32 protein-coding genes are annotated in these 43,847 nt (G+C 65.7%); 13 read left to right on the plus strand and 19 right to left on the minus strand.

Going from position 1 to position 43,847, the window contains the following annotated elements; translation table 11 throughout:
- The first annotated feature begins 54 nt into the window (after positions 1–54).
- The gene (locus CK620_RS03180) at positions 55–1,293 is read left to right on the plus strand and encodes a hypothetical protein (protein WP_095549018.1); all 1,239 of its coding nucleotides are present in this window, start codon (positions 55–57) and stop codon (positions 1,291–1,293) included.
- Here the strand turns inward: CK620_RS03180 and CK620_RS03185 are convergent.
- The gene (locus tag CK620_RS03185; RefSeq protein WP_095549019.1) at positions 1,227–2,276 is read right to left on the minus strand and encodes an AraC family transcriptional regulator; all 1,050 of its coding nucleotides are present in this window, start codon (positions 2,274–2,276) and stop codon (positions 1,227–1,229) included. The genes CK620_RS03180 and CK620_RS03185 overlap by 67 nt on opposite strands.
- 166 nt (positions 2,277–2,442) lie before the next feature.
- On the opposite strand from CK620_RS03185, the gene CK620_RS03190 reads away from it, so the two are divergent.
- The 7 genes from CK620_RS03190 to CK620_RS03220 all read left to right on the plus strand — a co-directional run bounded on the left by CK620_RS03190 (position 2,443) and on the right by CK620_RS03220 (position 14,140).
- Positions 2,443–4,440, plus strand: a complete 1,998-nt coding sequence (locus CK620_RS03190) for a TonB-dependent receptor (protein ID WP_095549020.1) — start codon at positions 2,443–2,445, stop codon at positions 4,438–4,440.
- Positions 4,441–4,448: 8 nt separating this feature from the next.
- Complete coding sequence (locus CK620_RS03195) at positions 4,449–5,507, plus strand: class I SAM-dependent methyltransferase (protein ID WP_095549021.1); 1,059 nt, start codon at positions 4,449–4,451, stop codon at positions 5,505–5,507.
- Positions 5,508–5,513: 6 nt separating this feature from the next.
- Positions 5,514–6,809: an MFS transporter gene (locus CK620_RS03200; protein ID WP_095549022.1), complete on the plus strand. Its 1,296-nt coding sequence runs from the start codon at positions 5,514–5,516 to the stop codon at positions 6,807–6,809.
- Positions 6,810–7,085: 276 nt separating this feature from the next.
- The gene (locus CK620_RS03205) at positions 7,086–8,171 is read left to right on the plus strand and encodes a helix-turn-helix transcriptional regulator (RefSeq protein WP_095549023.1); all 1,086 of its coding nucleotides are present in this window, start codon (positions 7,086–7,088) and stop codon (positions 8,169–8,171) included.
- 120 nt (positions 8,172–8,291) lie between these two features.
- On the plus strand, positions 8,292–10,424 hold the full coding sequence (locus tag CK620_RS03210; protein ID WP_095549024.1) for a TonB-dependent receptor: 2,133 nt from the start codon (positions 8,292–8,294) through the stop codon (positions 10,422–10,424).
- Positions 10,425–10,520: 96 nt separating this feature from the next.
- Positions 10,521–12,326 carry an ABC transporter ATP-binding protein gene (locus CK620_RS03215; RefSeq protein WP_420894196.1) on the plus strand — a complete coding sequence of 602 codons (1,806 nt, stop codon included), beginning with the start codon at positions 10,521–10,523 and terminating at the stop codon, positions 12,324–12,326.
- Positions 12,323–14,140 (plus strand): ABC transporter ATP-binding protein, encoded by a 1,818-nt coding sequence (locus CK620_RS03220; protein WP_095549025.1) that lies wholly within the window; start codon positions 12,323–12,325, stop codon positions 14,138–14,140. The genes CK620_RS03215 and CK620_RS03220 overlap by 4 nt, the downstream gene beginning before the upstream one ends.
- 216 nt (positions 14,141–14,356) lie before the next feature.
- Here the strand turns inward: CK620_RS03220 and glnA are convergent, their stop codons facing one another.
- The gene (gene glnA / locus CK620_RS03225; protein WP_095549026.1) at positions 14,357–15,772 is read right to left on the minus strand and encodes a type I glutamate--ammonia ligase; all 1,416 of its coding nucleotides are present in this window, start codon (positions 15,770–15,772) and stop codon (positions 14,357–14,359) included.
- 237 nt (positions 15,773–16,009) lie between these two features.
- On the minus strand, positions 16,010–18,592 hold the full coding sequence (gene ppk1 / locus CK620_RS03230) for a polyphosphate kinase 1 (protein WP_095549027.1): 2,583 nt from the start codon (positions 18,590–18,592) through the stop codon (positions 16,010–16,012).
- A 216-nt stretch (positions 18,593–18,808) separates the two neighbouring features.
- Between ppk1 and CK620_RS03235 the strand changes: the two genes are divergently transcribed.
- Positions 18,809–19,141 (plus strand): hypothetical protein, encoded by a 333-nt coding sequence (locus tag CK620_RS03235; protein ID WP_095549028.1) that lies wholly within the window; start codon positions 18,809–18,811, stop codon positions 19,139–19,141.
- A gap of 223 nt (positions 19,142–19,364) precedes the next feature.
- The gene (pdxY, locus tag CK620_RS03240) at positions 19,365–20,225 is read left to right on the plus strand and encodes a pyridoxal kinase PdxY (RefSeq protein ID WP_095549029.1); all 861 of its coding nucleotides are present in this window, start codon (positions 19,365–19,367) and stop codon (positions 20,223–20,225) included.
- A 65-nt stretch (positions 20,226–20,290) separates the two neighbouring features.
- Here pdxY and CK620_RS03245 read toward each other — a convergent pair whose 3' ends face one another.
- Together CK620_RS03245 and CK620_RS03250 are read right to left on the minus strand one after the other, a co-directional pair.
- On the minus strand, positions 20,291–22,558 hold the full coding sequence (locus tag CK620_RS03245) for a RelA/SpoT family protein (protein WP_095549030.1): 2,268 nt from the start codon (positions 22,556–22,558) through the stop codon (positions 20,291–20,293).
- Between the two features lie 114 nt (positions 22,559–22,672).
- Entirely contained in the window at positions 22,673–23,680 is a 1,008-nt protein-coding gene (locus tag CK620_RS03250) for an alpha/beta fold hydrolase (RefSeq protein ID WP_095549132.1), read from the minus strand.
- 191 nt (positions 23,681–23,871) lie between these two features.
- On the opposite strand from CK620_RS03250, the gene CK620_RS03255 reads away from it, so the two are divergent.
- From CK620_RS03255 to CK620_RS03265, 3 genes are all read left to right on the plus strand, one after another.
- Positions 23,872–24,657: a 3-hydroxybutyrate dehydrogenase gene (locus CK620_RS03255; RefSeq protein ID WP_095541960.1), complete on the plus strand. Its 786-nt coding sequence runs from the start codon at positions 23,872–23,874 to the stop codon at positions 24,655–24,657.
- A gap of 137 nt (positions 24,658–24,794) precedes the next feature.
- A complete protein-coding gene (gene dapD, locus CK620_RS03260) occupies positions 24,795–25,619 on the plus strand; it encodes a 2,3,4,5-tetrahydropyridine-2,6-dicarboxylate N-succinyltransferase (protein WP_095549031.1) in 825 nt (274 codons plus the stop codon).
- Positions 25,620–25,984: 365 nt separating this feature from the next.
- On the plus strand, positions 25,985–26,941 hold the full coding sequence (locus tag CK620_RS03265; protein ID WP_095541958.1) for a porin: 957 nt from the start codon (positions 25,985–25,987) through the stop codon (positions 26,939–26,941).
- A gap of 82 nt (positions 26,942–27,023) precedes the next feature.
- Here the strand turns inward: CK620_RS03265 and rsgA are convergent, their stop codons facing one another.
- The 14 genes from rsgA to CK620_RS03330 all read right to left on the minus strand — a co-directional run bounded on the left by rsgA (position 27,024) and on the right by CK620_RS03330 (position 43,406).
- On the minus strand, positions 27,024–28,061 hold the full coding sequence (gene rsgA, locus CK620_RS03270; RefSeq protein WP_095549032.1) for a ribosome small subunit-dependent GTPase A: 1,038 nt from the start codon (positions 28,059–28,061) through the stop codon (positions 27,024–27,026).
- Positions 28,058–29,383, minus strand: a complete 1,326-nt coding sequence (locus CK620_RS03275; RefSeq protein WP_095549033.1) for a M48 family metallopeptidase — start codon at positions 29,381–29,383, stop codon at positions 28,058–28,060. Before CK620_RS03275 ends, rsgA begins: the two co-directional genes overlap by 4 nt.
- Positions 29,376–29,564 carry a GreA/GreB family elongation factor gene (locus CK620_RS03280; protein WP_095549034.1) on the minus strand — a complete coding sequence of 63 codons (189 nt, stop codon included), beginning with the start codon at positions 29,562–29,564 and terminating at the stop codon, positions 29,376–29,378. Before CK620_RS03280 ends, CK620_RS03275 begins: the two co-directional genes overlap by 8 nt.
- A 106-nt stretch (positions 29,565–29,670) precedes the next feature.
- Positions 29,671–30,054, minus strand: a complete 384-nt coding sequence (locus CK620_RS03285; protein WP_143325895.1) for a hypothetical protein — start codon at positions 30,052–30,054, stop codon at positions 29,671–29,673.
- A gap of 77 nt (positions 30,055–30,131) precedes the next feature.
- Positions 30,132–33,389: a carbamoyl-phosphate synthase large subunit gene (gene carB / locus CK620_RS03290; RefSeq protein WP_095549036.1), complete on the minus strand. Its 3,258-nt coding sequence runs from the start codon at positions 33,387–33,389 to the stop codon at positions 30,132–30,134.
- A gap of 172 nt (positions 33,390–33,561) precedes the next feature.
- Positions 33,562–33,933, minus strand: coding sequence for a hypothetical protein (locus CK620_RS03295; protein WP_095538620.1), 372 nt, complete (start codon positions 33,931–33,933; stop codon positions 33,562–33,564).
- A gap of 232 nt (positions 33,934–34,165) precedes the next feature.
- The gene (gene carA / locus CK620_RS03300) at positions 34,166–35,338 is read right to left on the minus strand and encodes a glutamine-hydrolyzing carbamoyl-phosphate synthase small subunit (protein ID WP_179290557.1); all 1,173 of its coding nucleotides are present in this window, start codon (positions 35,336–35,338) and stop codon (positions 34,166–34,168) included.
- 231 nt (positions 35,339–35,569) lie between these two features.
- A complete protein-coding gene (locus CK620_RS03305; RefSeq protein WP_095549038.1) occupies positions 35,570–36,298 on the minus strand; it encodes an HAD family hydrolase in 729 nt (242 codons plus the stop codon).
- Positions 36,299–36,470: 172 nt separating this feature from the next.
- Entirely contained in the window at positions 36,471–37,178 is a 708-nt protein-coding gene (locus tag CK620_RS13720; protein WP_179290558.1) for a hypothetical protein, read from the minus strand.
- 102 nt (positions 37,179–37,280) lie between these two features.
- Positions 37,281–38,147 (minus strand): hypothetical protein, encoded by an 867-nt coding sequence (locus tag CK620_RS03310; protein WP_238945990.1) that lies wholly within the window; start codon positions 38,145–38,147, stop codon positions 37,281–37,283.
- 8 nt (positions 38,148–38,155) lie between these two features.
- Positions 38,156–39,712, minus strand: coding sequence for a cytochrome b/b6 domain-containing protein (locus tag CK620_RS03315; protein ID WP_143325899.1), 1,557 nt, complete (start codon positions 39,710–39,712; stop codon positions 38,156–38,158).
- Positions 39,713–39,733: 21 nt separating this feature from the next.
- Positions 39,734–41,461, minus strand: coding sequence for an OmpA family protein (locus CK620_RS03320; protein WP_179290559.1), 1,728 nt, complete (start codon positions 41,459–41,461; stop codon positions 39,734–39,736).
- A 230-nt stretch (positions 41,462–41,691) separates the two neighbouring features.
- Positions 41,692–42,546, minus strand: coding sequence for a thioredoxin fold domain-containing protein (locus CK620_RS03325; RefSeq protein WP_179290560.1), 855 nt, complete (start codon positions 42,544–42,546; stop codon positions 41,692–41,694).
- Between the two features lie 140 nt (positions 42,547–42,686).
- A complete protein-coding gene (locus CK620_RS03330; RefSeq protein ID WP_095549042.1) occupies positions 42,687–43,406 on the minus strand; it encodes a hypothetical protein in 720 nt (239 codons plus the stop codon).
- Between the last annotated feature and the right edge of the window lie 441 nt (positions 43,407–43,847).

The raw sequence follows: 43,847 nt of genomic DNA on the forward strand, positions 1-43,847 counted from the left end.
ATCCCAAACCATTTCTTGCCCACTCGCCCCGAGATCTCGCACAGGTTCTGAGCCATGACGCCCACGCCCACCTCAAGCCCTGCCACGCCGGTCGGCGAGCCGCTGCTCGAACAGCTGGCCCGGCAGGCCGCGCACAAAAGCCCCTTCTGGCTGCTCGACCAGCTGCACCAGCAGCTGCAGGCGCAGCAGGCCCAGGGGCCGCTGCAGCCGGCCTGGCAGGGCTGGTGGGATTTGCTGCGCTTTTGCCTGGGCAGGCAGTCCATCGCCCTCTGGCTGGCGCACGAGCGCGCAGCGCTGCAGCGCATCCAGGCCCTGGCCGCGCTGGCCGGGCAGGAGATGCTGGCCGACATCCTCAGCCAGGCACTGCAAGGCCAGGCCCAGCCGCCACTGACCATCACCTTCAGCCAACTCGGCCACGAAGACCTGCACTTCAGCACCCAGGCCACCGAGCAGGAACATTTCGACGGCCAGGACTGGGCCGGCACCGACGCCGCCATCGACCTGCATGGCGAAGCCTTTGCCCACACCGTGGCGCACCTGCTGCGCGATGAATTGGCCCAGCTGCCCTGGCCCGCCGCCATCACTGCCAGCGCCCACGCTACGCTCGCCACTGGCGGCGCGGATGCCCACGCCCCCCAGCTGCAAACGCCACCCCACCCGCAGAGGCTGCAGGGCGATGGCCCCGGCCAGCCGCCAGCCCTGCACGCCATCATCGAAGCGCACCAAGGCCTGGCGCTGCAGGCATTGGCCGATGGCGCCAGCAGCTGGCTACCCATGCAACACCACAGCCAGCCCGCGCCCGAGCCGGATTTGCTGGAGTTCTACCAAGCCCTGTGGGGCGCGCCTCTGAGCAGTCTGCTGGCCGCCTACGCCAGCCACAACGGCGCGCGCCTGTTCTGCCACGGCGATACCGTCGGGCTGGAGCTCTTTGCCATTGAGCAATGGCCCCAGCAACAGGCCCACATGCTGCAAGCGGCGCGCCAGCACGGCTGGCCCGAGCAGCCAGATGCGCTACCCGACTGGCTGCACAGCGCCGTGTGCTTTGCCCAGTGCGGCATGGAGCGCGAATACTGGATCCTGCCCACGCAAGGGCCGCTGGCCGGCTGCGTGCTGCTGTCGGAGACGGACGCCCTCGCCGGCCACCGGCGCTTTGCCGATGCGGCCAGCTTCTTCCAGACCCTGCTGCACGCGCCGGCGCGCATCCTGGGCGCCAGCGGCAATCTGCGCTACCGCAAAGGCGCGGCGCTGCTGGAGCCGCGCGTGCGCGCCACGGCCTTGGGCGGCATGCCGTAGTAGCGCTCAAAGGCGGCGCTGAAGCTGGAGGGATGCTGGTAGCCCACGCGGTAGGCGACGGTGGAGACGTACAGCCCCTGCTCCAGCAGCTCCCGGGCTTTTTCCATGCGGATGGCGGTCAGCATGCGGTAGGCGCTGGTGCCAAACAGCGCCCGAAAGCCCCGCTTGAGCTGGCATTCGCTCAAACCCACGGCCGTGCACAGGTAGCCGATGCTCAGCGGCTGGGCATACTGCTGCATCAGCAGCTCGCGGGCGCGCAGCAGGCGGTCTTGCTCACTGCCGCGCAAACGGCGCGCAGGGGCCGTGGCATTGGCCGTGGCTGCTGCGCCGCTTGGCAGATGCCGCAGCAGCTCGGCCAGCAGGCTGAGGCTGGCGATGTGCCACTGCAAGGGGCTGGGCGCGGGCATGGTCGAATTCACCCCCAGGGATGCGCGGCTTTGCGCGCGCAGGTGCAGCAGGCGCTGGGCCAGATGCTGGGCCGCGCCATCGCTGCGGCCAAAGAACAGCAGCCGCGCCTGCTCGGCCTGCGCCATATCGGCCAGCGCGGCTTGCAGGCCGTACTGGTGCAAGGCGCGCTCCTGCACCAGCAGGCGCAACTGGCGGGTGGTCTGCCCGGCGGGGAAATGCCTTTGCCCCTGCACGTGGGCAAAGGCGCTGATGGTGCTGTGCCCGCTGGCGAAGTCAAAGCGCTGGCCTGCGCCATCGAGGGTGAAGGAATGCCCTTGCAGGCCCAGCGTCAAGATCAGCACGCGCCCGGCGTGGGATTGCTCGCTGCGCTGCACCAGATCGCGGCGGGGCGCGTAGTGCGAATAGGCCAGCGTCAGCCCATCGGCCACGGGCAGGAACTCGCTGTAGCACTCGCCCGCCTGTGGCGGCAGCGCCTGGCGCTGCCAGCCGCGCGCCCTGGCCGCGCCGTCTGGGCTGGTGATGGCGTTGTCTTCGATGGGCCTTGCGGCGCTGGCGGTTGCGGCGGGTTCTGGCATGGCGTCGTCCTTGGCTTGTGGCTTTGGGTGCCTGAGCCTTGGCACGCGGGAGCCTGACAGTCCGGATTGCCTATGTCTTGCTCCGGAATGCCTATGTTTTGAATGAGAGCAATTCTCACAAAAAATTTACAGTGCCCAGGCACAAAAACGCCTTTCGGAGCACGACATGAGAACCCGTTTTTCCCGCTGGCCCAGCGCCCTGCCGCTGGCGCTGGCCTTGCCTGCCACAGCCCTGGCCCAGGGCGCGGCTGCCCCGGCGCAGTTGCCCGCCATCATCGTCACCGCCGACAAAACGCCGCAGGCGCTGGAGCAAACGCCCGCCAGCGTGGCCGTGCTCGATGCGCTGGACGTGCAGGCCGACAACCTGCACAGCCTGAGCCAGCTCGAAGGGCGTGCGCCGGGCCTGTCCTTCCAGCCCTTTGGCCAGGCGGGCCTGAATGCGCCAGTGCTGCGCGGGCTGACGGCCAACTTCAACAGCTTTGCCACCTCGGCGCTGCTCCTGGTCGATGGCGTGCCCACGCCCACGGCGCAGGGCTTTGAGGACGCGCTGCTGGATGTGGCGCGCATCGAAGTGCTGCGCGGCCCGCAATCGACGCTGTACGGGGCCAACGCCCAGGCCGGGGTGATCGCCATCCACAGCCAACCCATCGATGGCACGCCGCGCACCCGCGTGGCCGCCGAGCTGGGCAGCCGCAATTTGCGGCGCGCGCAGTTCGCGCTCAGCCGGCCTGTGGTCGAGGGCCAGCTTTACGCCAGCATCGCCGCCAGCGCCATGCGCCAGCAGGGCTTCATCCGCAACCAGCACACGGGCGGGCGGGACGACGCACGCCAAAACAGCCAGCTGAAGCTGGGCCTGCGCTGGACGCCCACGGCCCACACCGAGGCCGTGCTGCGCTACGCGCGACAGGACTACGACGACGGCGCCAACCGCTGGGGCAGCCCGCGCCAGCCGCGCGCGCAGGTGGCCTCGGGCACGCCCGGCTGGAACCGCTCAGGCGGGCAATCGCTGTCGCTGCACGCCACGCACGATGGGCGCGCGGGCCTGCGCTGGCATGCCATCACGGCCTGGAGCCGTTTTTCCGACCACACGCAGCAGGACACGGACTTCGGCCCGGCCGATGCACTGCACGTCGGCCGCGACAACCGGCTGCGCACGCTCTCGCAGGAATTGCGGCTGGAAGGCCAGCTGGGCCAGGCCCAATGGCTGGGCGGCCTCTACCTTGCGCAAGACCGCCACCGCCTGCACTACCGCAGCCAGCGCATGGGCCAGCTCGACCAGCCGCGCTCGCAGATGAACAAGCGCACGCTGGCCTGGTTCACGCACTGGAGCCTGCCTTTGAGCGAGCGCTGGAGCCTGGCCGCTGGCGCACGCATCGAGCAGCAGCGCGCCCGCATCACGCCGCAGGGCCAGGCGGCGCGGCAGCAGTCTTGGCGCCACCTCTCGCCCAAACTGGCGCTGCAATACCAACTGCGGCCACAGCAGCAGTGGTATGCCAGCGTCAGCCGGGGCGTGCGCAGCGGCGGCTTCAATGCCTTGTCGGTGGCCACCGACCACGCGCCCTTCGCGCCGGAGACGAGCTGGTCCTACGAAACTGGCCTCAAGGGCTGGGCGCTGGACAAGCGCCTGCGCTACACACTGGCGCTCTACCACATGCGCATCGGCGACATGCAGGTGATGCAAATGCCCAGGCCGGGCTTCATGTACCTGACCAATGCCGCCAGCGCGCGCTCCCAGGGGCTGGAGTGGGATCTGGACTATTTGCTCGGCGGGGGCTGGCAACTCAAGGCCGGGCTGGCCGCCAACCGCACGCGCTTTGCGCGCTTCGTCGATGGCGCAGCCGACTACAGCGGCCGGCGCAATCCCTTTGCGCCGCGCCTGAGCGGCCATGCCAGCCTGCGCTACGACGCGCCGCAGGGCTGGTACGCCCAAGCCGGCCTGACGGGCAGCAGCAAGGTCTATCTGGATGCCGCCAACCGCCACCAGCGCCGTGGCCACGTGCTGCTCAACCTGGCTGCCGGCTACCAGCGCGGCCCGTGGGAGATCAGCGCCCATGTGCGCAATGCCGGCAACACCGCCTACGACGCCGTGGGCTATCAGAACGGCTTTGTCACCGTCTACAGCCCGCCGCGCGAAATCGGCCTGCGCCTGAGCTGGCAGCATTGAGGCGCGCGATGTCCTGGCATGCCCCTTTGCACAACAACCCCTTGCCATCGCTGTGGGCCATGGCCGCCGCCCCCATGCAGGCCAACGCACTGGAGCAGGCGCTGGAGCTGGGCCTGCTGCCCCTGCTGCGCCAGCCCCTGCCAGCCGATGCCGTGGCCCAGCGCCTGGCGCTGGCCCCCAAGGCCACTGCCTTGTGGCTGGAGCTTTTGTGGAGCATGGGCTGGCTGGCCCGGCACGAGCGCGCCGCCCAGCCTGGCGCGCCGCTGTACGTGGCATCGCCCCAGGCGCAGCGCTGGCTGACCGAGGGCAGCGGCGAGAACATCGCCCAGGCCTGGTTGTTTCGCATGCGCTTTCTGCGCCAGTTCGCCGCGCAATGGCCTGCGCTGCTGCGCCACGGCGGCAACGCCCCCGCTGCCGCGCCCGCGCCCTTGACCACCTGGGGCGAAGCCGCGCGCCAGCACATCGCGCAAGAGCAGCAGGCCATCACCGCGCCGGCCGCCCTGGCCTTGCTCGACACCCTGCCCGCGCTGCCCGGGCGCGGCCACTTTCTCGACCTGGGCGGCGGGCCGGGCTGGGTTGCCATCGCCCTGGCGCAGCGCCTGCCCGGCTGGCAGGGCACGGTGTGCGACCAGGCCGAAGCGGTGACCGTGGCACAGGACAACATTCAGGCCGCGGGCCTCGCCACCCGGCTGCGCGCCCAAGCCTGTGATCTGAATGAGGACTTTCCCGCGTTGGCGGGGGAAGAGGGCTACGGCCTGATCTGGTGCTCGGCCCTGCTGCACTTTCTGCGCGATCCCTTGGCGCTGCTGCGTCAGGCCCGCGCCGCACTCCGGCCCGGTGGCCTGTTGCTGCTGGCCCATGCCGAACAGACCCGCCACGCCGAACTGGCGGCCCAAACCCTGCCCTTTTACGGCCCCCTGGCCCTGCGCGGCCAATACCTGCCGCAGGAAGGCGAAATCCCCCGCCTGATGGCGCAGGCAGGCCTGACGGACATCCAAACCCTGGGCCTGGCTGCCTTGCCCATGGCCCCGGTCTGGGTACATGCAGGCCGCGCCCCTCTGAGCTGAAATCCCATGCACACACGGCAAACGCACACGCCATCGCGCCGCTGGTGGCCGCAGCAAGGGCTGATCGGCTGGCTCAACCTGGCGCTGACCGCGCCCACCGTCTATCTGTTCATCGGCCTGCCGCTGGTGCTGCGCCAGCACGGCTGGAGCGGCACCGACATCGGCCTGCTGCAACTGGCCGGCCTGCCCGCCATGCTGAAATTCGCCCTCGCCGCCCCCATCGACCGTTGGCCTTTGCGCTTGGGCCGTGCCGCTGTCCGGGGTGGCGCTGACCGGAGCGATGCTGACCGGCACTGCGCAGTCAACTACCGCAACTGGGCCCTGGCGCTGGGCCTGGCCTACGCCGCCGCGCTGCTGGCGCTGGCGCTGCACCCGCTGCACAACACCACACCCCAAACCCTGTTCGCCCTGCTCATGCTTGCCAGCCTGCTGGGCACCTGGGCCGACGTGCCCATCAACGCCCTGGCCATCCGCATCCTGCCCCCATCCGAGCACACCCGCGCGGGCGCCATCCGCTCGGCCGCCACCTCGCTGGGCGCCATCGCAGGCGGCGGTCTGATGCTGGTGATGCGCGTCCGGCTGGGCTGGTTCTGGCCCTTTGCCACATTGGCCGCCGCCATGCTCGTCGGCATGCTGGCCCTGCCCTGGCTGCCGCTGCGCGCCCAAGCAGCGCCCGCAGCGCCACAAGCCCACGCCCCAGTCCGTTTGAAAGAAGTGCTGGCCTACTTCCAGCCCGCGCCGCGCCGGGCCTGGGCGCTGCTGCTGCTGTGCTATTTCCCCGCCGTGGGCGCTGGCTGGGTGTATCTCAAGCCCCTGTTGCTCGATCAAGGCTTTGCCGAAGAACACATCGCCTGGGGCGTTGGCGTGGCCGGCGGCCTGCTCAGCGCCCTGGCCAGCCTGGCCAGCGCACACCTGACCCACCGGATGGGCGTGCGCCGCACCCTGCCGCTGTTTGCTGGCTTCAACCTGCTGGCCATGGCCGCTCTGGGCACTGCCGTGGCCACCGGCCTGGGCAAACCGGCCCTGTTGGCCGCCGCCGCTGCGTTGGCCATGGCCATGGGCGCCAGCGCAGCGCTGCTGTTCGGCCTGATGATGCGCCACACCCGTGCGCCGCTACAGGCGCTGGACTACGGCATCCAGTCCAGCCTGTTCATCAGCGCCCGCTCGCTGGCGCCGCTGCTGGCCGGCCTGCTGCTCGACCGCATGGGCTACGGCGCCATGCTGGTCGCACTGACAGCCTGGCTGGCCCTGGTCTGCGCGCTGAGCTGGCGGCTGCGCGATGCGATCGCAGGCAATGGCTGAGGCTCTGTGCTTTGGCGTCAAGCTGCTGCAAGCTCTCAAGCTGCCTCACAACAGCATCTACAAGGACATCAGCGCCCGCAAACTGCTGGCGCTGAAAGTGCTCCCGTAGCCATTGGAATGCTCTAACGTGCGGCATCCATACACCTGTTCATACGATGCAGACGAGAGGGGCAGCCCTTTGATGCAAAATGCAAGTCATTTGCAATACGGCATTCCGCAGGCCCGCCCTGCCGGGGTGCCGGACTGCCGGAACACCCCGGATTGGAGCCTTGCCGCATGTCGTGCGCCCCTGATGCCTTGTCTGCCTCCGCTGCTGCGGCCACGGCCAGCGACAGCGAGCCCTTGCTGCCGTTTGACTGCATGCAGCGCAATCTGGGGCGCTGGCTGCCGGTCAGCGATGTGGCCGGCGGGCGGCGCGAGGCGCGCAGCGTGTTCGCCGAGAGCGCCATGCGCGGCTGCGCGGGCCTGGCGGAGATGCCCGGCGGCCTGGCGCTGTGCAGCTTTCACATGCAGACGCCCAAAGGGGTTTGTTTCAAGCCCGCAGAGCAGCCCGATGCCTGCGCCCTCACCCTGTTCTACCCGATTGCTGGCGGCATGAGCTGGCGCGACAGCAGCGGGCAGCGCGAGCACATGGATGGCGAGGGCGCGATGTACTGGGGCTGCGGCGTGGCCGATTGCCAGAGGGGTCAGCTTGTTCACCCCGGCACGGTGCGTTACGTGGCATTGGCCTTGCCGCATACCGCCTTGCTGCACTGGCTGGCCCAGCCCGAAGGGCACTTGGCCGAGCAGCGCCTGCTGCATTGCCTGCGGCACCGCAATGATTTGCAGCCCATCAACGCCCTGCCCATGAACGCGGCCATGCGGCGCGACGCCGCCCGCCTGCTGGCCCTGCACATGGCCTGGCAGGGCAGCAGCGGGCCAGGCAGCGCGCCGGGCATGACCCTGGCGCACAGCCTGCAGCTCGAAGGGCTGGCCCTGGGCCTGCTGGGGCAGTGGCTGGCCCTGCCCGATGCGCACGCGCACAGCCCCTTGCACGCGCGCCAGCGCCGCGCCGTGGATGAGGCGCTGGACATCATCCACGCCGAATACGCCCAGCCCCTTTCCATCCACACGCTGGCGCGACGCATCGGCACCAATGAGTGCTATCTGAAGCGCGACTTCAAGGCCCGCACCGGCCTGGGCGTGGCCGCTTACCTGCGCCAGTTGCGCATGCAGCAGGCCGCGGCCTTGCTGGAAGAAGGGCGCTTGAGTGTGCAGGAGGTGGCCCGCCACGTGGGCTATGCCAGCGCCAGCCGCTTTGCCCGCGCCTTTGCGCAGGCGCACGGCCACCTGCCCTCCAGCCTGCGCGAGCGCACATCCTGACGCCTGATTAATTTCCCGTCCGGGCCAGCCGTTTCCCGTTTTGGCGATGGCAAGTCAACAAAAATGACTTGCATTCAAACATTGCACCCGCCTTCTTCGTGAAGGGACAAGGAGACTGCCGTGCCCCCTCTTCAGCCCTGGCCCCCGGGCCGTGTTTGCCCTTCTCTGGCCGCCGCCCTGCTGGCCTGCGCCGCACTGCCTGCCGCGGGGCAGGCGCCGGCCGCCCCTGCCGGTGCGGAGGACGCCACCACCCTGCCCGCCGTGACCGTGCAGGCCCGCCGCAGCGCCGAGCAGGCGCGCGACCTGCCTTTGACGGTGCAGGCCGTGGATGAGGTTGAGCTGGAGGAGCGCCGCCTCAACCATCTGGAGGATCTGCTGCGCGGCACGCCGGGCGTGGAGGTCAACACCTGGGGCGGCGCCAGCAACGCCAACGTGCGCATACGCGGCATCGGCTCGCTTTACCAGTCAGGGCCGGACGACACGTCCGTGGTCGTCGATGTGGATGGCGTTCCCACCAGCGCGGGCAACGCAGCGCTGGGCTTGCTCGATGTGGAACAGGTCGAAGTGCTCAAAGGCCCGCAAAACGCCCTGTTTGGCCGCAGCAGCAGCGCGGGCGCGATCAACATCCACACCCGCCGCCCCGTGCTGGGCCACACCGGCGGCCACGCCCGCGCCGAAGCGGGCAGCGGCCACCAGCATCTGGCCGAAGGCGCGTTCAATCTGCCGCTGGGCCAGCGCGCCGCCGCCCGTCTGGCCCTGCGCCACAACGCGCAGGACTACGACTACGTGAACCTGAACACGGGCAAGCCCGTCTCGCGTCCGCGCGACTTGAGCTGGCGCGCCAGCTTGCTGTGGCAGCCGCAGGCCGCTACCGAGGTCGTGCTGCGCGCCAGCGGCCACGACGCCCGGCGCTATCAGGGATCCATGCTGCTGCGCCCTTATGGCGATCCGCCGGGCCAGAGCCTGAGCCGCGACGGGCTGATCGACGACAACCGCCGCCAGATCGGCCAATACGCCGTGCAATTGCAGCACGATCTGCCCTGGGCGCGGCTGACGGCGGCCAGCAGCCATGAGCGCACGGACAGCGATGTCATCAACATGACCGGCAGCGAAGTCGTCCTGCCCATGCTCGGCGTGAACATGGAGTTGCCCCAGCGGGTGCTGGAAGACGGCACGAACTGGAACCACGACCTGCGCCTTGCCTCGCTGCCGGGCAGCCGCACCTTCTGGGTCGCGGGCCTGAACCACTATCGGAGCGGCCGCCGCTACATGCAAAGCCACCCTGGCGGCCTGTTCGACCACGACATGGACACCCGCGCCAGCGCCATTTATGGCGAAGCCACCTGGCCGCTGGGCCGGCAGCTCAAGCTCACCACCGGCCTGCGCCACACGCGCGAGCGCAAAAACTACGACGCTCTCTACAGCCCGCGGGGCTTTGCCACCACATCCGACAGCCGCAGCCTGAGCGATGGCCTGAGCACCGGCCGCCTGGGCCTGGGCTGGGCCGCCAGCGCGCAAACCAATGTCTACCTGACCTACGCACGCGGCGCCAAGGCAGGCGGCTTCAACGAATACGCCACGCAGGTAGCCGATGGCGTGCCCTACCTCAGCAGCAAGGTGGACACGCTGGAGCTGGGCGCCAAGAACGAGCTGGCAGGCGGCCTCCTGCACCTGAACGCGGCGCTGTTTGCCAGCCGCGTCAAGAACGACCACCTGATCGCTTTCAACCCCGGCACCCTGGCCAACCAGTACATCAGCGCCGACACCCGCAGCCAGGGGCTGGAGCTGGATGCGCAGTGGCGCGCTGGCGGCGGCTTGAGCTTCAGCGGCGCGCTGAGCTGGATCAAGGGCGACATCCGCCGCGACGTCATCACCAACACCCCGGCGGGCGACGTGCACGCGGGCAACCGCCTGCCCGACGTGCCGCGCCTGTCTGCCCTGCTGGGCGTGCAGTGGCAGCGCGCGCTGCCTGCCTTCTGGGGCCTGCGCTCGCCCGTGCTCAACGCGCGCATGACGCTGCGCCACGTGGGCAAACGCGCCGCCGATGTGCAAAACAGCTTTGACCTGGACAGCTACAACAAAGTGGACCTGCGCCTGGGCGTGGTCAGTGGCAACACCGAGCTGTACCTGTGGGGCGACAACCTGCTGGACGAGCGCTACGACCTTTTCGGCTACCAGATCAGGCCCGGCCTGCAAGCGGGCATGCCCGCGCGCGGGCGCAGCTTCGGCGTCGGGCTGACGCACCACTTCTGATCTCATCAAGCTTCATCAAGCCAGACTGGATTTGACCCAGCAGCCCAGGTGCGCAAGCAGATGGGCTTGTGATCGCAACAAACTTCTTGCCCGCCCATGAGCCAAGCGTCTGAGTCCGCCGTACCTGCCGCGCCCGCCGCTTCTGATCAGCCGCCCGCCACGGACAGCCCCTGGCGCATCATGGCCCCGGTGCGCGAGCGCGTGGGGCTGGCCATGGCGCTGGCCTGCGCCTCGGCGGCGCTGGGCGTGGGAGCGCTGGCCTGTCTGGCGCTGGCGCTGCGTGCGCTGCTGCTGGCGCCGGGGCAGTGGCCCTGGGCGCCCATGCTGGCGCTGGCGCTGTGCACGGTGGCGGCCTTCGTGCTGCGGCTGCTGGCCTTTGACGTGTCGCACCACGCGGCCTTCCGGCTGGAGGTGCTGCTGCGCACGCGGCTGGCGGCGCACCTGGCGCGGCTGCCGCTGGGGCGGGCACAGGCGCTGGGCGCGGGGCCGGTGGCCAAGGTGATGCACGACGACGTGCAGGCGCTGCACGTGTTCGTGGCCGATTCCACGCCGCTGCTCGCGCGGGCCTGCGCCGCGCCGCTGGCGGCGCTGGCGGCCCTGCTGTGGCTGGACTGGCGGCTGGCGCTGGCGGCGCTGGCCGTGCCCGCGCTGGGCTTTGCGCTGATGGCGCTCGTCGTCGGCGGCAGCCGCGAGGTGAGCGCGCGCTACAACGCCGCGCGCGAGCAGGTGGCCGCGGCCATCGTCGAGTTCGTGCAGGCCATGCCGGTGGTGCGCACCTTTGACACGGGCAGCGCCAGCTTCGGGCGCTACCAGGCGGCGCTGGCGGCCTACCGGCAGGTGCTGCGGCACTGGTACGCCAGCGTGCGCTTCGTGGCGCGCTTTTCGATCGCCATTCTCTCCATGCTGCCCACGCTGGCGGTGCTGCTGGGGCTGGGCGCGTGGCTGCTGGCCGGCGGCAGGCTGACATTCGATGTGTGGGTGGCGGCGCTGCTGCTGGGCGCGGGGCTGGCCGAGTCGCTGATGCCGCTGATGAGCCTGCACCACTTGATCGAAAAGGCCAAGCTGAGCGTGGGCCGCATCCAGCGCCTGCTGGACGAGCCGCCCCAGCCCGAAGTGGCCGCGCCGGGCGCGCAGCCGCAGGATGCCAGCGTGGTGTTTGACAACGTGCATTTCCGCTACGAAGCAGGCGGCGCGCCCGCGCTGCAAGGGGTGAGCTTCACGGCACCGGCAGGCCGGGTGACGGCGCTGGTGGGCCCGTCGGGCGCGGGCAAAAGCACGGTGGCGCGGCTGATTCCGCGCTTTTGGGATGTGAGCGCGGGCCGCGTGCTGGTGGGCGGCGCGGACGTGCGCGAGATGCGGGCCGACACGCTGATGCAGCAGGTGGCCTTCGTGTTTCAGGACACCTTTCTCTTTGCCGGCAGCATCGCCGACAACATCCGCCTGGGCTGCCCCGAGGCCAGCATGGACGCGGTGATGGCCGCCGCCCGCGCGGCGCAGGCGCACGACTTCATCATGGCGCTGCCACAGGGCTACGACAGCCCGGCGGGCGAGCGCGGCGTGCAGCTCTCGGGCGGCCAGCGCCAGCGCATCACCATCGCCCGCGCCATCTTGCAGGGCCGCCCCATCCTGGTGCTGGACGAGGCCACTGCCTTTGCCGATCCCGAGAACGAGGCCGCGCTGGTGCAGGCGCTCGCAGCCCTGATGCGGGGCAAGACCGTGCTGCTGGTGGCGCACCGCCTGGCCACCGTGCAGGACGCCGACCAGATCCTGGTGTTTGACCAGGGCCGATTGCTGGAGCAGGGGCGGCACGCGGCGCTGCTGGCGCGCGGCGGGCGCTACGCCCGCCTGTGGCACAGCTGGGAGCAGGCGCAGGGCTGGCGCCTGCCAGGGGGGCAGGCATGAACGCCCCTGCACGCTTGCCCACCCGCTCCTCCACCCGGCCCCCAACCCGGTCTTGGCGCGCCACCTGGCGGCTGCTCATCGACAGCGCCGCGCCCCATGCGCACGCGCTGCGGCGCAGCCTCTTGATGCTGGCCGCCGCCGCCGTGCTGCAAGGGCTGGCACTGGCGCTGATGCTGCCCATCTTCAGCGCGCTGCTGTCAGCGACGCAGGGCCGCATGGCTGGCGCGCAGGCGCTGGCGGCGGCGCTGCCCTGGCTGCTGGGCTTTGGGGCGCTGGCGCTGGCCGCGCTGGCGCTGCGCTGGCGGGCGCAGTGGTTCGACTACGGCGGCCAGCAGGCCGACGCCGTGCACCGCCTGCGCAGCCTGGCGGGCGAGCAGCTGCGCCGCATGCCGCTGCTGCAACTGCAGCAAAAACGCGCGGGCGAAATGGGCGCGGCCCTGCTGGGCAACGTGGACGAGGGGCTGAACTACACCATCACCATCGCCACGCTCATCACCCAGTCGGCGCTGACGCCGCTGGCCGCCGCGCTGGGCGTGCTGGCCTGGGACTGGCGGCTGGGCCTGGCCCTGCTGCTGGTGTTTCCGGCGCTGATACCGCTGTACCGCTGGCGGCGGCCCGCCTTCGGGCGCGGCATGCGCGCGCTGGCCGAGGCCAACGCGCAGTGCAGCGGCGACGTGCTGGAGTACGCCCAGGGCCTGGCCGTGCTGCGCGCGGCGCGCTGCACCGGCGCGCGCGCCGCGCGCCTGCAAGAGAGCTTCGAGCGGCTGGAGCGCATGCAGGCGCTGGGGCAGAAAAAAGGGCTGCGGCCCAACCTCATCATCAGCAGCGTGGTGGAGCTGTCGCTGCTGCTGGTCATGGCGGCGGGGGTGAGCTGGGCCGTGCGCGGGCAGATGGACCTGGCCGTGCTGGCCGCCGTGGCCGTGATGCTGGCGCGCTTTGGCGAGCCGCTCTCGACCGTGGTGTCGATGACGGCCATCGTGGAACTCATCGAAACCGGGCTGGAGCGCATCCACGCCCTGCTGGCCGTGCCGCCGCTGCCGCAGGCCGCGCCCGCGCAGGCGCCCACGGCCTTCGACATTGCCTTTGAGAACGTGGACTTCGCCTACGCCGACGGCGCCCCGCCCGTGCTGCAAGGCTTTTGCGCCCGCCTGCCCGCGCGCGGCATGACGGCGCTGGTCGGCCCCTCGGGCGGGGGCAAGACCACCATCACCCGCCTGCTCATGCGCCATGCCGACCCGCAGGCCGGCCGCGTGTGCATTGGCGGGGTGGACGTGCGCCACATTCCGCCCGAGGCGCTGGGGCGGCTGGTTTCCGTCGTTTTCCAGGACGTGTACCTGTTCAACGACAGCGTGCTGGCCAACATCCGCATGGCCCGCCCCGAAGCCAGCGAAGACGAAGTGCGCCAGGCCGCCCGCGCCGCGCAGTGCCTGGACTTCATCGAGCGCCTGCCCCAGGGCTGGCACACCCGCATCGGCGAAATGGGCGCCAGCCTCTCGGGCGGCGAGCGCCAGCGCATCAGCATCGCCCGCGCCCTGCTCAAAAACGCGCCCATCGTCGTGCTGGACGAACCCACCGCCGCGCTCGATACCGAAAGCGAGCTGGCCGTGCAGCGCGCCATCGAGGCGCTGGTGCGCGAGCGCACCGTGATCGTCATCGCCCACCGCCTCTCCACCATCGCCGGGGCCGGGCAAATCATCGTCATCGACCAGGGCCACGCCCTGGAGACCGGCACGCACGCCGAACTGCTGGCCAAAAATGGCCGCTACGCCGCCCTCTGGCGCGCCCAGCAAGGAGCCAGGCAGTGGCGGGCCTGAGGGGGCCTGAGGGCCTGTTCAAAGTCTCCGAGCCGCGCCATCACGCTGCAGGAGGTTCGGCAGCGGATGGTGCGCGTTATCAAGGTGATGGCCAGCATCCATTTGGCTGATTTCACGGCACCGGGCTTCATGGCCGCTGACTTGGACATACATACAAAACATCTAAAAAGCCGCACGCGCTCCAGCGCAAGTGAGCAAGAGATCAGCAACAGGCGCTCACAGCGAGTAATACATTTCGAATTCCAGCGGGTGCACGGCCTGGCGAAAGCGCGTGACTTCGCCCATCTTCAGCTCGATGTAGGCGTCCAGCATGGCGTCGGTGAACACGCCGCCTTTGGTGAGAAAGGCCCTGTCGGCGTCCAGCGCTTCGATCGCCTGATCCAGGCTGTGGCAAACGGTGGGAATCAGCGCGTCTTCCTCGGGCGGCAGGTGGTACAGGTCTTTGGTGGCCGCCTCGCCGGGGTGGATTTTGTTTTCCACCCCGTCCAACCCGGCCATGAGCAGCGCGGCAAAGCCCAGGTAGGGGTTCATCAGCGGATCGGGAAAGCGCGCTTCCACGCGGCGCGCCTTGGGGTTGGTGACGAAGGGCACGCGGATGGAGGCCGAGCGGTTCTTGGCCGAGTAGGCGAGCTTGACTGGCGCCTCAAAGCCGGGCACCAGCCGCTTGTAGCTGTTGGTGCCCGGGTTGGTGATGGCGTTGAGCGCGCGCGCGTGCTTGATGAGGCCGCCGATGTAGTACAACGCAAAGTCCGACAGGCCCGCGTAGCCCTCACCGGCAAAGAGGTTCTTGCCGTCCTTCCAGACCGATTGGTGCACGTGCATGCCCGAGCCGTTGTCGCCCACGATGGGCTTGGGCATGAAGGTGGCCGTCTTGCCGTAGAGGTTGGCCACGTTGTGGATGACGTACTTTTGCAGCTGCGTCCAGTCCGCGCGTTTGACCAGGGTGCTGAACTGGGTGCCGATTTCGTTCTGGCCCGCGCCAGCCACTTCGTGGTGGAACACCTCCACGGGGATGCCCAGTGACTCAAGCACCAACGACATTTCGGCGCGCATGTCCTGCGTGCTGTCCACCGGCGGCACAGGAAAATAGCCGCCCTTGACCGTGGGGCGGTGGCCGCGGTTGCCGCCTTCGAGCCGCGCGCCGGTGTTCCAGGGCGCTTCGTATTCTTCGATTTCAAAGCCGACCTTGCCGGGGGAGTTCTCCCAGCGCACGCCGTCGAACAGGAAAAATTCCGGCTCGGGGCCGAAGTAGGCGGTGTCGCCCAGGCCGGAGGCTTTCAGATAGGCCTCGGCGCGCTTGGCGATGCTGCGCGGGTCGCGCTCGTAGGGGGTGCCGTCGGCTGGGTCCACCACATCACAGGTCAGAAACAGCGTGGGCTCCTGGAAGAAGGGGTCGATGTTGGCGGTGTCGGGGTCGGGCATGAGCAGCATGTCCGAGGCTTCGACGCCTTTCCATCCCGGCATGGAGGAGCCGTCAAACGCATGGCCGCTGTGGAACTTGTCCTCATCGAAATGGGACACCGGCACGGTGACGTGCTGCTCTTTGCCACGGGTGTCGGTGAAGCGGAAATCAACGAACTTGATGTCGTTTTCTTCGACCATTGCCATGACGTCATCGACTGTTTTTGCCATAAGGGCACTCCTGCTCGTAGGAAAACTCGGTGGGGAAATTGGGTGGGGCATGAAAGCCCAAGGCGCCGTAGCCGCCCAGGCCGGCCTGAAAAAAACCTCTGCGCGCTGGCGGGCGCCGCGCGCGGCGCGAAGCTTACTGCATGTCGTATCGCACCAGCGCGAGCCGGGCTTTGTTTTGGCCCATGCGTGGCGCGCCAGCGCAGACGGGCAATGCTGGCGCTGGCTTTTGGCATGTCACTACTTTTTCTTGGCGCTCTTGGTGCGTGCCGTCAGCTGCGCGGCAGAGGAGGAACCGGCGCTGCGCGGGCGCGGGCGCAGGGCCGAGGCCGTGCTGAAGTAATGCGCCAGCATTTGCTGGGCGCTAACGCCCACGGTGTCGCCATCGAGGCGGCGGTACTGGCCCTCCTCCTGCAGCACCCAGGCATCCTGGTCGTCCATCAGATAGGCCACCAGGCATTCGTCCACGATGCGCTGGCGCAGCGCCGCGTCGCGCACCGGCCAGGCCAGCTCCACGCGCCGCGCCATGTTGCGGTTCATCCAGTCGGCGCTGGCCAGGTACAGCTGCTCCTGCTGCCCGGCCTGGAAGAAGAACACCCGCGTGTGCTCCAGAAAGCGCCCGACGATGGATCGGATGCGGATGGCGCCGCCGGCAGGCGTGGCGTGCAGCGCCGGCAGCACGCAGGCCGCGCGCACGATCAGGTCGATCTGCACGCCGTGCTGGGCCGCCTGGTGCAGGGCGGCGGCCAGCTTCCAATCGGTCAGCGCGTTCATCTTGGCAACGATGCGCGCCGGCTGGCCGGCCTGGGCGGCGGCCTGGGCCTGGGCGATGTGCTCCATCAGCGTGGCATGCAGCGTGAAGGGCGCCACCAGCAGGCGGTTGAGCGGCGGCAATGCCACCTGGCTGGCCAGCAGCGTGAAGACGGCATCCATGTCGGCGGTGATGGCGTCGTTGGCCGTCAAATAGCTCAGATCGGTATAGAGCTTTGCCGTGCGCGGGTTGTAGTTGCCCGTGGACAAATGCCCATAGCGCTTGAGGCCGCGCGCCTCGCGGCGCGTGACCAGCAGCATCTTGCCGTGCGTCTTCAAGCCGACGATGCCATAGACCACCTGCACGCCGATGGCTTCGAGCATCTCGGCCCAGTTGATGTTGTTCTCCTCGTCAAAGCGGGCCTTGAGCTCGACCACGGCGGTGACTTCCTTGCCTTTGCGCACGGCCTCGCGCAGCAGCTCCATCATCACCGAGTCCGCGCCAGTGCGGTAAACCGTCTGCTTGATGGCCAGCACGTCCGGATCCTTGACGGCCTGGCGCAGAAACTCCACCACGGCATCAAAGCTCTCGAATGGCTGGTGGATCAGCACGTCCTTCTGGCGGATGCGTGCAAACAGGTTCTCGCTGTTCTTGAGCGAGCGCGGCCACTGCGGAATCCAGCGCGGGAACAGCAGCGCCGGGCGCTCGCCATCGACCAGGTCGATGACCTGGTTCAGGCGCACCAGGTTCACCGGCCCCTCGACGCGGTACAGCGCTTGCTCGGGCAGCTCGAACTCGGCCAGCAGCAGATTCACGATGGGCGCCGAGCAGCCGTGCGAGACCTCGATGCGCGTGGCCTTGCCGAAGTGCCGGTGCTGCAGGCCCCTGCGCAGCGCCGTGCGCAGGTTCTGCACCTCGCCCTCGGTGACGGCCAGATCCGAGTGGCGCGTGACGCGAAACTGCGAAAACTCCACCACCTTGCGCCCCGGGAACAGCTCGGGCAGGTGCGTGCGGATGATGCTCGATAGGCTGATCACGCCGATCTTGCCCTTGCCCCCGGCCAGCGCATCGGGCAAGCGCACAAAGCGCGACAGCACGCGCGGCACTTTGACGATGGCGATCTCGTTGCGGTTGCCAAAGGCGTCCTCGCCATCGAGGCGCACAATGAAATTCAGCGTCTTGTTGGCCACCTGCGGGAAGGGGTGCGCCGGATCGAGCGCCACCGGCGTCAGCAGCGGCCGCACCTCGCGCTCGAAATACTCCTTGACCCAGCGGCGCTGGCCGGCATTGCGCTTGCCGTGCGAGAAGATCTGGATGCCCTGCTCCTGCAGCGCCGGCAGCAGCGCCTTGTTGTAGAGCGCGTACTGGCGCTGCACCAACTGTTGCGCCTTGTGCGACAGCCGCGCATAGCTTTGCACGGAAAACTCGTCGTCCTCCACGCCATCGCGCGCGGCCTCCAGGTGGTCGGCCACGCGCACCTCGAAGAACTCATCCAGGTTGGAAGAGACGATGCACAGATAGCGCAGCCGCTCCAGCAGCGGCACATCGTCGCGCTCGGCCCAGTCGAACACCCGCTCGTTGAAATCCAGAATGCTGCCGTCCCGATCCAGCCAGGCAATGCCATCGGGCCGCGCCAGGTGCACGATCAGCTCGCTCTCGGCCTCGATCTGCTTGCGGCTCAGGCTCCAGGCCGAGCCCGTCGTGGCCTGCAGCGCCTGGGCCGTGCGCAGCGCATCGCTGAGGCTGTCGGCATCGGCGCGGCGCAGCACCAGCGCGCCAGGCTGCGGCACGGCGGCGCCGGTCTTTTGGGTTTGCCTAGCCTGCTTGGATGGTTTGGGCGGTTTGGCCTGCTTCGCGGCCTTGCCCGCCTTATCCGCCTTGCTGGCCTTGGCAGTCTTCTTGCGATCGCTGCGCTGCTTGGCCGCTTTCGGGCCCTTGCCCGGCCTGGGCTGTTCTGGCTGCTGCGATGCCTGCACTGCCAACTTGCCTTGTTCGCCACTGGGCAGCGCCAGCGGCTGGGCCTGTGCAACAAAAGCAGCGGTGGATTTTTCGGGGGATTTCTTTCGGGCCATGCGCAATGCCGTATGTCAAAAAAAGCGCCGCAAGTGTCGCACGCCTTGCGCCCTGCGGCACAGACAAAGCGCCTGCCGCGCTCAACTTCTCACGCCTTGCTGGCCGGTACGCCAAAACCAGTGCGCAAGGGCCGAAGGCAAAACCCAAGGCACGGCCGGCGCGCCAGCAACACGCTGCCTACAATGGCCCGCCCGCCACAGCCATTGCCTGCCCACATGCCCCACACCGCCCTGCCCTTTGCCATCGAGCTTTGGCTGCCCGAAGAGCTGCCGCCGCACCAGCGCCAGCAGGCGCAACAGGCCTTCGCCCAGGCCCTGGCTCAATCCCTGGGCGACGCCGCGCTGGTCTTGCCCACCTATCAGGCCTTCGTCGCCATCGTGCAGGCCCAGGGCACGGGCAGCGCCGAAGGCATCGACGTGGAAAACCTGCCCGACGCCCAGCGCCACGTCTTCGAAAGCTGGCGCCTGGCCGAAACCCAGGCCATGCAGGCCGTGTTCGGCCCCCAGCGCCACATGGGCGAAGGGCTGTACACGCTGCGCGCGCTGTAAGCCGCGTAAGCTGCCCGCTCAACCTCTTGGCGCGGGCGGGCAAAAGCGCTTGGGCAGGTTCGGGGCTTTCTCCGCCTGCTTTGTGAAAACCCGCAATGTCGCCATCCAATCTGGCCGGGCGGCACTTTTCTGGCCCGGCAAGCCGCCTGCCGCCACGGCTTGCAGGCATACTTGCGCTCTTTTTTCTCCTACGGCCCTTTTCTTCTCACCGATCTCACCGACCATGAGCGCACCTCTTGTCCTTTCCGTCCAATCGCACGTCGCCTACGGCCATGCTGGCAATTCGGCGGCGGTGTTTGCCATGCAGCGCCTGGGCATTGAAGTCCTGCCTGTGCACACGGTGCAGTTCTCCAACCACACGGGCTATGGCGCATTCCGTGGCCAGGTGTTCGATGTGGCGCACCTGCGCGAGGTGTTCCAGGGCATCGAGGAGCGCGGCCTGCTGCCGAAAATTTCTGCCGTGCTCTCTGGCTACATGGGCGACAGCAGCATTGGCGATGCCATCATCGACATTGCCCAGCGCGTGCGCCAGGCCAACCCGGCGGCGCTGTATCTGTGCGATCCGGTGTTCGGCGACGTGGGACGCGGCGTGTTCGTGCGCCCAGGCATTGCCGAATACCACCGCGACCACACCCTGGCGGCGGCGGACATCATCACGCCCAACCAGTTCGAGTTCGAGCAGCTCATGGGAGTGACGCTGCAATCGACCGCCCATGCGGTCGAAGTGGCGCGCCGCCACATTGCCAGCACGGGCAAGACAGTGGTCATCACCAGCCTGGTCACGCCCGACATCGCCCAGGGCCAACTGGCCACGCTGGCCGTGCGCGCCCAGCAGGCCTGGGTCGTGCACACGCCCATCATTGCGCGCACGCCGCTGCCCAATGGCATGGGCGATGCGTTCTCGGCCATTTTGCTGGCGCACCTGCTGCAACAGCGCCCGCTGCCCGAGGCGCTGCAACAGGCCACGGCCAGCCTGTACGCGCTGGTGGGCCACACCCAGGATGGTCAGCGCGACCTGCCGCTGATCGAGCAGCAGGCGCAGATCGTGCAACCGCAGCAGCAGTTCGAGGTGGTGGCGCTTTAAAGCAGTCGGCAGTCAGCGCCGGCGCTTGCGCCGACGCGAGGATTTCGAGGGCAGGCGTTTGGCCCTCAGCGCCGCCGCGCCGTGCGCACGCCGGGCACCTGGGCGACGGCGGCGAGCACACCCTGCAGGCGGGTGGCGCTGTGCACTTCGACGGTGAAGACCATCGTGGCGGTGTTGTTCTTGTGGCTGCGCGTTTGCACGCCGATGACGTTGGTGCGCTCACGCGTGAGCACGTCGGAGATGTCGCGCAGCAGGCCCTGGCGGTCCTGGGCCTGCACGTGGATTTCCATCGGGTACAGGGCCTTGCCGCTCGCGTCGGCGCCGCCAGCGGCGCCTGCGCTGTCGCGCCATTGCACTTCGATCAGGCGCTCGGGCGAGGTATTGCGCATTTTCTGAAAGTTGCTGCAGCTGCTGCGGTGGATGGCCACGCCCTTGCCGCGCGTGACGAAGCCGCCGATCTCGTCGGGCGGCGCTGGCATGCAGCATTTGGCCAGGTGCGTCATCAGTGAGTCCATGCCCACCACCAGCACCTTGCCGCTGCCGCCGCTGCGCGGCTTGCGCAGCACCACGGTGTCGCTGCTGGCCTGGCCCGGCTCCTCGCCCGGCGCGGGGCGCAGCAGGGCTTCGAGCGTGCGCAGCGAGAACTCGTCCTTGCCCACGACTTCAAAAAAGGCGTCGGCGGATTTGAAGCCCAGCTGTTCAGCGATCGACTCGAGCTTGAGCGCCGTCTTGCCTTCGCGCTGCAGGATTTTCTCCACCACCTCGCGCCCTTTGGCGACGGTCTGCTGCTGCAGTTGGGCGTTGAACCAGGCGCGCACCTTGCTGCGCGCACGGTTGCTGCTCAGATAGCCCAGCTCGGGGTTGAGCCAGTCGCGCGAGGGGCCGCCGTCCTTGGCGGCGACGATCTCCACCGTCTGGCCGTTTTGCAGCGGCGTGTTCAGCGCCACCATGGCGCCATCGACCTTGGCGCCACGGCAGCGGTGGCCCAGGCTGGTGTGCACGGTGTAGGCAAAATCCAGCGGCGTGCCGCCCTTGGGCAGCTCGACGATGGAGGCATTGGGCGTGAGCACGTAGATGCGGTCGTCGAACAGGCCCAGCGCGCGCACTTCGTCGCTGTCGGCGAATTCGCGCTCCCAGGCCAACAGCTGGCGCAGCACGGCGATCTTGGCGTCGTACTCGCCACTGGCGGACACGCCGGCATAGCCCTTGGTGCCCGCCTCCTTGTAGGCCCAATGCGCGGCCACGCCGGTCTCGGCGTGCTCGTGCATGGCCTGGGTGCGGATCTGGATTTCCACCGCCCGGCCCTGCGCGTCGCGCACCACCGTGTGCAGCGATTGGTAGCCGTTGGGCTTGGGCTTGGCGATGTAGTCATCGAACTCGGCCTCGATGGGCGTGAAGTGCGTGTGAATCCAGCCCAGGGCCTCGTAGCACTCGGGCACGCTGGGGACGATGATGCGCATGGCCCGCAGGTCAAAGAGCTGCTCGAAGGCCAGCGATTTGCCGCGCATCTTTTTGACGATGCTGTAGATGTGCTTGGGCCGACCCTGCACGACGGCCTGCACGCCGCGACGCTGGAGCTGGCTGCGCACTTCATCGCACAGCTGCTGCATGTACTGCTCGCGCTCGCGCCGCTTGGCCGCGAGCTTGCCGGCCACTTCGTGGTAGGTCTCGGGCTCCAGAAAGCGGAAGGCCAGATCCTCGATTTCCCACTTGAACTGCCAGATGCCCAGCCGGTTGGCCAGCGGCGCGAACACGTACAGGCTTTCCTCGGCCAGCAGCGGGTCGATGGGCACCTTGCTGCTGGCGTGGTAGCGCAGCGTCTGCAGGCGCGAGGCCAGGCGGATGAGCACCACGCGCAGATCGCGCGAGAAGGCCAGCAGCATCTTGCGCACCGTCTCGGTGTGCTCGATCTTGGCCTCGCCCTGCTTGCGCGCGCCCGAGCCGCTGCGCGCCTGGCCCTGTATCTGCATGAGCTTGGAGGTCTCCACCGCCAGCGCTGCATAAGTCTCGCCAAAGCGGCGCGCAATGGCCTCCTGCGGCTGGTGCAGGTGGAACGAGGCATAGATCAGGTAAGTGGCCGCCTGCATGGCCTCGGAGCCGCCAATGGCCCGCAGCAGCTCGGCCACCGCATCGGCATGCGCCAGCACCGCCTCACCGTTGCGCAGCACTTCGCCGGCCAGCAGAGGTTGGGCAAAGGCGCGCGCGCGCGCCAGCATGTCCGTTTGGCTGGGCAGCATGGCCGCCGCCGCGCTCAGCAGCAGCGGCGGCGCCGGGGCAGCGGCGCCGAGCCCGTCCAGGGGCAGCGTAGGGGTCTCTGCAAGGGGGGAGTTCATAGCAAACCGTGAAGTCCGGGGCGTGCGCCGCGTGCCGCGTCGGGCGCAATGTGCGCACTATAGGACAAGCTGCGCGCGCATAGGCGCATAGGCGCAAAGGCGCATGGCGCTGGTTCAGGCCTCGCCCAGCAGGAATTGCTCGACCACGGCCAGCTGTTCGGGCTGCACCAGCGTGGGCGCATGCCCCACGCCTTCAAACTGCACCAGCTGCGCCTGCGGGCCGCGCCGGGTCATGGCCTGGGCGGTGGCGGCGCTGAGCAGATCGGACTGCGCGCCGCGCAGCAGCAGCGTGGGCAGGCGCAGCGCATCGTACAGGCTCCAAAGCACCTGCTCGCCTGCGCTGGCCGCCTCCTGAGTGAAGGATTGGTAGGGCTGCGCAATGGCCGGGTCGTAGTGCAGGGCCAGCCCGCCTGCGCCATCGCTGCGCAGCATCGGCGCCGACAGCGCCAGCCACTGCGCATCGCTGTGCGGGCCAAAGCCCACGGCAATGCGCCGCAGGTACTCGGCCCCTTGCTGCAGGTCGGCAAAGCGCAGCGGCTGGCCCAGGTAGCTGCCGATGCGCTGCAGCGCCTGCCATTCGATGCTCGGCCCCACGTCGTTGAGCACCAGCCGCCCCAGCGGCAGCGGCAGGCTTGGCTGGGCCAACAGCCCCAGGCCGATCAGCCCACCCATGCTGGTGCCGACCCAATCCATGCGGGCGATGGGCTGGCCCTGCGCCTGGGCCTGTTGTGCCAGCTCGGCCAGCAGCGCCTGCATGTCGCCCACATAGGTGGGGATCTGGTAGCCGTGGGCATCGGCCAGCCAATCGCTGCGCCCGCGCCCGACCACGTCCGGGCAGATCACGCGCGCCTTGCGCCGCAGGCGCTGCGCCAGCACGTCGAAGTCGCGGCCATTGCGCGTCAGCCCATGCACGCAGACGATGAGGTGGGCATTGCCCGCATCATCGGCTGCGGGCCAATCCCAGTAGGCCATGCGATGACTTTGCGCATCGCCTGCGCCGTGCGGCCCGGCCTTGCTGGCGCCTGGGCACTGCACGTGGCGCAACTGCGCTGGCGGCGGCGCATCGGCGGCCCAGGCCGCGTTGGCGGTGCCAGTTGAGTGCTCATGCTGCAATTCGGACATGCCTTTTCCCTCCAGTCCAGGGCCTTGCACAGGCTTTCGGGCAGGCCGCAGCAGCACAGCCGGCAAAGCTGCGAGAATGCGGCCTGCAAAGATTTTCTCCATGCCACGGCCCCGCACCAGACGGGGCCGCTTCGCGCACATCCTAATTGAAATCCGCAACCTGAAATCTGCAACCGATACGGAGGCTTGTCATGCATCTCAAAGGAAAAACCGCACTTGTCACCGGCTCCACCAGCGGCATTGGCCTGGGCATTGCCCAGGTGCTGGCCGCACAGGGCGCCAACATCCTGGTCAACGGCTTTGGCGATGCCGACGCGCCGCGCCGCGCCATCGAGCAGGCCGGCCAGGCGCACGGCATCCGCACCGCCTACCACGGCGCAGACCTGAGCAAGGTGGGCGAGATCGAGGATTTGATGGCTTACGCGCAAAAGGAATTCGGCCGCGTGGACGTGCTCGTCAACAACGCCGGCATCCAGCACACCGCCCGCATCGAGGACTTCCCGCCCGAGCGCTGGGACGCCATCATCGCCATCAACCTCAGCAGCGTGTTCCATACCACGCGGCTGGCGCTGCCGGCCATGCTTCAGGCCAACTGGGGCCGCATCATCAACATTGCCTCGGTGCATGGCCTGGTGGCCTCGGTGGAGAAATCGGCCTACGTGGCGGCCAAGCATGGCGTGGTTGGACTGACCAAGGTGACTGCGCTGGAGACGGCCACCACTGGCGTGACGGCCAATGCCATCTGCCCCGGCTGGGTGCTGACGCCGCTGGTGCAAAAGCAGATCGACGACCTGGCAAAGAACAACGGCATCAGCACCGATCAGGCCCAGGCCCAGCTGCTGGGCGCCAAGGAGCCCTCGCTGCGCTTTACCACGCCAGAGGAACTCGGCGAGCTGGCTGCCTTTTTCTGCTCGCCCGCCGGCGACAACGTTCGCGGCGTGGCCTGGAACATGGACGGCGGCTGGGTAGCCCAATAACCGGCTGCGCAAAGTCTCTGCGCCCTGCGGATCACATACTGTGACCGCAGCCACCATGCAATCCATCCGTGGCCAGCCCTGCCCTGGGTGCTGGCCCGCATCTTTTTCCTTCACTGTTTTCTGCCCTACCCAACACCATGACCCAAGCCTTGCAAACCCTGATCGAAAACGCCTGGGAAGAGCGCGCTGCGTTCTCCCCCTCCTCCGCACCGGCCGATGTGCGCCAGGCCGTCGAGGACGTGCTGACCCAGCTCGACAGCGGCGCCCTGCGCGTGGCCTCGCGCAATGGCGTGGGCGACTGGACGGTGCACCAGTGGGTGAAAAAAGCCGTGCTGCTGTCTTTTCGCCTCAACGACAACAGCCTGATGCAGGCCGGCGACCTGGGCTTTTACGACAAAGTGCCCACCAAGTTCTCGGGCATGTCGGCGCAGCAACTGGCCGCCACCGGGGTGCGCGTGGTGCCGCCGGCCGTGGCGCGACGCGGCAGCTTCATTGCCAAGGGCGCGATCCTGATGCCCTCCTACGTCAACATCGGCGCCTACGTCGATGAAGGCACCATGGTCGATACCTGGGCCACCGTAGGCTCCTGCGCACAGGTGGGCAAGAACGTGCACCTCTCCGGCGGCGTGGGCCTGGGCGGCGTGCTCGAGCCTCTGCAGGCCAATCCGACCATCATCGAGGACAACTGCTTCATTGGCGCACGCTCGGAAATCGTCGAGGGCGTGATCGTGGAGGAAAACTCCGTCATCTCCATGGGCGTGTACATCGGCCAGAGCACGCCAATCTACGACCGCACCACCGGCGAGGTCAGCTACGGCCGCATTCCCGCGGGCTCCGTGGTCATCAGCGGCTCTCTGCCCAAGGACGGCGGGCGCTACAGCCTGTATGCGGCCATCATCGTCAAGCGCGTGGACGCACAGACCCGCGCCAAGACCAGCCTCAACGACCTGCTGCGCGATTGAAGCCTCGGCCCAAGCCTCTCACCCTTATCAGCGGCGGCCTTCGGGCCGCTTCTTTCATGCAGCTTGGGGCCGCATCTGGGCGGCCTCCAAGCCGCTGTTTCACAGCAAGAATTCATCACAGAAAATGCCTCGAAGTGCCTGATCTCATTGGGGTAATCCCCAGTCAAGTTGCATAACAACAACACTTTGAATCGCTCTGTGCGGGCAAATGCAAATAATGCTTAAGCATCGTGCAGCGCCGCCCGTACACTCGGCAGCGTCGATGCATTGCCAGGCCTGCCACAGGCACAGCGCAACAGACGAACACAGCCCCGGCCTGCCTCCCCATGCAGCCGGGCATTGTTTCAATCTTTGGGACTCCCGCCATGAAAACCTCACACCTGTCCATCGCCCTGATCCCCCTGCTGGCCTTTGGCGCTGCCCATGCGCAAAGCAGCGTCACGCTCTATGGCCGCATCAACACCACCGTGGAACACCAGAAGTTCCAGGGTGAAGACGCCACCACCGGCCTGCACAGCAACTCGTCGTACATCGGCTTTCGCGGTGTGGAAGACCTGGGCGGCGGTTTGAAAGCCGGCTTCGTTTTCGAACAAAAAGTGGACTCCACCACTGGCGCGGCCACCGACGGCTTTGCCCGCCAGTCCGAGCTGTACCTGGGCGGCAACTTCGGCAAGCTGCGCCTGGGCAACTACAACTCCACGGTCTACAGCAACACCGCTGATTACATCAGCATGCACAACCACGACACCGGCTCGTCTGCCGATGCGTTGTATGCCTACATCGTGCCCAATACCGCCAAAGTCGGCTACGTGACGCCGGAGCTGGGCGGCTTCTCGCTGGAGCTGGGCTATGGCTTTGAAGACAACCACAACGGCAAGTCGCCCTACGACCTGAGCGTGAGCTACAAATTCGGCAATTTCGACCTGGCCGGCGGCTTTGCCAAGCACGACAAGGCCGAGGCCTACACGCTGCGCGCCCTGTACGCCACCGACACCATCGCACTGGGCGGCTACGTGCAGTTTGACGAGAACGGCCATGGTGCGAACCTGGGCGACCGTCTCTCGGCACGTCTGGCTGCGGCCTACTTCGCCGGCGCATCGGAATTCCATGCCAACGTGGGCTGGGCCGATGAGTACGACAACGTGGCCAAGAGCGGCGCAACCCAGTTCACGCTGGGCTACAACTACAACCTGAGCAAGCGCACCAAGCTGTACGGCTTCTACACCCGCATCGACAACGAGCGCAACGCCAACTACGGCGGCGCACCGGCCGCAGGCAAGGACTTCAGCTCCTTCGCTCTGGGTGTGCGTCACCTGTTCTGATGCACGCGCGGCATTGCCCGCTTGCATGCCCAAAGCCCTGCCCTCTCGGCAGGGCTTTTTTGTGGCATGTCGCGCTCAGGCCCTAGCTGCCCAGCTGCTCGAACAGGCGCTGGTAGAGCGCATAGCGGCTCGCGGCAATGGCCGGCAGGGCCCGGGGCGCGGCCTCTGGCGCAGGCGACTGCCCTACAACAGTGTCGTCATCGGGATGCGGCGCATCGTCCTCGGCCACGGCGGCGCGCACCACGCAGCCGGGCTCATGGCGGTGGCTGCAGTTGTGAAAGCGGCAGCCGGTGGCGTGGCGGCCGATGTCGGGCATCCAGCGCGGCAAGTCCTGCCGGCGGATGTGGTTCAGGCCAAACTCCTGAAAGCCGGGCGAATCCAGCACTGCCGTGCCGCTGGCGCGGTCCAGCCAGTACCAGGTCGTCACCGTCGTGGTGTGACGGCCACTGTTGAGGGCGCGGGAGATTTCTGCCGTCTGCGCTGCCGCATCGGGAATCAGGCGGTTAATCAACGTGCTCTTGCCCACCCCGGAAGGGCCCAATACCAGGGTGGCCCTGCCCTGCAGGCGCTGGCGCAGCTGGGCGAAGTCGCTGCCGCCGTGCTCGGCATCCAATTGCAGGCGCAGCACCGGGTACAGCGGCTGGGCTGGCGCACTCGGTTCTTCTTGCGGCCAAAGTTGGCGGTAGGCGCGCAGGCGCTGCCACGCGCGCTCGAACGGGGATTGCACATCCTCCTTGTTCAGGCCGATGAGCACCTCGATGCCTGCGGCCTGCGCCGCCACCAGGGATTTGGCCAATTGCTCCTCGGAGAACACCGGCTCGGCCGCCAGCAACACCAGTATCTGGTCGATGTTGGCGGCGAAAGCCTTGGTGCGCACTGCATCCTGGCGATAGAACAGGTTGCGCCGGGGTTCGATGGCCTCAATGCTGCCCTCCTCGTCCAGGCCGCCGGTGGGCGCTGCCAGCCACTGCACGCGGTCGCCCACCACGGCCTGGCTTTTCTTGCCGCGCGGATGGCAGATGCGCCGCGAGCCATCGCTGGCCTCAACCACATAGTGGCGACCATGGCCCGTCACTACCAGGCCGTGCTGCAAGTCAGTTCCGGGGCGAGTCACAGTCATGCCTGCACCTGCTGCCCCATGCGGGCCAGACGCTCGCTGGCCGGCGGGTGCGAATAATGAAAGCGCGCATACAGCGGGTCGGGCGTGAGCGTGGCGGCGTTGTCCTCGTACAGCTTGAGCAGGGCCGCGGCCAGGTGCTGCGCGCTGCTGTGGCGTGCGGCATAGGCATCGGCCTCGAACTCATGGCGGCGCGAGAGCTGTGCCCACAGCGGCTGCAATAGCCCGCCCAGCACGCCCGCGACAATGGAAAACAGCAGCAGCGCCAATGCGTTGTGGGCCTGCGGCAGCAGGCCGCCCTGGGCATCGAGCTGCGGCGTCACGCCCAGGGCCGTGAAGAATGCCGGCTGCTGCAGCAGCCAGCCCAGCGCAGCAAAGCCCAGGACGCTGAGCAAGGCAAACAACGCCAGGCGCTTGGCGATATGCCGGTGCTTGAAGTGCCCCAGCTCGTGGGCCAGCACGGCCTCGATCTCGCCATGGCCGAGCTTGCGCAGCAAGGTGTCGAAAAACACCACCCGCTTGGCGCTGCCCAGGCCGGTGAAGTAGGCATTGGCATGGGCGCTGCGGCGGCTGCCATCCATGACGAACAGGCCCTGCGCCTTGAAACCGCTGGCCTGCATCAGCGCGCGGATGCGCTCCTCCAGCGCCTGGTCCGCCAGCGGCTCGAAGCGGTTGAACAGCGGCGCAATCCAGGTCGGATACAGCCACAGCATGAGCAGGTTGAAGCCCATCCACAGCGCCCAGGCCCACAGCCACCACAGGCCGCCTGCGGCCTGCATCAGCCACAGCAGCGCCGCCAGCAGCGGCACGCCCAGCAACAGCCCCAGCAATACCGCGCGCAGCGCATCGGCCAGCCACAGGGCCCAGCTCATTTGGTTGAAGCCGTGGCGCTGCTCGATGACGAAGGTTTTGTACAGACCCAAGGGCAGGTTCAGCAGCGCGGAGATGGCGCCAAACGCCAGCATCAGGGCCAGTTGCTGGCCCAGGCCAGGCCCCATCCAGCGCAGCAGCGCCTGATTGAGCGCATCCAACCCGCCGCCCAGCGTCCAGATCAGCACCACCAGGGCGGACAGCGCACTCTCCCACATGCCCAGCCGCACCGTGTCGGCCGTGTAATCGGCGGCGCGCTGGTGCGCCGCCAGCGTGATGCGCTGCGCGAATGCCGTCGGCACCTGAGCGCGGTGGCGCAGCACATGGCGGCGCTGGCGCCGGGCCAGCCACAGCTCCAGCGCCGTCTGCAACAGCAGCGCGGCCACGAAGGCCTGCGCCAACCCAGCCAGCGGCAGCGCCCCAGGGGCGGGGGCGAAAGCACTCCAGTCAGACATCGTGGCCTCCGGCAAAAAGCAAAGCGGGCATTGGCCCATTGCCGGCGCTCTGGCTCAGATCGCCCTGCGCGCAAGCCTGGGAAATGGCGATGATCACGGCCGGGGGCTGCACGGCTGTCAGGCTGTGCCGCTCTTTCTTGAGCTTGCCAGCGCCGCTTTGGTGGATGGAGATGGTGGTCATGGTGTTGCCTGTCCCTGTTCTCAAAAACAAACCGCCGCGCGTTGCCGGGCGGCGGTCTTGTTGCGGGGTTGCGCGGGCATTATGCCGCCAATGGCAACACCACGCCCTACAGCCCCAGCCGGCGCTCAAGCCATGCCTTGCAACGCTGGGCAAGGCGCCCAATGCTGGCCACACGCCCCAGACGCCAGGCCAGCGCCAAGCCCGCGAGCGCGCCAGCGAAGGACATGTGCGCCGCAGCGGACACCGGCCGGTATGCGGACCACACGGCATGCACCTCCATCCCCTGTATGCCCCAGTGCACCAGCAGCCATTGCACAGTCAGTATCGGCAGGCCGATCCAGGCGAGCAAAGTCAGAGCGCCCCACAAAAAGTGGAGCAGAAAAGCCGCAAAGCTGTCTTGTCCGAACCCGCGCAGCAGCCGCTCGCACGCCCAGATGCTGAGCGGCCACAGCACCAGGCCCAGCGGCCCCATCGCCAGGCCACTGAGCAAGCCGATGATCAGCTCCTGAGCGACAGGCGAAAGCATGGGGGCGGGCTTTGCAGCGCCGCAGCGCTGTTTCGCGCGCCTCAGGCGCCCAGCAGCGCGTGCATTTCCTGCACCGAGATCACGTCCAGATCGGACAGCGCTTTCATGCCCTCCACGGCCGCCTCGGCGCCGTAGATGGTGGTGAAGATGGTCACGCGCCCTTGCAGCGCGCTGGTGCGGATGGAGCGGCTGTCGGCAATGGCGTTGCGGCGTTCTTCCACGGTGTTGATGATCATGGCGATCTCGCCGTTCTTGATCATGTCCACGATGTGCGGGCGGCCTTCGGCGACCTTGTTGACGACTTTCACGGCCAAGCCTTCAGCCTCGATGGCGGCGGCCGTGCCGCGCGTGGCCACCAGCTCGAAGCCCATGGCCAGCAGGTCGCGAGCGATGGCCACGGCGCGCGGCTTGTCGCTGTCGCGTACCGTCAGGAACACAGTGCCGCTGGCGGGCAGGCGCTCACCCGCCCCCATCTGAGCCTTGGTGTAGGCCTCGCCAAAGGTCTTGCCCACGCCCATGACTTCGCCGGTGGATTTCATCTCGGGGCCGAGAATGGTGTCCACACCGGGGAACTTGACGAAGGGGAACACCGCTTCCTTGACGCTGAAGTACGGCGGCGTGACCTCCCCGCCCACGCCCTGCTCGGCCAGGCTCTGGCCGGCCATGCAGCGCGCGGCGATCTTGGCCAGCGGCAGGCCGGTGGCCTTGCCAACAAAGGGCACGGTGCGGCTGGCGCGGGGGTTGACTTCCAGCACGTAGATCACGTCTTTCTTCTGGCCGCCTTCTTCCTTTTCCTGGATGGCGAACTGCACGTTCATCAGGCCCACCACGTTCAGCCCCTCGGCCATGGCGCGGGTCTGGCGCTTGAGCTCTTCGATGGTCTCGGCACTGAGGTAGTACGGCGGCAGCGAGCAGGCCGAGTCCCCCGAGTGCACGCCGGCCTGCTCGATGTGCTCCATCACACCACCGATGAGCACCTGGCCTGTGGCATCGCGCACCGCGTCCACATCGCATTCAATGGCGTTGGACAGGAAACTGTCGAGCAGCACGGGCGAGTCGTTGCTGACCTGCACTGCTTCGCGCATGTAGCGCTCCAGCCCGGCTTGCTCATGCACGATTTCCATCGCACGGCCGCCCAGCACGTAGCTGGGGCGCACCACCAGCGGATAGCCCAGCTCGGCGGCTTTTTCCAGCGCCTCGGCCTCGGTGCGGGCCGTGGCGTTGGGCGGCTGGCGCAGGCCCAGCTGGTGCAGCAGTTGCTGGAAGCGCTCGCGGTCTTCTGCCGCGTCAATCATGTCGGGCGTGGTGCCGATGATGGGCACGCCGGCCTTTTCCAGGCCCAGCGCCAGTTTCAGCGGTGTCTGGCCGCCGTACTGCACGATGACGCCGGCGGGCTTTTCCTTATCCACGATTTCCAGCACGTCTTCGAGCGTCAGCGGCTCGAAGTACAGGCGGTCGCTGGTGTCGTAGTCGGTGGAAACGGTTTCGGGATTGCAGTTGACCATGATGGTTTCGTAACCATCCTCACGCATGGCCAGCGCGGCGTGCACGCAGCAGTAGTCGAACTCGATGCCCTGGCCGATGCGGTTGGGGCCGCCACCGAGCACCATGATTTTTTTCTTGTCGGTGGGCTGGGCCTCGCACTCCTCGTCGTAGCTGGAGTACATGTAGGCGGTGTTGGTGGCGAACTCGGCCGCGCAGGTGTCCACCCGCTTGTACACGGGGCGCACGCCCAGCGCGTGGCGGCGCGCGCGCACCGCGTGCTCGTCGGTGTGCAGCAGCTTGGCCAGACGGCGGTCGGAAAAGCCTTTTTGCTTGAGCGCGCGCAGCGTGGCCTCATCCAGCGCGGCCAGGGCCTGCTCGCCCTTTTCGGCGTAGAGCTTGTCCAGATCCAGCTCGATGCGCACGATTTGCTCGATCTGCACCAGGAACCACTTGTCGATCTTGGTGATGGCGTGCACTTCGTCCAGCGACCAGCCCGCGGCAAAGGCGTCGCCCACGTACCAGATGCGCGAGGGGCCGGGCTCGCCCAGCTCGCGCTCGAGGATTTCGCGGTCCTGGGTTTTTTCGTTCATGCCGTCCACGCCCACTTCCAAGCCACGCAGGGCCTTCTGGAAGGATTCCTGGAAAGTGCGGCCCATGGCCATGACCTCGCCCACGGACTTCATCTGCGTGGTCAGGCGGTCGTCGGCCTGGGGGAATTTCTCGAACGCAAAGCGCGGCACCTTGGTGACCACGTAGTCGATGCTGGGCTCGAAGCTGGCCGGCGTGGCGCCGCCGGTGATGTCGTTCTTCAGCTCATCGAGCGTATAGCCCACGGCCAGCTTGGCCGCGACCTTGGCAATCGGAAAGCCCGTGGCCTTGGAAGCCAGCGCCGAGGAGCGGCTCACGCGCGGGTTCATCTCGATCACGATCATGCGCCCGTCCTTGGGGTTGACCGCGAACTGCACATTGGAGCCGCCCGTGTCCACGCCAATCTCGCGCAGCACCGCCAGGCTGGCGTTGCGCATGATCTGGTATTCCTTGTCGGTCAGCGTCTGTGCCGGCGCCACGGTGATGGAGTCGCCCGTGTGCACGCCCATCGGGTCCAGGTTCTCGATGGAGCAGACGATGATGGCGTTATCGGCCTTGTCGCGCACCACCTCCATCTCGTATTCCTTCCAGCCCAGCAGCGATTCCTCAATCAGCAGCTCGTTGGTGGGCGAGGCCTCCAGGCCGCGCTTGGCGATGGTCTCGAACTCCTCGGCGTTGTAGGCCACGCCGCCGCCCGTGCCGCCCAGCGTGAAGCTGGGGCGGATGATGGTCGGGAAACCCACCGTCTTTTGCACCTCCCAGGCCTCGGCCATGCTGTGGGCGATGCCGCTGCGCGCTGAGCCCAGGCCGATGCGCGTCATGGCGTCCTTGAACTTCTGGCGATCCTCGGCCTTGTCGATGGCCTCGGGCTTGGCGCCGATCAGCTCGACCTTGTATTTGTTGAGCACGCCGTTGCGCCACAAATCCAGCGCGCAATTGAGCGCCGTCTGCCCGCCCATGGTGGGCAAGATGGCGTCGGGGCGCTCCTTGGCGATGATTTTTTCCACCGTCTGCCAGTTGATCGGCTCGATGTAGGTCACATCCGCCGTGGCCGGGTCGGTCATGATGGTGGCCGGGTTGCTGTTGATGAGGATGACCCGGTAGCCTTCTTCGCGCAGCGCCTTGCAGGCCTGCACGCCGGAGTAGTCAAACTCGCACGCCTGCCCAATGACGATGGGGCCGGCGCCGATGATGAGAATGGATTGGATGTCGGTTCTTTTGGGCATAACTGGGGGACTCAATAGAGACAAAACGGCAGGCTAAGTCAGGGCCAGGGCATGGCAATGTGTCTGCAGGCACAGAAAAGGCGGTTGTCAAAACCGCCCGCCGCTGCGGCCAGGCCGCGCGATCCGCACAGTAGTGCGCCGCACCTGTCCGCGCCCGCTGCTACAGAGCACATCAGGCCGTGCCGCTGATGGTGCGCGACTGGATGTGCGCCAGCAGCTTTTCCAGGCGCTCGGGCTGCACTTTCTTCTGCATCAGCTGCAGCATGCCCTCGCCTTCGGCGATGGGGCGCAGCACGTCGACCTCGGCCGGGTAGAAATTCACATCCCAGTCGAGCAGTTCCTGCTCGAACTCTTCATCGCTCCAGTTCTTACCCTTGGCGATGAAGATCACCAGCGGCATGGCCTTCTTCTCGATGAAGGCTTTTTTATAGGGCTTTTGCGCCCAGCGCTCGGAAAACCACTCGCGCGCGCCGGGCTCCAGCGTCAGCATGCGCTTGGCAATGGCCTTTTCCAGGGCCGTGGCAGGAAAGCTGAAGAGTTTCATGGATCAGGTGCTCGAATCAGTTCTGTGGGCAAATGCCTGGCGCTGCAGCCTTTGCTGCCAGCCCGCGCTTTAGGGCTTGTTGAGATTGAGTGTTGCGGCGGTGTTTTCGGTCAAAAACCGCAACTGCTGCGTTGTAAACGCTTGCACGGTGACAGACCTTGCGCGCGTTTTCGCCTTGCATTTGCGACTTTTGCCTCGAAAAACCACTTCGCAAACCCAATCTCAACAAGCCCTATGCCGCCTGGCGGCGCATGAGCTGGATGAAATGGTCGAAAAGATAGGCGATGTCGTGCGGGCCGGGCAAGGCCTCCGGGTGCCCCTGGAAGCAGAACGCGGGCTTGTCGGCATGGGCCAGGCCCTGCACCGTGCCATCGAACAGGCTGGTGTGCGTCACCCGCACCGTATCCGGCAGCGACTGGGCATCGACCGCAAAGCCGTGGTTCTGGCTGGTGATGCTCACGCGGCCGTTGTCGTGGTCCTTGACCGGGTGGTTGCCGCCATGGTGGCCAAACTTCATCTTGTAGGTCTTGCCGCCCAGCGCCAGCGCCATGATTTGGTGACCCAGGCAAATGCCAAAGGTCGGCAGACCGCTGTCGATCGCGCGGCGCGCGGCCTCGATGGCGTAATCGCAGGGTTCAGGATCGCCAGGCCCGTTGGAGAGAAACACGCCATTGGGCTGCATGGCCAGCACTTCATCAAACGGGGTCTTGGCCGGCACCACCGTCACCCGACAGCCCTTGTCGGCCAGGATGCGCAAGATGTTGCGCTTGACGCCAAAGTCGTAGGCCACCACATGCAGCTTGGGTTCGGTCTGTTGACCGTAGCCCTGACCCAGCACCCAGGATGTCTGCGTCCACTCGTAAGGTTTGTCGGTGCTCACGCGCTGCGCCAGATCCAGGCCACTCATGGATGGCGCGGCCTGGGCCTGCTGCCGGGCCTTGGCAATCACCTCCGGCGTGGCCTGCTCGCCAGCGGGCAAAGCCATGATGCAGCCATTTTGCGCACCGTTTTCACGCAGATGGCGCGTGAGCTTGCGCGTGTCGATGTTGGCGATGGCCACCACGCCACGGCGACGCAGGAACTCCTGCAGCGACTGCGTGCTGCGGAAGTTGCTGGCCAGCAAGGGCAAATCCTTGATCACCAGGCCGGCCACGAAGGTCTGGGTGGACTCGTCGTCCTCCTCATTGGTGCCGCAGTTGCCAATGTGGGGGTAGGTCAGCGTCACGATCTGCTGACAGTAGCTCGGGTCGGTGAGGATTTCCTGATAGCCCGTCATCGAGGTGTTGAACACCACCTCGCCCACCGTGGCACCCTCGGCCCCGATGGCATTGCCCGTGAACACCGTGCCGTCGGCCAGCACCAAAAGCGCAACGGGGAAATCCCCCTGCTGTAGAGACAAAAGCACGCAATCACCTCAAAAAGGATTCGTCAGGCCCCGCCCTGCCTGTGCATTTTTCGATCTGGCAGCAGCGCGCAAAAATGGCCGCTGGCAAGGCGCAGGCCAAGCCCAGCAAAGCCCGCCGCAGGCGCAGCCAAGCGGCCAAACGGGCCAGATCAGAACGGGTGAAATAAACCGGCTGAGTATAACTGAAGGCCCTGCCCCCAAGGCCCGGCCAGACAGGTCTGCCGGCCTGGCTCAGCAAGCCTCACCCAGCTGCTGCAGCCATTGGCAAAGCTGCAACAAATCGGCCGCTTGCGGCGGCAGCGGCCCGGCTTCGGCGGGCCAGCTCTTGCCTTCACGATTGAGCCAGAACGCCTGCATGCCGGCATTGCGGGCCCCGGCCACGTCCAGCAGCGGGTCATCGCCCACGTGCAGCACGGCCTGCGGTGGCAGCCCAAGGCGCTGCGCGCCCAGCCTGAAGATGCGTGCATCGGGCTTGGCATGGCCTGCCTCGCGCGCCGGCAGGCTGGCGGTAAAACAGCGGCCAATGGGCATGGCCAGCACATCGGCATTGCCATTGCTCAGCGCCAGCAACGGGTAGCGCGCCGCCAGCCAGTCCAGCGCCTGGGCTACCTCGGCAAACGGCTGCACCCGCTGGCGCGCGGCAAAAAAGACCTCGAAAGCCTGCTGCGCGCGCTGCGGCGCAGCCTGCTCGCCGGCGGCCTGCATGGCCAGGGCAATGGTTTGCAGGCGCAGAAACGACAAATCGTGGGCACGCTGCGGATGGGCCGCCTCGACCTGCGCACGCCAGGCCCGCGCCGCCCCCGGCTCGGCCCAACGCCGCGCCGCAGCCGGGGTGTGCGCCTGCATCCAGGCCAGCAACTCAGCCTCGGCCTGCGCAATGGCCGGCCAGACGGGCCAGAGCGTATCGTCCAAATCCAGCGAAATGGCCTGGATGCGCGCCGCCGCCTGTGCGCCGCCCATGGTTGTTGTCCGCCGGCAAACTGCCAGCGGCCCTGGTTGAGCTGGTGCAACCATCAAGCCCATTCCTCCATTCCATGCCGGCGCGACACCTGGGCTTGGCGCTGCCCATGCCGTCCAATCCGGCAAAAAACAAAACGCCGGACAGTATCCGACGTTTTGGAAACGGGCCGCCTCAGAACTTCAGGCCTTCCGTGGCTTGCTGCGATTTCTTTTTCGCCTCTTCCTGCGCACGATTTTCGGCTGCCTTGGCCGCTTGTTGGAAGGCGGATTCTACCGCTTGTTCTTCTTTTGCGTCCAGTAATATTCTGGAAATATCTACAAGTAGGTCTTTAGAAAGCCCAAGTGCCGCAAGCGATGTCTTGCCAGCACGAATTTCAATCCCTCTACCGTTATATATCTCTTTGGTTTCACAATCCCCCCAACAAGCCACCACATCGAAACGATCAGACAACCCAGTGAGTTCGATACTGTTATAACTGGAGCCCGTATCTTTTTCATACACGGGCTTACCATATTTTTCAAGCAATTTTGCATAAATACTTTTGAGCATACCATCCCGATCGGCCTTACTCAGGTCATTAGGATAATGAATACTTCTTTCGCTATAAATTCTGAAAACTTTGTCTTTCAGATCGATTTGAATCTTTTCCTGTGTATCTTTGATCCTGCACTGAAACACCTTGCTGTGCAGAACGTTGTATCTTTCCGACTTCTTCTCCCCTATTTGAAAATTCCCTCCATTGCCGCATTTTTCTTCAAGCAGGGCGGTCACCTGGGCTTCGCTCATGCCCAGCCTGAAGCCTTCTATATCGAAATCATTGACATTGGCCCATGCCGTCGCGCAGAAGGCGGCAAGTGTGGCAGCTAGTAGTTTTCTCATAGGTTTTCTCCTGGAGTGCTGAAAGATGATCCCTTGCGGGATGGCATGAACACCGGGGCGCCAATTCAGCGCCCAGATGCAAAGCGGTTTGTTCAAGGTTTCTTAATCGATATGTCGCAGCAGTGCAGGCATGCCGAATTCCTCCAGCCTGCCCTGGCTTTGCTGGAAGTACGCCTCCCAGAAACCTTTCAAGGCGCCCATTTTCTTGGGGTCACGGTAAATGCCACTGTCCTTGGGCGCGTTTTTGCTGCGGGCATCCTGCACCAGCCCGGCGCCAATCACGAAAACGCGGGCATCCGCCAATTGGGCCAGCATGCCGTGTTCCTGCACCTTTTTCATCTCCGCCTGCACATTCAACAGGCGCACATTGCGGTTGGCGTAAAAGCTGCTGATGGCCGAATGCTCCAGCATATCGGAGGCCACGAAGAATATCTTGTCCTGCGCCGTGGAGTCCTTGGCGCGCCTGGACATTTCACGGATGCTGGCCAGCACGTCCGAATGCGCCAGGCCGGCGCTGATGCCGGAAAATGCCTTTTGCAGCGCCTGCGCCGCCAGCTTGCGGCCATAGGCATGCTGGTCTTTGAGGCATTGATTCAGGTTTTGCAGGATTTTCACGCCCGTGCTGCGGCGCACATCGTCGGGTAGTGGCTTTTCAAAAGCCCCCTCTGCCAGAATCTCCATGTAGCGCCCCTGGCCAAACGAGGAAAAGCTGGCAATGGCAAAGCCCGTGCCCGGCTTGAGCAGGCGGTCTGCATTTTCCATGATGGCGCGCTGCAAGCCCTCATCAAAGGGTGTGGTCTGATCGATGAGAATGAAAACCTCGCGCTCCAGAGCCGGGGAGGGATTTTCTATCTTATTGGCCTTGTAGCAGCTCGGCACCTGATTTTGAGCCAGGGCCGGGCTGCTCAAGGCGAACAAGGCGCAGGCTGCGGCGCAGACCTGCTGCATCACTTTGTTCATGATCGGCATAAAAACACTCAAAAAAGATCTTCAATATTGGGCTGGCGCTCTCGCTCGGCCTTGCGATTTTTCAGGAAATCGATCAGCACGGGGTTTTTCCTGACTTTCTCAGGCAGGCTCAAATAATAATTTTTCTCCATGTCTGCGTCATCAAGGTCCTGAATCTTGGCTATGGCGGCTGCTACAGGATCACTGGCGTGATGCGCCTCCCCCTCCGAAGAGGCAATGACTTGTGGCGCATGGTTTTTCTCTGCAATGGCGTCGAATCTTTCCTGAACGGCAGCATCGGAATGGACTTTCCTTGTATCTGCATGGACAGGGGCTGCGCCTTGATTTGCGCTGGCCTGTCGGCTTCTTTGCGCGTTGAAGCTCTCTTCCAGCTTCAGGTTTTCTTCATCGATGTATTGCTCAAACGTCTTGTCAAAGCCCGATTTGTCATTGGAATCTTCTTTGATTCGTTGCTGCAAATCCTTCAATCGCGCACTGGCGGTATCAAAGTACGGCTGCATCAGCGCCTCGTATGCGGCCCATGTGTTGGCACCTCTGACGCCTTCATACGCAGCTCTTGATTGACGACCGGCGAATCCGTATATGTAGCCTGCGCCCATGCCCACCACCTGCGTAATGATGAAAATCAGGGCCAGCACCACAAAGGCGGCCATGCCCTCGCCCTTCAAGGCAGACTGCAAATGGCCCAGAGCGCCTCTCTCAGCCTGCTCTTGCGAGGCCTGCACTTCATCGGGCAGAACAAGGTTTAGAAAAGGATTGCCTGCGGGCGCGGCAGTATGCTGGCTCAATGTGGTTTCATTGATCAATTCGCGCTCAAGGCTTTGCATGCGCATGTATGTGGAGCCCACAGCAATCAAGATCACACACACCAGCGTAAACCAACAGGCAATATAGCTGCCACGATCATTGGCTTCCTTGGCAATGCGATTGAGGCCTTGCAGATATTGCTGATCATTGTCGTCTTTCGATTGATCTTCGCTCAATCTGATGACGCGGAAATTCAGGTTGGTCGCATTGCTGTCCTGCTTGAAAGAGCGAAAGAATGAGCGCAGCAGGCTGGTTCTGTAGAACTGGTGGCCTGCAAAATGCGTCAGCGTTACAAGAATGATGCAGAGCACAAACACGATGGCAATCATCAAAATCGTGTGTGTTTGCTCGCTTCCTTCACGGGCCAGCCATGAGCCCAGCAGGTACGAGAAGCCCAAGCCCTCCGCAATCAGCAAAACCACCAGCAATGCGATCACCCACATGGGCGTGGGCTTGCGGCCAATATCGGTAGACTTGCGCAGGTACTCCTGGTTTCTTTCAAATTCCTTGGGGGTAATCTTCGCGCAATAGGGCTTGTATTTTGCGCACAGTGTGCGCTCAGTCAGTCGCCAGCCGTTCTTATCTGGATCGACTGAGTCCCTGGAAAGTCTTGCAATCGTTCCAATCAACGGAAATCTTGCCCATAGATCCATGACGTGAAAGCGCACCCTGGCGCTGAACATATAGGCAACCAAGCAACTCAAAAGCACCGCACCCACGGCGATGGCAATCCTGTTCATGATGATCCATTCAAGCATTTCTTGCTCCTGCAGGTTTCATTATTTTTTACGTCCGGCCATATCCATGGCAAAAGAAGATTGCCAGCTCTCACCCTGCCGCTTGTAAATCAGTACGACAGCGTCGGCATGGGTTGGGCGCTGATTCGGGATCAGGATATCCATGCACTGGATGGGCCCATCCGAAAAAATGCGATACAGCAATCCATTGCTGCCATGGTATGTATTGACTTTGGGTTGACCGCGCCATTGCGCCTTGCTCTTTTTGTCTCCCTTGTAGTCCGTATAAATCAGCAGCTCAGGCGCGTTGGCCGGCAGGGCGCTCTCACGCAGAACCGCCATTTTGTTCATGGCCAGCAAATGACCGTTGACCATGCCCACCCAGCTTGTCTGATACAGGCCCGGCATGTATTCCGAGGTTTTCAGCTTGCCTGTTTGCAGGGACTTGACGCCCCGTTGCTCCCGGTAGCGGTCGTTCGTGCAATGGGCAATGGCGCTGCCACCACTGGCATGCGCCTTGGAAATCAGCGAAAAGATCGCGGGTTCCTGGTTGATGGCCTGCCCGATATTGGCAACCTTGAGGTTGCTGCGATCAAGCCTGGAGCCACCGAAATCGATGAACGATCCGGGCGCGGCACGCACAATGGCACTGCCCTGCCGGGCAGGCTGTTGAGGGCTGGATGCGCTGGGGCCGCTGGCTGTCTGGACGGGCGCGGATGTCTCTTGAGGGGGCGTTGCTCTGGCCGGGGCCTGGGGCTTGGGCTGTGAAGGGCTCTTGGACGGCAACGGGGCCTTGGACTGCTGGGGGGCCTTGGGTGGCGGCGCACTCCTTGTGGGCGGAGCGGCTTTGGGCGCGGGTGCCGAGGCCACGGTTGCCGCGCCCGATGTCGGTTTGCTTTCCGCGGGGCTCACGATCTCGGTATGTGCACGGTAATAGCGGGTTTGTGGTGTGCGGCTCTGGATGTAGCTGTCCAGTGCTGCACTGCCGTGCAGGTCGATGATTTCCACGCGGCGGTTTTGCCTGCGGCCTTCTTCGGTTTCGTTACTGGCAATGGGCAGGGTTTCGCCTGCCCCCTGGAAAAACAACTGGCTGCGCTGAAAACCATGTTGCGCAAAAATTTCCGCAACGGCCCTGGCGCGTTTTTCCGAAAGCTCCGCATTCAGCGTGGTCGAGCCCGTGTCGTCCGTATGCCCCACCAGCAAGATACGTATATTGCGGATACGCACCTGATAGTCTTGAGGATTTTCACCCGGCCTGCTCATTTTGTAGGCGCGCGCAATATCGGCAAATGCCTGCCTTCCCCTGGCCGTGGGCTGGGCCGAGCCACTGACAAACTCCTGACCCGCATCCTGCAACGACACCAGCAGCCCCGACGCAGACGAGGAGGACTGGCCCGCCTGGGGCAACGAAATTTCCTGCACGGCCATGGCAAGCTGGTGTTGCCTGCTGATCTTGGAGAGCTCGCAGCGGCGGTAATCGATGTCCTGGCCGATCAGTCCGCCGACAGCAGCGCCGATGACGCCACCCGCCACCACAGCGGCAGTCTCCTTATCGCCCACGGCGCGGCCCACCAGCGCGCCAACAAGGCCCCCGGCAGCAATACCGATGTTGCGGGCGTTGGGGGCACAGGGGTCATCGTTGGCGAAGGTGTCCTTGAATACGCCGCCTGACATGGTCTGGCAGCCAGCCAGGGAAAACACGGCCAGCACGCAAACGCCTGAGCGCAGGCCCGATGACAGGCGGGCGGAATTTCGGGCGGTGGTTGGCATGGCAAAACCTCCTTTGTTCATTGAGGGGGTGGAGATCGAAGAAGCGGGGATCCCCAGGGAAGGGATTGGGGAGAGCCTGCACAAATCACAGCGTCGTGTGCCTCTGCGGATTCGGGTGGCCTGCATCGCCTGCCAATCCTTGCGATACCGCCTGGCATCGCTGCGGTTTGCGCCTTGCCGCCGCCCCAAACCGCTTCTCGCCCACGCGCGCCGAGATCGCGAACAGGCTCTTATTGCGCCAGCCAGCGCTTGGCGGGTTTTGCCGGAGCCGGTGCGCCCTGAGGGCCCAGCACGCGCAGCCATTCGGCGTCGCTGCGGCTGGTCTGGTAGGTCAGCAAACTGCCGTCCTCCAGAAACATGGCTGGTGTGCCGCGCGCCTTGGAGCCAGCTTGCAGCAGCGCCGCGTGCACGGACATGTAGGCGTTGAAAGCCTGCTGCGGCTCGATGAAGGCGCACGCCTCGCGCGCCTGGGGCATCTGGCCCTGGCCGGCCCAGAACTGGCGCCAAACCTGGCCGTTGTCGGGCGCGCACCACAGGCGCGAGACGATCTGCCACGCCTGTTGCCCCGCTGGCATTTGCATGGGCCGCAGGGATGCGGGCACCACGTAGAAGGTCGTGTCCAGGCTGCCTTGCAACTGCATCAGCTTGTTTTCGAGCAATTGGCAGATCGGGCAGTCGAGCGCACTGAACATCAGCACGCGCCGCCCACCGCCATCGCCGTACTGCACGCGGATGAGCTGCGAGGTATCGATGCCCGCCACGATCTCGCTGCGCAGGTCAGCCAGTTCCTGCTCGGTCAGCCGGCGTACAGCGCTGCCATCCGCGGGCAGATAGGAAAAGCCGTCGGAGCCGCCGTAGAGCGTGCCCTCAGCATTGGTAAAGCCAATGGAGCGCCCCTGTGGGCCCTCCACCCGGTACAGGCCCTTGACAAGCGTGGGCACGGCGCGCGCCTGTTCTTTGGGTACCGAGAGCTTCATATGCCCCCGATGCATGTTGGCGTAAAGCCGGCCCACCACCGGATCGGCCCAGGCGGCATTGATCAGCAGCGAGCCCAGCAACAAGGCGCTGGCTGCCCATGACTTCAAGGTTTTCGGGAAATTCAGCGGGGAACTCCCCAAAAGGCATTTTTCCTTCATCATCCAATCCTTCTCTTCAATTCATCGAAGCAAAAAATATCTTTCTCATGCAGGATGGTCGCAGCGCATGGCCACCCTTCGGTCTTTGATCAATATCCTTGTTTTCTTGCCTTTTTCTCCCTGAAATAACCTTTCAGACCGGAGAAGAAAAGCATGATGACGATGATGGATGCCAGATAAAAACCCAGCCCCATGCTCATGTGGGAAGCCACAAGATCAAAAGCGTCCACCCGAGCCCTTCTGCCAAAAAAAGAATCACCAATACCAACCAGCTGACTCAAACCGTTGAGTACGATATAAATCATCCAGATCGAAAAGAGCGCAGGCGCACATTTCCCCAATTGCGCCGCCGGCTTATCCGATATCGCAGGCAAAAGCGGCAGCAGCGCGCATATCATCATCAAGATGAAATACCCAAAGTTCAGAAAGTCATATACGGAGGCCGATGCTTCCAGACCTATGATCGGCACCTCGACATGGAGGAGCGGCAAAAACAGCCAGGACAACAACAGCAAGCCCACCTGCCACAGCAGCATGGGGGGAAGTTTCGATTTCTTGAGCATGCTCAAACCTTGCGATGAGAATTCCGCGCCCGCCTTGAGGGCGGTTTCCTTGAGCACTGCCGCTTGCTTGACCTCGACAACCGAGACAAGCTCTCCGGCCTCGTCTACGGTCGCCTCCACTGTGGCTCCAACCTTGGGTGGATTGGGCGATTTCCAATGCTTTTCCAGCGAAAAGCTTTTCTGCTTGCCATCGAGAAACAAAATGCCATCGCCTTGGCTGGTATCGCGAAGAATTTTTCCGCGCATGAGATCCTCCAGTAAAAATCTTTAATGTGCATTTTTGAAAGGCTATGCACGGCCTAATTGGGGCGAGTGATGAAAAACGGAATTTTTTGATGATTCCTGAAATTGACGGGGCATGGCGCAAACGGACTGAAAATCGCCCCCATGCAAAAAATAAAAGACACGCAAAAGCCCGGCGACGCTGATAAAGCGTGGCCGGGCGAAAAAAGCCGAAGGCGGTGAGTAACGGAGGGGGGATCGCCGCGCGCGAGGGGCGCAAAGACAAACAGCCGAAAAAAATTTCGGCTGCCGGGGGAACTTTTACAAAGTGACGATCAGTGCTGCGTGCTGCGTGCTGCGTGCTGCGTGCTGCGTGCTGCGTGCTGCGTGCTGCGTGCTGCGTGCTGCGTGCTGCGTGCTGCGTGCTGCGTGCTGCGTGCTGCGTGCTGCGTGCTGCGTGCTGCG

Origin of the sequence: Vandammella animalimorsus, assembly GCF_002285285.1 — a bacterium.
Taxonomy (GTDB): Bacteria; Pseudomonadota; Gammaproteobacteria; order Burkholderiales; family Burkholderiaceae_C; genus Lampropedia; species Lampropedia animalimorsus.

Excerpts from the sequence above, each read along its gene's own strand:
- CK620_RS03315 (WP_143325899.1), bottom strand. The coding sequence starts at position 39,712 with ATGCTTGAATGGATCATCATGAACAGGATTGCCATCGCCGTGGGTGCG.
- CK620_RS03195 (WP_095549021.1), top strand. The coding sequence starts at position 4,449 with ATGTCCTGGCATGCCCCTTTGCACAACAACCCCTTGCCATCGCTGTGG.
- CK620_RS03330 (WP_095549042.1), bottom strand. The coding sequence starts at position 43,406 with ATGCGCGGAAAAATTCTTCGCGATACCAGCCAAGGCGATGGCATTTTG.
- ppk1 (WP_095549027.1), bottom strand. The coding sequence starts at position 18,592 with ATGGCCCGAAAGAAATCCCCCGAAAAATCCACCGCTGCTTTTGTTGCA.
- CK620_RS03205 (WP_095549023.1), top strand. The coding sequence starts at position 7,086 with ATGTCGTGCGCCCCTGATGCCTTGTCTGCCTCCGCTGCTGCGGCCACG.
- glnA (WP_095549026.1), bottom strand. The coding sequence starts at position 15,772 with ATGGCAAAAACAGTCGATGACGTCATGGCAATGGTCGAAGAAAACGAC.
- CK620_RS03220 (WP_095549025.1), top strand. The coding sequence starts at position 12,323 with ATGAACGCCCCTGCACGCTTGCCCACCCGCTCCTCCACCCGGCCCCCA.
- CK620_RS03245 (WP_095549030.1), bottom strand. The coding sequence starts at position 22,558 with ATGAACTCCCCCCTTGCAGAGACCCCTACGCTGCCCCTGGACGGGCTC.
- CK620_RS03250 (WP_095549132.1), bottom strand. The coding sequence starts at position 23,680 with ATGTCCGAATTGCAGCATGAGCACTCAACTGGCACCGCCAACGCGGCC.
- CK620_RS03265 (WP_095541958.1), top strand. The coding sequence starts at position 25,985 with ATGAAAACCTCACACCTGTCCATCGCCCTGATCCCCCTGCTGGCCTTT.
- CK620_RS13720 (WP_179290558.1), bottom strand. The coding sequence starts at position 37,178 with ATGAGAAAACTACTAGCTGCCACACTTGCCGCCTTCTGCGCGACGGCA.
- pdxY (WP_095549029.1), top strand. The coding sequence starts at position 19,365 with ATGAGCGCACCTCTTGTCCTTTCCGTCCAATCGCACGTCGCCTACGGC.
- carB (WP_095549036.1), bottom strand. The coding sequence starts at position 33,389 with ATGCCCAAAAGAACCGACATCCAATCCATTCTCATCATCGGCGCCGGC.
- CK620_RS03295 (WP_095538620.1), bottom strand. The coding sequence starts at position 33,933 with ATGAAACTCTTCAGCTTTCCTGCCACGGCCCTGGAAAAGGCCATTGCC.
- dapD (WP_095549031.1), top strand. The coding sequence starts at position 24,795 with ATGACCCAAGCCTTGCAAACCCTGATCGAAAACGCCTGGGAAGAGCGC.
- CK620_RS03215 (WP_420894196.1), top strand. The coding sequence starts at position 10,521 with ATGAGCCAAGCGTCTGAGTCCGCCGTACCTGCCGCGCCCGCCGCTTCT.
- CK620_RS03190 (WP_095549020.1), top strand. The coding sequence starts at position 2,443 with ATGAGAACCCGTTTTTCCCGCTGGCCCAGCGCCCTGCCGCTGGCGCTG.
- CK620_RS03200 (WP_095549022.1), top strand. The coding sequence starts at position 5,514 with ATGCACACACGGCAAACGCACACGCCATCGCGCCGCTGGTGGCCGCAG.
- CK620_RS03305 (WP_095549038.1), bottom strand. The coding sequence starts at position 36,298 with ATGGGCGGCGCACAGGCGGCGGCGCGCATCCAGGCCATTTCGCTGGAT.
- CK620_RS03235 (WP_095549028.1), top strand. The coding sequence starts at position 18,809 with ATGCCCCACACCGCCCTGCCCTTTGCCATCGAGCTTTGGCTGCCCGAA.
- CK620_RS03320 (WP_179290559.1), bottom strand. The coding sequence starts at position 41,461 with ATGCCAACCACCGCCCGAAATTCCGCCCGCCTGTCATCGGGCCTGCGC.
- CK620_RS03180 (WP_095549018.1), top strand. The coding sequence starts at position 55 with ATGACGCCCACGCCCACCTCAAGCCCTGCCACGCCGGTCGGCGAGCCG.
- CK620_RS03255 (WP_095541960.1), top strand. The coding sequence starts at position 23,872 with ATGCATCTCAAAGGAAAAACCGCACTTGTCACCGGCTCCACCAGCGGC.
- rsgA (WP_095549032.1), bottom strand. The coding sequence starts at position 28,061 with ATGACTGTGACTCGCCCCGGAACTGACTTGCAGCACGGCCTGGTAGTG.
- CK620_RS03185 (WP_095549019.1), bottom strand. The coding sequence starts at position 2,276 with ATGCCAGAACCCGCCGCAACCGCCAGCGCCGCAAGGCCCATCGAAGAC.
- CK620_RS03275 (WP_095549033.1), bottom strand. The coding sequence starts at position 29,383 with ATGTCTGACTGGAGTGCTTTCGCCCCCGCCCCTGGGGCGCTGCCGCTG.
- CK620_RS03310 (WP_238945990.1), bottom strand. The coding sequence starts at position 38,147 with ATGCCGATCATGAACAAAGTGATGCAGCAGGTCTGCGCCGCAGCCTGC.
- CK620_RS03280 (WP_095549034.1), bottom strand. The coding sequence starts at position 29,564 with ATGACCACCATCTCCATCCACCAAAGCGGCGCTGGCAAGCTCAAGAAA.